Below are 45,982 nucleotides of genomic sequence, written 5' to 3' on the forward strand. Positions count from 1 at the left end.
GACAATACGAGCGGCGCTGAGTACCGCCAAGCGGCAGCCTAGAATTCGCCCCGCGCTGCCCGTAGCTCAACTGGATAGAGCAGCTGCCTTCTAAGCAGCAGGTCGGGGGTTCGAGTCCCTCCGGGCAGGCCATCAGAACAAATCGTCGTTCCCGGCAACCGGGCTCCCGGAAGCCCTGCGTCCGCCCGCACGCCCCGCCTCACGCAGCATTCCTGCGCCAAGCTCCCCTTTGCGGTGCGATACGCAGCAAACCTGCGCACGCTAGTCTCTACAGTGCCACCAACGCCAGCGCGATGGTCAGCGCAGTACGAAGGAGGCGCCGCATGAGCAACAAGCTCGACACCCAAGCCATCAGCCAGTTGCCGCAGGCCTTGCCGGCCTGGCGGCACGATCCGCAGCGCGGGGGCACGATCACCCGCGAGTTCCAGTTTGCGAACTTCCGCCAGGCCTTCGGCTTCATGACGCAGGTCGCGCTGGCGGCGGAGCGGCACGACCATCACCCGGAGTGGTCGAACGTCTACAGCCGCGTCGTGATCACGCTCACGACGCACGACATCCAGGGGCTTTCGACCAAGGACATCGAACTGGCGCGCGTGGCGGACCAGGTTTTCGAGTCCATGTCGACCCGCCCGGCCTGACTCGACGGCAATCTTTCGACGGAGATTTTCAAATGCAAGAGCTACTGGACAGGCCGGCAGGCATCCTGACCGCGGCGAGCGGCAAGCATGGCGTGGTCGCGGGCGAAGCCGGCCGGCCGGCACGGCCGGACTGGACCATCGACCAGGACTGGGAGAGCTACACGGGCGAAGAGCACGGCGTCTGGAAGACCCTGTTCGAACGGCAGGCCCAGCTGCTGCAGGGCCGCGCCTGCGACCAATTCGCGCAGGCCATGAAGGACCTGCCGATCGGCCCCCACCGGATCCCGCACTTCGGCGAACTGTCCGACGTGCTGAAGAAGCGCACCGGCTTCGAGATCGTCGCCGTGCCCGGCATGGTGCCCGACGACGTATTCTTCGAGCACCTGGCGAACCGGCGCTTTCCGTCCGGCCAGTTCATCCGCAAGCCGCACGAGCTGGACTACCTGGAAGAGCCCGACGTCTTCCATGACGTGTTCGGCCATGTGCCGATGCTGATGAACCCGGTGATCGCCGACTTCGCGCAGGCCTACGGCGAAGGCGGCATGCGCGCCAAGCGGCTGGGCAAGCTGACGAACCTGGCACGCCTGTACTGGTATTCGATCGAGTTCGGGCTCATCAGGCAGCACGACGGCCTGCGCATCTTCGGCGCCGGGATCGCCTCGTCGAGCACCGAGACCCTCTTTGCACTCGACAGCCCGTCGCCGAACCGGATCGGCTTCGACCTCGAACGCGTGATGCGGACCCACTACCGGATCGACGATTTCCAGGAAAGCTACTTCGTCATCAATGCGTTCGAAGACCTGCTGGCACTCGCCAGCATCGACTTCGACCCGCTGTACGAGAAGTTGGGCTCTGGCCCCGTGTATCAGCCAGGCGACGTGCTGCCGACCGACGAGGTGATCACGCGGGGCGATGGCTCGTACCATGCTGCCAAGCGTACGAAGAGCATGGGGAGCACGACATGAGCGACGGCCAACGGGTGGTTCTGGTCACAGGCGCGGCGGGCAACCTCGGCCGGGCCGTGGCGCAGCGCTTCCAGGCGGCGGGCGATCGACTCGTCCTGGTCGACTTGCAAGCCGAGGCCCTCGCCGCTGCCTACGGCGAAGAAGGTGATGGCCTGCTGCTGTTGGGCGCCAACCTGCTGAAGCAGGACGAAGCGAATGCCGCGGTGGCCCAGGCGATCGCCCGCTTCCGCCGCATCGACGTGTTGTGCAACATCGCAGGCGGGTTCCGCATGGGTGAGGCCGTCCACGAGACGTCCGACGGCAGCTGGGACTTCCTGTTCAATCTGAACGCGCGCACGGTGCTGCACATGGCGCGCGCCGTCGTGCCGCAGATGCTGGCGCGCAGCAGCGGCAAGATCGTCAACGTGGCCTCGTTCAGTGCGCAACAGGGTGCCGCGCTGATGGGCGCCTACACCGCGTCGAAATCGGTGGTCATGCGGCTGACCGAGGCGATGTCGGGCGAGTTGAAGGCGAACGGCATCAACGTCAACTGCGTCATGCCGACCACGCTCGACACCCCGGAGAACCGGAAGGCCATGCCGGACGCGGACTCCAGCCAGTGGGTATCGACGCAGGATCTGGCGCATGTGATCGAGTTCCTGTCGTCGCCCGGGGCACGTGCCATCCACGGCGCTGCCATCCCGGTGACCGGCTTGTCCTGAGCTGGCGGTCTTCTGCACAATCGGTCGGATGGCAGCAGACCTGGAGCTCGACCCCGTCGATCGCCGCATCCTCGCGGCGCTGCAGAGCGACGGCCGGATGAGCTACGAGCAGCTCGCGGCGCAGGTGCACCTGTCGTCGTCGGCCGTGTTGCGCCGGGTCAAGCGGCTGGAGGAGGCCGGCGTGATCGCCGGCTACGTGGCGCTCGTGCGGGCCGAGCGCATCGGCCTGACACTCACGGCCTACATCAGCGTGCGAATGGAAAAGCACAGCGGCGGCGACAAGCGCAGCCCGATGGACGATTTCGCTGCGGCCGTCCAGGCTTGGCCAGAGGTCGTCGAATGCGTCTCCATGGCCGGTGAGATGGACTACCTGCTGCGCGTCGTCGTGTCCGGGATGGACCACTACTCCCGCTTCGTGATGGACACGCTGCTGCGGCACCCGAGCGTGCAGGACTGCAAGACGAGCTTCGTCCTCAGCAGCGTGAAGGCGACGACGGTGCTGCCGGTGTAGGCCCCTGCGTCCGGCGCCCTGCCCTCAATCGCCGGTGATCTGCATCTCCAGGTCGCCGTGGGCGTAGATCAGCGCGCCGGTGTCGGTGTTGACCGACTCGTGCGCGCTGCCGCAGGGGGCCAATTGATAGTCGCCCTCGCGCAGCAGGTAGTCGTCCTGGAACAGGTCACCGCGCAGCATCAGGCACTCCTCGTCGTGTCCGTGCCGGTGCTGCGGCACGGTGGCGCCGGGTGAGGCCAGCCAGAGCATCGCCGCCATCGGGCCCTGCCGCCACAGCACGCGGCGCTTGACGAGCGGCGCGTAGTCTTCCCACGCATCGGGCGTTTCTCGCGACGTCGTCGAGCGGGGCTCAGCCGAATGCTCGCCAGCCCCCAACACGCGTTCCCTCAGCAGCAGCACGGCCCCCTCATCGCCGGCTTGCACCTCTGCAGCTTTGCGGCTCGCGGGCAGCCCTTGCACGTGGTAGTCGAGCGGTTGCAGCACGACCCCGGCTTCACCCTCGGTCTGCAGTTGGGCACGACCACGGACCAGCAACCAATCGCGCCCAAGGCCGGGTTCACCTTCGGGCAGTCGCCAGGCGGCCTGCGGCGCGAGTTCGATGGTGCGAACCTGCCAAGGCTCACCAGGCCGCAACTCGGTGGCATCGTCACGCCGATAGATGCGCTGCACGGTGCATTGGGCGCTCTGCGCCAGCAGCACGCGCTCTTGCCGGCGCACGTTGACCATCGCGCCCATGCGTTGGGCGCTGTGCGCGGCGCGACGGGCCAGCCGGTCACGCAAACCGCCGGCCACGCTCGCCTCGGGCCAGGCCTCGGCGAGTGCCCCTTGCAGCAAGACCGTCGGCTCGTCGGCCAGCGGATCAGGTGCGGGCCGGATCGGGGCCGCCGAGCCCGGGGGCTCATCAAAGTTGTCGAGGGTCATGACCGTCTTCTTTCTTCGAGTTCGACATCTCACAGCGGCAAGTCGGGGCAGCCCGCCTCGGCCAGCCACTGCTTCAACGCCTGCAGCGAGCGGCGGATCTGCGATTTCACCGTTCCTAATGGCAGGCCCGTGCAGGCGGCGATCTCTTCATGGGTCAGGCCGCGAAAGAACGCCAGCGCGATCAACTGCCGCGGTTGGGCCTCGAGCGTTGCCAACGCACGATGCAGCAGATGCTCGCCACGCGTGGCGGCCAGCAGATCGGGCGGGCCGGCGCTGTCTTCATCGCACAGTGCCGCCTGAGCTTCGTCTTCGAGTGGGACCAGGGCACGGCGTTCGCGCCGGCGCAGCGCGTCGATGGCGCGTGAGCGGGCCATGGCGAGCAGCCAGGTCAGCGGCCGGCCGCGCGCCGCGTCAAAGCGAACGGCTTGCCGCCAGACCTGCCAGTAGGTGTCTTCGACCACCTCCTCGGCCAATGCGTTGTCGACGACGATGCGACCCACCAGACCGAAAACGCGCGAGGCCGTGGCGTCGTACAGCGCCGCCAGGGCCTTGTCCTCGTGCTGGCCGATGCGGGTGATCAAGATACCCAGCGCCGCGTCGTCGAGCGCGACGAGTGCGGTGCGCGATTCGGTGCCGACCTGCTCGACAGCAGATTCGTCGGTGGGCAGCAGCGGCTCCTCGTCGGCGTCGAGAAGCGTCTCGAACGGATCGACAGACAACCCGGCGTCAGCCAGAGGGGGCGCCGACGAGCGAGCGGCAGGTGCGCCGCTGGTGGTGGTCTTCACGGCCGTGCTCCGCAACGCGAAGCCGGCCGGCGCGGCAGGGAACCGACGGATGGGCAAACAAGGGGTGACATGGCTTCTCCTGGCGTTCGCGCCGGCCCATTGCGCCACGTCGGCGCTACCGGCAAAAGCGGGTTTACGCCAGTCGATTTGCGGCAGATGCCCCCTCTCTTGGGGGACCCGCAAGCCGTCGCCCACGCGCACCAATGCCGCCAGCGCACGGCACTGCACGGCAGCCAGCGGACGGGCAGAGGCAACAGCAGCGATCACGGCAAGCTCCTTGGCCGGGTCAGGCCATCGCCTGTGGTGGCAGGGCGCACAACCCGGCAGGCACGCCGACGGGCGCGCCACTCAACGGCTTACGACCGGCGCCCCCGGCTGGATTCGGGCCCCCTGCTTCGCGCAGGGTCTTGGGCGGCAGGTCAGAGCCGGGCCAGTTCGGAGCTCAACCCATCCAGATAGGCGGGAAACTGATGCACGTCGTTGTGCCCGGCTTCTGGCACGCGCAACAGACGCACTCGCTGCGCCCCGGCGAGCGCCTGCAGCGCCTCGCTGTGGGCTGGCGGGATCAGGCTGTCGCGCCCGCCATGCACGAGCCAGACGGGGCCACGAATGCGCCCCACCGCTTCATCCGTGCGCAGCGGATAGCGCAGCAAGGCGGCCGGCACCATCGGGTAGTGCTCGTCGGCCAGCGCGGCCATGCTGCGATACGGCGACACCAGCACCGTCAGCGCGGGGTTCACCTCGGCTGCCAGTTGCGCGGCCAGGCCAGTGCCCAGCGAGCGACCGTAGGCCACCACCGGACGGCCGGCATACTGGGGCGACACCTGCTGCCAAGCGGTGCGCACGTCGCCCATCAGCTGGGCCTCGCTGGCAATCTGCCCGCTGCTGCGGCCATAGCCGCGGTAGTCCAGCATGAACAGGTCGTAGCCGGCCCGGCGGTAGAAATCGGTGTTCACGAACCAGCTGGCGAGATTGCCGCCGTTGCCGTGCAGGAAGAACACCAAGCCCCGGGCATTGGTTTGCCGCAGGTGCAGTGCATGCAGCTTCGCGCCGGGCACCTCGACCCACAGGCTGCGCACGTCGGGCGCCTTCAGCGCCGGCGGGTCTTCACTCGGCCAAGGTTCCGGGTAGAACAGCAAGCGCTCCTGCCTGAACCAAAGCCATGTCAGGGCCAACAGGTACAGGAGCAAGGGCACGCCCGCCAAGGCGGCCACCCAACGAACGACAGGGCGGGAGCGAAGCATCATGGCAGTCGGCAGCGGATTCGGTTGCCCCACGATACGCGCTGCCGCACGTTTCGGATGCCGCCGGCGCACACACGAGAACGCCGATGACCGCGGCACGCCCTCGCCGCTGACACAGCCGAATTTTGACGACGCAGGCAGTCCGGGCGCAGACTGTCGACCGCACAGGGGACAGTTGGAACATGCGGCCAGCATCCAAGCCGGAGTCGAGGGCAAATGGCTTGCAAGACACGCTTGCCAAGGACTGCTCGGCATCGCGCGCTCGACGGCCCGCTGGAGGCACCTGCACCCCTTGGGCGCTTCGGCGGCGCCAATGGCTCTTGCTGCTGTGCCTGAGTGCAGCCAGCTTGGTGGCCGCCGCCGAGACAGTCACCTACGCGCGGTCAGGAACACCTGGCGATGCACGAGATATCTATCCGCTGAAGCTGCTGCAACTGGCCTTGGACAAGTCCGGCACCGCGAAGTATGTGCTGCAGGTATCCGACACACCGATGCTCCAGGGGCGCGCATTCGTCGAGCTGGCCCAGGGCAACACGATCCGCGTGGCATGGGGCATGACCTCGATCAAGCGCGAAAGCGAGCTGTTGCCGATCCGCATCCCGATATACAAGGGCTTGATCGGCTGGCGACTGCCGCTGGTGCGCGAGGACCGATCCGAGATGTTCAGCGAAGTGCGCGAGTTGCCGGATCTTCGACGCTTCGTTGCCGGCCAAGGGCACGATTGGCCCGATACGGACATCCTGCGCGGCAACGGCATCGAGGTGATTGGTGTGCCGCTGTACGAAAGCCTGTTCCGCATGCTGCCGCTGGGGCGCTTCGACTACTTTCCGCGCTCCATCGTCGAGATCTGGGCCGAAGAGGAACAGCATCGAAAGGACGGCATCGTCATCGACCAGCATCTGCTGATTCGCTACCCGACCGCGTTCTACTACTTCGTCAACAAGAAAGACGTGGCATTGGCGGAAACGATCCGCAACGGGCTCGAGCGTGCTCTCGCCGACGGTAGCTTCGACAAGCTGTTTTGCATGCAATACGCACAGAACATTGCCGACGCCAGATTGGAACAACGCACGACCATCGTTCTTTTGAACCCCATCCTGCCGCCTGAAACCCCATTGGCGCGCAAGGAACTGTGGTTTGCCGCCGACCTTTGCCCCACCGGAAAATGACGCCGCTTGCGTGGGGGCTGCCGCCGGCTACCCAGGACCGGTGGCCAGATCAGGGTTGACGGGCAGGTGGACGGTGAAGCAGCTTCCCTTGTTCACTTCGCTTTGCACCTCAATGCGCCCACCGTGCTTGTGCACGATCCCATAGGACAGCGACAGCCCCAGGCCAGTGCCGCTGCCCACCGGCTTGGTGGTGAAGAACGGATCGAAAATTCGATTCATGATGTCGGGTGGGATGCCTGAGCCTGTATCGCAGATCTCCACCCATACCCAGCCATTGGTGCCATTGCCGGTGCGTATCGTGATGGTGCCGGCCTCGATGATGGCCTGCGCCGCATTCACCAACAGGTTCATGAACACCTGGTTCAGCTGCGAAGCCAGGCACCGCACCGGCGGTAAATCGCCGTATTCCCTGACCACGGTGGCCTTGTATTTGATCTCGTTGTTGACGATATTCAGCGTGCTTTCGAGCCCTTTGTGCAAATCCGCCTCGAGCCAATTGGCCTCCCCCACATGGGAAAAATCCTTGAGCGCTTGAACGATGTCCTTGACCCGCTTCAAGCCCTCTTTTGACTCCCTCATCAGGTCAACGATGTCATTTTTCAGAAAATCGATTTCAGCGTTGGCTTTCACCTCCTCGAAGCGAGCCACCACCTCTTCGCGGTTGGTGGCCCTGGCCATCGCATCGCCACAAGAATCAAGGGCCTCGAACAACGTATCGATATAATCCTGCAACGTGCCAATATTGGAGTTCAAAAAACCAATTGGGTTGTTGATCTCATGGGCAATGCCGGCAGCCAGTTGGCCTACCGATGCCATCTTTTCGGATTGCAGCAGCTGCTCATGCGCCTGCTGCAACTTGGCGATCAGCGAACGCTGTTCGACGCTCACTGCCCTCAGTGCCTCTTCGGCCAGCTGGCGAGTTTCAACCTCTTGCCCCAACATCAGATTCTTGGCGCTCAACTGCTTGTGCATCGCACGCAAGGACAAATGAGTGCCGATACGGGCCATCACCTCCTCGATTTGTATGGGCTTGGTCACATAATCGACGGCGCCCAATTGGAAACCTTTCACCACGTTGCTGGTGTCCGTCAGTGCCGTCATGAAAATGACCGGAATATCCAGAATTGCCGGATTCTCCTTCAGAAGACGGCAGGTTTCGAAACCATCCATGCCCGGCATCATGATATCCAGCAAGATGAGGTCCGGCTTGACGAACTCCGCCCGACTCAAACCCTCTTGGCCGTCTTGCGCCACCACGATACGCAGCCCATGGTCTTCAAGATAGTCGGCCAGCACGGCGACATTTGCCGGTGTATCGTCGACGATCAGGATCGTCGGTACTTCAGCGGGTTCGGGCGGCTTATTCTTCATCGATCCGCCTTCCCTTCAGAATACTCGTTGACCATTTCAAGTATGGCCTTCGACTGATAGGATTTCGCCAGAATCCTCAGCCTGTCGGCAAACGGCTTGTATTTCTGATCGATCGCCTCGATGTGGTCAGCGCGCTGCCGGATGTCGCGCATGTTGCCTTCCAGCGCCAGTTGGTAGAGGGCACTGATCTCACTCGCAGGCGGCGCCGCCAATTGCTGGGTCGCTGTCCCACCGGTCGCCCCTTCACCACTCGGCAGTGTTTCGTAGACCCATGTCAGCCCCAAATGCTCACCAATTTTCTCGAGCAACACGCCTTGATTGACCGGCTTGCTCATGAATTCGTCGGCACCTGCACGCCTCATGGCCTCTTGGTCATCATCGGCGACAGTGGCCGAGATGGCGATGACAGTGACTTTGTCGATCCCTGAGGTTTGGCGAATGAGGCGCGTGGCCTCCACACCATCCATGACCGGCATGACAACATCCATGAGGATGACATCGGGACGGTTCTTGACCGCCTGTTCGACACCCTCCTGGCCATTGCTTGCCAAATGGACGTCAAACCCTCGCCCGCTCAGCAAATCCCTCAGCATTTCGCGGTTGGCGACTATGTCATCGACAATCAGGGCCTTTTTTCGGCCTCCGCGATAACCGACGGCAACGCGCATCGCGCCGACGGACAAAATATCACCGGTGCTGACGGGCACGACGATGCCAAAGCTGAATCTGCTGCCAGCGCCGAATTGGCTGGAAACTTGAATATCGCTGCCCATCAGGCACACCAGCTGTCGGCTTATCGACAGCCCCAACCCGGTTCCACCAAGTTTTCGGTGCGTGTCACCGACCTGCTCGAACGGCTTGAAGATGCGTTCCAGTTGGCTCTTGACGATGCCGACTCCGGTATCTTCGATCTCGAAAGTCAATCGCGCTTCAAAGGCGCTTGCATGCTCGCATGACACCCTCATCCTGATGTAGCCTGCGTCGGTGAACTTGATCGCATTGCCAAGGAGGTTGAAAAGCACCTGCCGCAAGCGATTTCCATCCAATACCACCGTCTGAGGCAGACTGCCGGCGGGCTCGAAGATCAGCTGCAGGTTCTTTTGCTCAGCGCGCACGCGCATGATGTCGACAATGCCGTTCAGGAAAGGCCGCACTTCGACCGGCTCGGGCAAAAGTTCGAATTTTCCGGATTCTATTTTTGCCAAATCAAGCAAATCCGTGATCAGCGTCAGCAAGTGTTCGCCGCTTTGCTGAATCGTGTGAAGCCCAACCGCTTGTCGCTCACTCAAGCCCTTTTCGTGTTGGAGAATCTGCGCATAACCGAGTATCGCGTTCAGCGGCGTGCGCAGTTCGTGCGTCATGCTCGACAAAAAGGTGCTTTTGGCTTTGTTGGCAATATCGGCACGTTCTTTCGCTGCCTGCAGCTCGCAGGTGCGCTCGCGGACCAGCTCTTCCAGATGGTCGCGATGCCGTTGGAGCTCCTGTTCAGTCAATGTGCGCTGCTTGATGTCCTTTTCAAGCATCAAATTCTTCGCCTCTATCTCGCTGAACAATGCCTGCAGCGCGCGGCGTGTGTGCTCCAGGCTGACGCCCAGGCTGCCCAACTCGTCGTTCTGCTCCCAGACAAACGGCGTGGTCAGGTCACGAGCGGCCAAGCGCGCCGATTCGCGCATCAAACGTTTGATGGGCTCCAGTACCCGACGCTGCAGCAGCGTGACGATCAGGATCAGGCTGAGCAACAGCTGTCCGACCACCGTCCACGCAAACAGCAACCGGTCGCCGGCCACCTCGCTGTAGAGTTGCCCTTTGTCCATCTCCAGGCCGACGCGACCAATGACCTCGCCACCTTGGCTGACCACATCGCGTTCCAGAGTCAATTGGCCCCCTTCACCACCTCGGCGCCGCTCCGGGTATTGCCTCGACAAGAACTCGCGGCCCTTGTTGTCGCGCACCGTGATGCTGACGATGCGCTTGTCGCCCAGCAACGACTCAAAAAGTGGAAGCCCGGCGTCTGGATTCAAATTCCAAAGTGGCTCCTGCACGCCGAGTGCGAGTATTTCCGTCAGGCGTTGGTGGTCCGACAGCATTCGCTCCGTCGACGCCCGTTGCCGCTGACCCAGTGTGAGATAGCTGCTGACGGAGACCGGGATCAAGAGTCCGACAACAACCGTCAGAACAATGACCGCTCTCAGTCTTGAATACATCAGATTGAGCCGCTTCTGAAAATTGAAACCGTATCGATCGAGGAGGTGATCACCAGAGGATTGACCAATGTCACCGTCTCACGCCGTCATTTCGCCTTCAGTTTTTCGTCGTTTTCCAATTGTTGGAAGTAGGCGATTTCTATCTTTCTCACGTCGACTTCACGCAACGCGGAGTCGAACTTCTGCTGAAGCTTCAGGCCGGCCGGCGTGCGTTGAAAACAAACGTGCAGCGACAATTCAGCGAGAATGTTTTCGTGAAACGCGATCTGATCGCGCTCCTTCTTCAAGGTCGATTCCGTTAGCAACAGATAGCGCAAGACCGCTCGGTCGATCACGGCCGCCTGCACGCGGCTGGCCAGCAGTTTCTTCAGATTAAATAAGTCACCGGGCGATGCATCTATTGTCAGCTTGCCCTGCTTGACCAAGGCATCAAACTCCGCCCCGTTCGAATAGCCGGCAACGACGCCGATTTTCATGCCGGCCAAATCGTTCACGGTGTGCCATCTCAAGGGTTTGTCTTTGAGGTAGGCCAGGCCCACGGTGCTGTGCCCCATCGGGGCCGAGAAATGGCACTGCCGCGCCCGTTCTTCGGTGTAGTAGGCAGGAAAGTAGCCGGAGAAACTCTCGTCTTCCCTGCCCACTTGCATGGCGCGGGTCCACGGGAAGTATTCAACTTTTGCCTTGTATCCAAACTGCTTGGCCACGGCCATCGCCACCGCGCCGGACAGCCCATCTTGCGCCAGGCCGGGGCCGACATAAGGCAACCATTCGAGACTGGCCAGACGCAGAACGTTGGCAGATTCGTGCGCGCATGCCGGGATGGGTACCAAGCCGACAGCACCTGCCGACAACGGCGCCAGAAACGGGCGAAGCAGGCGAGCAACGTTCATGCGTGGTCTCCTGAGGCTGGGCAGAACGCCGCCAAGGCATTCCAACGCCGAGAGACCAGTATCGTACGAACGCGGCCAGACGAATGCGGATTTGTTCGTCCGGGCGCCAAGCGAACGCGGGGAACGCGTGCGGTCTGACTTGAATGGTCGGGGTGAGACGATTCGAACGTCCGACCCACTGCTCCCAAAGCAGTTGCGCTACCAGGCTGCGCTACACCCCGACGAAGCTGCGCATTGTAGCCTTCAAGGTCACAGTGCCGTCGGGTAAACCACCACGCCGTCTTCGTCGGCATAGAGCCACTCGCCCGGACGGATCCATTCGCCCTGCACGCGCACCGGTTCATCGAGCTGGCCTTCGTCGCGCTTGTGCGACGGCATCGGGCAGTGGCCCAGCGCGAAGATGCCCACGTCAGCGGCGCGCAGTTCCGCCAGATCACGGACCACGCCGTTGATCAGCACACCCGCCCAGCCATGGCGGGCGGCGAAGTTGGCCAGGTTGCCGCCCAGCAAAGCGCGCTGCAGCGACGCCCCGCCATCGACCACGATCACCCGCCCTTCGCCAGGGGTCTGTACCAGTTCACGCAGCTTCGCGTTGGTTTCGAAGCAGCGCAGCGTTCGCACCGGGCCGTGAAAGGCCGCACGGCCACCGTATGAGCGGAAGACGCCGCGCAGCACGCGAAAGGCGCTGTCGTCTGAATCGCGGAAACGGTCGCACAGGTCGCAGGTGGAGATTGGTTTGTCCATGGACATGGTTCAAGCAAGCCTCAAGCCAATGGATTCTCGCTGCGCGCCGGCGCCACCGGCTGGTGCTCGCGCACAGCCTTCAGGATGATCGACGTGCTGGTGACCGACAACTCGCAAAAGCGCGAAACCACCGCGTCCAGGTGGGCGACGTCGGTCACCGCGATGTCCAGCACCCAGCTGTCCTCGCCGGTCACGTTGTAGGCATTGACGACCTCGGGCGTGTCCTGCACCAGCTTGACGATGCGATCGAATTCCGTGCGCCCGACCCGAATGACCGCCCGGATCCCGTAGCCCAGCGCCTTCAGGTTCACCGTGGCGCGATAGCCGGTGATGACACCGGCGGCTTCAAGCTTGCGCACGCGCTCGGTCACGGCCGGCTGCGACAGATGCACCCGGCGCCCCAGCTCGGTCATCGAAAGGCGGGCATCGGCCTGCAATTCAGCCAGGATGCGGGCGTCGTAGCTGTCAAAGTCGATCGGAGGCGGCATGACCAAAGCGTATCACCACGATGACTTTGAAATCAAAGGCAAACCCGCATCATCACCTTGCGTGAAGTATGGAAACAACGCAGCGGCTTGCCTAACATCCATGCTCATGACGACCACCGTTGCCACCCGCCCGCCCGTGTTTGGGCTGTCGCCGCTTCTGATCGCCTGCCTCGCCGCCACCTGGCTGGTGTGGGGCTCCACCTATCTGGCGATCAAATACGCACTGCTCAGCTTCCCGCCTTTCTTCCAGATGGGCACTCGCTTCGTCGCTGCCGGAGCGCTGCTGCTGGTCTGGATGCGATGGCGTGGCACGCCGATGCCCACCCGCACCGAATGGCGCAATGCACTGATCTGCGGCACGTTGATGCTGGGCGGCGGCATGGGCGGCACGGCGGTGGCCGAGACTTCGGTCGGCTCGGGCGTGGTGGTGGCCTTCATCGCGGTGCTGCCGCTGATCATCGCGCTGGTCAACCTGTGCTACGGCGTCAAGCCGGGCCGGATGGAGAGCGCTGGCATCGCGGTTGGTCTGGTCGGCGTGCTGATGCTCACGCAAGGTGCGAGCTTCCAGGCCTCGACGCATGGCCTGATCGCCGTCACGGTGGCCTGTATCAGTTGGTCGATCGGCAGCGTATTGAGCCAACGCACCCTGCCGCTGGCTCCCGGCGCGATGGGCTTCGCCAGCGAGATGCTGTGCGGCGGCGTGGTGCTGATGCTGCTGGCCGCCATGACGGGCGAGGCGCCGGTGTGGCCGCCGCAACCCGTGGCCGTGGCCGCCTGGTTCTACCTGGTCGTGTTCGGCTCGCTGATTGCCTTCAACGCCTACATGGTGTTGCTGGCGCAAGCCTCGGCGGGACTCGCCTCGAGCTATGCCTTCGTCAACCCGGTGATCGCAATGCTGCTCGGCGTGGCGATCGCCGGCGAGGCGGTGACGGGCTTCGAATGGGCCGCCGTGGCCGTGGTGCTGGCCGGCGTGGTGCTGCTGGTGGGCAGCCGCAAGGGCTGAACACCGGCGGCACGGCGGTTTGCGCAAGAAGCGCAAATGGCCGTGCCCTGGTGAGCTTTGGTTTACTTCTCGCCGGTCGAAGCGAATTCGACGTCCGTCACGACGTTGGCAGAGTCAAGCGAGATCACGGCGCTCTTGCTGTAGAGCTTCATGTTGAAGACGCTGCCCTTCACGTGGGTGTAGCTGTACACCATGGCGTTTTGATCCTTGCTCTTGATCAGCGGGTAGATCGCCTCGCCGTTGGGCTTGCCCAGCAGGGCAATCACCTCGGCCCGGGTGGTCTTGCCCTTGACGATGCCAGGCACCTTCGCGTCGTCGAACTCGGTCGCGTCTTCCGGGAACGAGCTGACAAACTCTTGCCCGACCAGCACGTCATTGAAGGTCGTGAACACCATCGCGCGCGCTGGCGTGACTCCAGGGTAGCGACCGGCGCCGGCACCTTCTGCATACGCATAGCGCGAGGACTTCACCTTCTCGTTGTTCTTCATCATCTCGCCGGTCTGCCCCGGCGCGCCCATGACGCGCGAGATGTCCGCGGTCGTCGACTTGCCCAACTGGAAGGCTTGCGCATCGGGCCGCTTGAAATTCGTGCCCGCACAGCCGGCAAGGAAGGCGGTGGCCATGACGGCCGTCAACAGGATCTTGGAAGAACGCATGGAAAAGGTGGTCCCTGAACAGGAATTGCAGCACTCGGGATAGTTCGTGCGCACCGGCCGCTGCTGGTAGCAGGTGGGCGCGGCGAGTTTAGATTCGCGGGTCGATCGGCGACGCCTGTCGCCCCTGAGAAAACGTTCAACCGCCGGCACTTTGCCGCGCCAACGCCGCCTCGCGGATGCTGGTCAGCGTGCCGCGGGTGTGGCTGACATCCGGGTCCAGCTTCAGGTGCAGCAGGCTGGGGCGGTCGGCTTCCAGCGCGGCCGCAAAGGCTGGCTCGAAGTCTTCAGTGCGCGCCACGGTCGCGGCCTGCCAGCCGTAGGCTCGGGCCAGCGCGGCGAAGTCCGGGTTCGCCAGGTACGTGCCGCTGACGCGCCCAGGGTACTCACGCTCCTGGTGCATGCGGATGGTGCCGTAGGTCGCGTTGTCGACCACGATGCTGATCAGCTTGTTCGCACCATGCGCGCTGGCAGTTGCCAACTCCTGCCCGTTCATCAGGAAGTCGCCATCGCCAGCCAGATTGATGGCCCACCGGTGCGGTTGAGTCAGGCTCGCAGCCACCGCGGCCGGTAGGCCATAGCCCATCGAGCCGGCGGTCGGCGCCAGCTGTGTCTTGCCGGCCAGCACCAGCCCACGGTAGCGCAGGTAGCGGTGTAGCCAGCCGGCGTAGTTGCCGGCACCGTTGGTGTAGACGGTGTCGGCCGGAGCCAACCGCTCGATGGTCTTGATCACCACCGCCATGTCCAACGGTTCGACCGCCGGGTGTTCGCGGTTGGCTTCGTAGTCGCCGTGGGCCGACGCCGTCCACTCGCCCCACGGCAACTCGGGTGGCGCCGCCAACGTTTCCAGCGCCTTGCCTGCGCAGCTGAGCGACGCCTGCAGCGCGATGTCCGGTGTGTACACGCGGCCCAGCTCTTCAGGGCCCGGGTGCAGGTGGGCCAGCACTTGGCGTGGCCGCGGCGGGGTCAGCAGCGTGTAGCCGCTGGTTGTCATCTCGCCCAGGCGCATGCCGACGGCGATGACCAGATCAGACTCGTCACGGATGCGTTTGGCCAGCGCCGCGTTGATCGCGATGCCGACATCGCCCGCGTACTGCGGGTGGCGGTTGTCGAAGGTGTCCTGGTAGCGGAACGCGCAGCCCACCGGCAGTTGCCAGTTCTCGGCAAACCGCTGCAGCGCCAGCGCGCTGTCGCGCGTCCAGCCATGACCGCCGACGATCATGAACGGCCGCTTGGCGGCCAGCAGCTTGGTGCGCAGGTCGCGCAGGGCGCCTGGCGCCGGCCAGGCTTCGGCCGGCTCCACGCGCGGCAGCACGGGCGCCGCGGTCGGGGTGGTCAGCAGGTCTTCCGGCAATGCCAGCACCACCGGGCCAGGACGGCCCTGCATCGCGACGTGAAAGGCGCGCGCGATGTACTCGGGCAGGCGGTTCGCGTCGTGCACCTCGGCCACCCACTTGGCCATGCCGAGTGTGCCGGGGCCGAAGACGTGGCGATAGTCCAGCTCCTGGAAGGCCTCGCGGTCGCGCTGATCCGACGCCACCTGCCCCACCAGCAGGATCAGCGGCACGCTGTCCTGGAAGGCCGTGTGCACACCAATGGCCGCATTGGTCGCGCCCGGGCCGCGGGTCACGCAGCAGATGCCGGGCCGGCCGGTGAGCCGCGCATGCGCATCGGCCATGAAAGCGGCGCCGCCCTCTTGCCGGCAGGCAATGAAACGGATCTGCCCACGGTGCTCGTGAAAGCCGTCGAGCACGGCCAGATAGCTTTCGCCCGGCACGCCGAAAACGGTGTCGACACCCTGGGCAACGAGCGCCTCGACCAGCGCATGGCCAGCGAGGCGCGAAGAGGTGGAGTCAGGCATGCGCGCGACTGTAGCGCGCAGCCCCGCGGTCAAGCGGTTGCCAAGGTGCGCCGGCGCGCGAGGCCGACCATGCTCGCAGCGCCGATCCCCAGCATCAACGCCACCGCGGCACCGTAGAACACGTCGTTCGCACGGCCATGGTCCAGCATCGCGCCGAAGACCGGCGCGGCGAGCGCGAAACCCACGTCCAGGCCTGAATACACGGTGCCGTAGACACGGCCCGTGGCGCCCGGGGGTGCGGCACGCTTGATCAGCATGTCGCGCGACGGTCCAGCCAGCCCGGTGCCGAAACCGGCCAGCGCCGCGATGCCGGCGGTGGCGAGCCCCGGCAGCCACCCCGAGCCGGCCAGCAGCAGCAAGGCGGCCGAGCCGGCCATCGCGAAGCCGATGTTGCGCTCCAGCGAAGCCGAGCGCGCGACCCAGAAGCCGCCCACCACCATCCCGGCCGCACCGCACAGCATGTAGCCGGTCACGACGAAGGCCGTCAGGGTCTCGGGCAGGCCGAACATCTTCTGCAACGCCGGGCTGGCAAAGCTCTGGATCGCGCTCAGCGCCGCGGTAGAAAAGAAGAAGAACGAAAAGCAAAGCCACACCGAGGGCAAGCGCAGAAATGCCATCGGGTGTTCATCCGGTGCCGGGGTGGTCGCGGCACCGGCGCGCTCATGGGCCCAGCTGCCCTGTCGATCGTCGATCGCGTCACGCTTGAACACCAGCAGCAGCAAGATCACCAAGGCCACCAGCGCACTGCCGACGTAGGCCATGCGCCAGTTGCCGGCGGCTCCGCTGATGCCGATCAGGAACACCGGTGCCAAGGCCCAGCCCAGGTTGCCCGAGATGCCGTGCACCGAGAAGGCGTGGCCCAACCGAGGCTGAGACACACGCTTGTTCAGGATCGTGAAGTCGACTGGATGGAATGGCGAGTTGCCCAGGCCGGCCAGCGCGGCCGCCAGCATCAGCCCGCCAAAGCCGTTCGCCAACGCGGCGGCCAGCGACGCAAGGATGAAGCACCCGAACGCGGCAAACAACACCGGCCGCGCGCCCGTCTTGTCGACCAGGAAACCTGCCAGCGCCTGTCCAATGCCCGAGATCACGAAGAAGGTCGTGACGAGCAGCCCCAGCTCGGAATAACTCAGGCCGAACTCGCGGATGAAGGCCGGAAACAGCGGCGGCAGCAGCATGTGGAAGAAGTGCGAGCAGCCGTGCGCCAGGCCGATCAGGCCGATGGTGGTGTAGTCGCGGCGCGCTGCGGCCGCGGCTGGCAGAGGGACGGTGACTGAATTCATGGGCCCACTGTAGGCAGGCACGAGCCGTCCGGGTTACGATAGATTGACAAGTTCTATCGAATTCATGCCAAAGCGCTCCCAACCCGTCGCCGCCCGCAGCCGCACCAGCGTTCCGCCGCTGGACCCAATGCGTTATGCGCCCACGGCGACCAGGCCGTTGCGTGGCAAGGCCCGCCACATGGCGCACCACATGGACATCCAACCACATTGGCACAGCTGGGCACAGCTGGTGTTCTCGATGAGCGGGGCGGTACGGGTCTCGGCGCAAGGCGATGGATCGGACAGCAGCTATCTTGTGCCGCCTTCGCGGGCAGTGTGGATCCCGCCCGGCGTGGTGCATGCCGTGACCGCTGTCGAGCAAGCCGACCTGCGCACGGTGTACCTGCATGAGGGTGCGGTTCAGCAGTTGGCGGCAAGCAGCGACTGGAGCGAATGCCGCGTGCTCGACGTCACGCCCTTGCTGCGCGAACTGGTGATTCAGCTGGCCACCGCGCCGGACGGTGAAGCCGTCGACGAACCCGATCGCACCCGTGAACAAGGCATCAACACGCTGATCCTCGATGAACTGCGCCGCGCGCGCAGCGTGCAGCTGGGCCTACCCTTGCCGCGCGAGGGCCGCCTGCGGCGCGTCTGCGATGCGATGCTGGACGAGCCGCTGCGCCACGCCGACATCGAAGGCTGGGCCGCCGAAGCCGCAACCAGTGCGCGCACCCTGTCGCGCTGGTTCAGCGAAGAGCTGGGCACCAGCTACGGGCAGTGGCGCCAGCAACTGCTGCTGGCCAAGGCGCTGGCCATGGCGGCGCGCAAGCTGCCGATGAACCTGATCGCGGCCGAGCTGGGCTACGCCAGCCCGAGCGCCTTCAGCGCGATGGTGACGCGCGCCGTCGGCATGCCACCAAGCCGTTTCTTCGCCGAGGCTTGACGCCTCTTGACCCTCTTGCGGGTCGGTTTCAGGCCCCCACCTAGAATTTGCCCATGACAGAAGCCGTCTACGACTACACCCGGCAAGATGCAACCGGTGCCACCTGCACCGCGCATGCCTGGGCCAAGGTGCCGCCACCCTTGACGCGATTGCAGCGAGAAGAGCTGAAAGCCCGCGCCGCCGCGCTGCTGAAAGCGAAGAACGCGGTGCTGGTCGCCCACTACTACGTCGAAGACGACCTGCAGGACCTGGCACTCGAAACCGGCGGCTGCGTCGCCGACTCGCTCGAGATGGCCCGCTTCGGCCGCGACCATGCGAGCCAGACGCTGGTCGTCGCCGGCGTGCGCTTCATGGGCGAATCCGCCAAGATCCTGTCGCCCGACAAGCGCGTGCTGATGCCCGACCTGGACGCGACCTGTTCGCTCGACCTGGGTTGCCCGCCGGACGACTTCGCCGCCTTCTGCGACGCGCACCCGGACCGTCAGGTCGTCGTCTATGCCAATACCAGCGCCGCGGTGAAGGCTCGTGCCGACTGGATGGTGACCAGTTCCTGCGCACTGGCCATCGTGCAGCACCTGAAGGACCAGGGCCAGAAGGTGCTGTGGGCGCCCGACAAACACCTGGGCCGCTACATCCAGGAGCACACCGGCGCCGACATGCTGCTGTGGAACGGCGCCTGCATCGTGCATGACGAGTTCCGAGCCACCGAGCTGGAACTGCTGAAGGCCGAACATCCCGGCGCCATGGTGCTGGTGCACCCCGAGTCGCCCGAGGCGGTGGTCAACCTGGCCGACGTGGTGGGCTCGACTTCGCAGATGCTGAAGGCGGTGGTCGATGGCGCGGCGAAGGAATACATCGTCGCGACGGACAACCAGATCATGCACCGCATGCGGCAGCTGGCTCCGGGCAAGACATTGATCGAAGCGCCGACCGCCGGCAACTCGGCCACCTGCAAGAGCTGCGCGCATTGCCCGTGGATGGCGATGAACGGCCTGCAAGGCGTGATCGACTGCCTCGAGCAAGGCAGCGGCGAAATCCACGTCGACCCCGTTGTCGGCCGGGCTGCGGTGCGCTGCATCGACCGAATGCTCGACTTCGTCGCCAAGAACCCGAGCGCACTGGCGCCACGGGTTCAGGGCATGGTGCGCGGCATCGGCGCCGCCTGATTCTTATCCCCTCACCCATGTTCGACCACGACGAAACACTGGAAGAAGCGCGCGCGCGCAATGTTCGTGATGCGCTGTTCGAAGACATCGGCCGCGCCGATTGGACAGGCTTGCTCGTACCCGCCGGCCGCCGCGTGCATGCCCGCGTGACCGTGCGCGAAGGGGCCGTGCTGTGCGGCCGCGACTGGTTCGATGCCTGCCTGCACGCACTCGACGCCCAGGGCCGCGTCGATTGGCACTACGACGAGGGCGCGATGATGAGCGCCGACACGGCAGTCTGCGAGATCGAAGCCGACGCCCGCGCGCTGCTGTCGGCCGAGCGACCGGCGTTGAACTTTCTTCAGCTGCTGTCCGCCACGGCCACGATCACCCGTCGCCACGTCGATGCGATCCAAGGCGCGTCGCCAAACCCACGCGGCTGTGCGGTGCTGGACACGCGCAAGACCATCCCCGGCCTGCGCCAGGCGCAGAAATACGCGGTGCGAGCGGGCGGCGGCCAGAACCAGCGGCTCGCGCTGTGGCACGGTATCCTGATCAAGGAGAACCACATCGCCGCGGCCGGCGGCATTGGGCAGGTGCTGCGCAATGCCCGCGAGCTGAATGCCGGCGTCGAGATCCAGATCGAGGTCGAGTCGCTGGCTCAGTTGCAGGAAGCGCTCGACAACGGCGCGACCAGTGTCTTGCTGGACAACTTCAGTCCGGCACTGATGAAAGACGCGGTCGCCCTGGCAGCCAACCGCGCGCTGCTCGAAGCCTCGGGCGGCATCACGCTCGAAGGCCTGCGCGAGATCGCCGCCACCGGCGTCGACCGCATTTCGATCGGCAAGCTGACCAAGGATGTGATCGCGATCGACTACTCGATGCGCGTGCTCGATCGACTGGACGCCTGAAATATCACGCTATCCCGATGGACCAACGCCAGCCGCCCAGGTGACACTGCCAACTTGTTCGACCCTGGCTCAACCCACACGACGCATGGACTCCGCTTCGATCCACAACTTCTACGAGAACGTCGTGTTCTCTGCCGTGCAAGAGCAGGCGAGCAACTACCCTCACCTGCAGGCCAACAGCGACACCCTGGCGGATATCGCCTGTGTCGCGTTGAATCGGCTGCCGCCACGCTACATCCGCCACGACGTCGACTTCGCGTTCTTCCAGACCGAGCATGAACGTGCCGAGTCGGAGCGGGCGGTGCAGGAAGCAGTGGAATTCGCCTTCGGCTTCGTCCAGGCGCGCAACGCAATGCGCGCACGCCGGTAGACAGCCCCTAACGCACCAGGCCGTAGACCCGCTCCGGCAGCACACGCGACAAGCCTTTGCGCTCGCCGGCCGCGCCGGTGATGGCGAACTCGGGCTTGGCGGTGTCACGAAGCGAGGTGCCGGCCACCGGCTGGCCCGCGGTGTTGGTCAAGCTGGCTACGATCGGTGTGGTGGCGCTGGCGCCGCGGCGGGCCACGACGCCAATCTCGCCGTTCTTCAACACCACCAGATCACCCGGTGGGTACAGCCCTATCGCCTTGATCATGCCGGTGGCAATCGGGCTGCCCTGTTCGTCCTGGAACAGCTGCCGCACCGCTGCTTGAATGGGCACCGCCGGGCGAAACGCCCGAGCGCTGATCTTGGCGGTGAAGACATCGACCACGCGCAACGCGTGCGACATCTCGCTCGTGGCTGCGGTGCCTTGCGGGTAGCCGGTGCCGTCTGACCGCTCGTGGTGCTCGCGCACGATGGTCAGCCAGTCGACATCGTCGACTCCGGCCGCCTGCAGCAGCGCTGCCGACGCTTCCGGGTGCGCGCGAATGGTCTGTTTCTGGCGCCCCGTTGGCGGGTCCGGTTGAACCGCCATATGCGCCTGCAGTTCCTGGATCGAGACGTTCATCGTCAACGCCCCCAGCACCAGCAACAATTGCTGCTCCACCGACCAGGCGAGCTGGCGACCCAACACCACGGCCAGGGTGGCGGCGTGCAGCGCATGGGTGAGGGCATACAGGGCAAACCGTTGTTCGGACGGACGGATGGTGACGAACAGTGCGATGTCGACGTCGCGCTCGATCTGGCTCAGCACGCTGCGCCCGAGCGCCTCCAGCTCCGCGGCGCAGGGCATGCCGGCGTGGACCTTCCGCAGCAGGGCGTCCAGCTCCCAGACCAGCTTCTCCCAGCGGTCGAACAGCGAAGGTTCGCGGTAGGTCGACATCAGCGGGTCACCCCCACCTGCGCGGGCTGCCTGGCGCTCGCGCCGCACGGTGGCGGCCTGTTCACCGTCGACCCAGGCGCCGCGTTCGAGCAGCATCGCCAACTGGGTGTCGCCGACGATCACCTGGCCGGCCGCCAGCAGACGGCGGCCGAACTCGTCGTGCACGTGGAAGGGCAAAGGTTGGCCGATGACGACCAGATCCTTGACGGTGACGAGCGGCGCACGCTGCGCTTGACTCATGGGCGGTGCCCCCTGGCCCGTCGGAGACGAGCCCCACTCTCAGTATGTAGCCGATGTGGCGGCCGTCGGCAAGCCTCAATGCGGGCTGCTGCGTGCGGGGCGCGTCAACACCGTGGGGAAGCTCACGGGCAAAGTCAACGGAAAGTCGCGGCTGTAGTGCAGGCCCCGGCTCTCGTGCCGCACCAGCGCCGAGCGCACGATCAGCTCGGCACACTCGACGAGGTTGCGCAGCTCCAGCAAGTCACGAGTAACGCGGAAGTTGGCGTAGTAGTCGTCGATCTCGCTGCGCAGCAGTTCGATGCGATGCAGCGCGCGCTCCAGCCGCTTGGTCGTTCGCACGATGCCGACGTAGTTCCACATCAGCAGGCGCAGCTCGTCCCAGTTGTGCGAGATCACGACCTGCTCGTCGGCGCTTTCGACCAGGCTTTCGTCCCACGCCGGCACGGGTGGAACGGCCTGTGTTTCGCTGCGCAGGATCGAGCCGGCGCAGGTGCGGCCGATCACCACGCATTCGAGCAACGAGTTGCTGGCCAGCCGGTTGGCGCCATGCAGCCCGGTGTAGGTGGCCTCACCCACCGCGTAGAGCCCCGGCAGGTCGCTGCGGCCTTCGAGGTCGGTCACCACGCCGCCGCAGGTGTAGTGCGCCGCCGGCACCACCGGGATGGGCTGACGCGCGATGTCGATGCCCAGCGTCAGGCAACGCGCGTGGATGGTCGGGAAGTGCTCCTTCAGGAAGGCTTCGCCCAGGTGCGTGGCATCGAGCCACACATGGTCGACGCCATGCTTCTTCATCTCGAAGTCGATGGCTCGGGCGACGATGTCACGCGGCGCCAGCTCGGCGCGCTCGTCGTGCGCCGGCATGAAGCGCGGGCCCCAGGGCTCTTCCGGCGTCGCGTGGCCGTTGGCCGGCAAGCGCAGGACGGCCCCCTCGCCGCGCATCGCCTCGGTGATCAGGAAGCTGCGCTCTTGCGGGTGGTACAGGCAGGTCGGGTGGAACTGGATGAACTCCATGTTCGCCACCCGGCAGCCGGCGCGCCAGGCCATCGCAATGCCGTCGCCGGTGGCGGTGTCGGGGTTCGTCGTGTAACGGTAGGTCTTGCCGACACCGCCGGTGGCCAGCACCACGGCCCGGGCCGGCAAGGTCTCGACGCGCTGGCTGTCGATGTCGAGCGCGTACACACCGTGGCAGCGCGGCGGTGCGTCTTCACGCTTCAGGTGGCGCTCGGTGATCAGGTCCACCGCCATCCAGCGCTCGCGCAGTGTGATGCGCGGCTCATCCTTGGCACGTGCCAGCAGGGCCTCGTGGATGGCGCGGCCGGTCGCGTCCGCCGCGTGCGCGATGCGGCGGACCGCATGGCCACCCTCGCGCGTCAGGTGCAAGCCCATCGGGCCCGTGGGATCCGGCGAGAACGGCACGCCCTGCGCCACCAGCCACTCGATCGCGTCGGCGCTGTGCTCGGCGATGAAGCGTGCAGCCTGCTCGTCAACCAGGCCGGCGCCGGCGTCCTGCGTGTCGCGCACATGCGATTCCACGCTGTCGTCCGAACCCAGCACGCCGACGATGCCGCCCTGCGCCCACGCCGTGGCGCCCTCACCAAGGTTGCGCTTGGCGAGCACCACGACCGGCTGTCCTTGCGACGCCAGGTGCAAGGCCACGGTCAGGCCCGCCAGGCCGGCCCCCACCACCACGACGGGGGCGGCCAGTGTCTTGTCTTGCATCGCGTTGGGAGGCTCAGGGCCGCTGCCAGGGAGCGCCCATTCTAGGAGCCGTCGCTGTTCAGTCACCCGAGTAGGCCATCGCGTTGAACACGGCGCCCTTAGAACTCGATGGCATCGGCTCCTGTGGGATCACGGTTGCGCCAGCGCAATTGCCGTGGGCGACCGAATGCCTAGATTGCGGTGGCCACCCCAGCTCCCTGGGGTGCTTCGCCAAAGGAGGATTCGGTATGCACTCCATCCCATGGAGCCGCGTGGCGGGTGCCGCGCTGCTGACATGCTCGTGGGCAGCCCAGGCGGACACCGTGACGCCCGGCGAGGTGACCTCGTGGGGCCACCAGGTCTCCGCGGAAGGTTCGTCGGTGCGCGGCCTGGCCTACGATGGCCAGCACTACTACGTGGCCGACTGCAACGACTACGTCATCGACGGCCGGCCGCGCGACAACACCGGACGCATATACATCTACGACCAGCAGGGCAAGCTGGTCAAGCGCATTCCCGAGGAGCCGCCGGTGCGCGGCACTTTCTTCCCCACCGGCGTGGCGACGGACGGGGTACGGCTGTGGACCTCGGGCTACTTTCGGCAGGAGATCTACGAATACGACGTCGCTTCGGGTGCGCTGAACCGAAAGTTCGCATCACCGGTGCGCAACGTCGTGCGGCTGGACTTCCAGGCATCGACACAGACCCTCTGGCTGACCGGCTACGGCGATCCGACCGTTTACCAGGTCAAGCTCGACGGCCGCGTGCGATCGCGCATCCCGATTTCCGGCTACGGCCCGAACGTCGCGCCGGCTGTCGACGGTCGCGGTGATCTGTGGGTTGCCGGCAACGCCATCGACGGCTCGAACCGGCTGGTGCGCTACGACAGCCGTGGCGCGGAGCTCCAGCACTACCCTGGCCCGACACCCTTTACCGGTCTGGCGACGAACATCAATAGCCGTGGAGCCGGCTACGTGATCGATCTGCAGCAGGCCTACGACCCCGGGACGGGCCGATGGCTGGTCCACTTGCAGCAGTTCAGCGTGCAGACCGTCGGCGGTCGCACGAGCGACTTGGGCGCTGTCACCGTGCAATGCGACAACCAGCGCAGCGGGCAGAGCGTCGCCGCGCATTTCGGCAGCGCGACCCACTGGAATTGCCTGGACGGCGGGCTGGCCGTTCAGAGCGGTGACCCGGTGCGGGTTCAGATCACCGGCACGGCGCCCTGAATTCCAACGCAGGCGGCCCGGCGGGATCGCTCCTGCCGGGCCGTCGTTTTGCGCTTGCGCTCAGTGGACGACGCGATCGAAGCTGAATTCGCCACCCTCGTAGCGAACCGGGATCACGTCCTTCGCGCTGAAATTGCCTTCGAGGATCAGCCGCGCCACTGGGTTCTCGATCTGCTGCTGGATCGCGCGCTTCAGGGGCCGCGCGCCGAACACCGGGTCGAAGCCAACCTTGGCGATTTCGGCCAGCGCATCCGGCGACACGTCGAGCTTCATGTCCATCTTCGCCAGGCGCGTTTCCAGTATCTTCAGCTGGATCCTGGCGATGGACTCGATGTGCTCGCGGTCCAGCGCGTGGAACACCACCATCTCGTCGATGCGGTTCAGGAACTCGGGGCGGAAGTGCTGCTTGACCTCGACCAGCACGGCATCGCGAATGTCGTCGCTGGGCTTGCCGACCATCTGCATGATCATCTGCGAGCCGAGGTTGCTGGTCATCACGATGACGGTGTTCTTGAAGTCCACCGTGCGGCCCTGGCCGTCGGTCAGTCGGCCGTCGTCGAGCACCTGCAGCAACACATTGAACACATCAGGGTGCGCCTTCTCGACTTCGTCGAGCAGCAGCACGCTGTAGGGCTTGCGACGCACGGCTTCGGTCAGCGCCCCGCCCTCTTCGTAGCCCACGTAGCCAGGCGGCGCGCCGATCAAGCGGCTCACGCTGTGCTTTTCCATGAACTCGCTCATGTCGACGCGGATCATGTGGTCTTCGCTGTCGAACAGGAAGCCAGCCAAGGCCTTGCAGAGCTCGGTCTTGCCGACGCCCGTGGGGCCAAGGAACAGGAACGAGCCGAGCGGGCGGTTCGGGTCCGACAGGCCGGCGCGGGAGCGGCGGATGGCGTCGGCCACCGCGACGATGGCCTCGTCCTGGCCGACCACGCGCTCGTGCAGCTTGGCTTCCATCTGCAGCAGTTTGTCGCGCTCACCCTGCATCAGCTTGCTGACGGGGATGCCGGTAGAACGTGAAACCACCTCGGCGATCTCTTCGGCACCGACCATCGTGCGCAGCAGCTGCGGGCCCTGGCCACCCTTGGCCTTGCCGGCCTCCTTGGCCTGCGCGTCCGTCAGCTTCTTTTCCAGCTCGGGCAACTTGCCGTACTGCAACTCGGCGACCTTGTTGAAGTCGCCCTTGCGCTTGAGCTCTTCGACGTGGAACTTGATCTTGTCGATCTCTTCCTTGACCTGGGCCGAGCCCTGGGCTGCCGCCTTCTCGGCCTTCCAGATCTCCTCGAGGTCGGCGTACTCGCGTTGCAGCTTGCCGATCTCTTCTTCGATCAGGCCAAGGCGGCGCTGCGAGCCCTCGTCGTGCTCCTTCTTCATCGCCTCGCGCTCGATCTTCAGCTGGATCATCCGGCGGTCCAGCCGGTCCATCACCTCGGGCTTGGAGTCAATCTCGATCTTGATCTTGGCCGCCGCCTCGTCGATCAGGTCGATCGCCTTGTCGGGCAGGAACCGGTCGGTGATGTAGCGGTGGCTCAGCTCGGCCGCGGCGATGATGGCCGGGTCGGTGATCTCGACACCGTGGTGGACCTCGTACTTTTCCTGCAGGCCACGCAGGATGGCGATGGTCGCCTCGACGCTGGGCTCGTCGACCAGCACCTTCTGGAAGCGGCGCTCCAGCGCGGCGTCTTTCTCGACGTACTTGCGGTATTCGTCCAACGTGGTCGCGCCGATGCAGTGCAACTCGCCGCGCGCCAACGCCGGCTTGAGCATGTTGCCGGCATCGATGGCGCCCTCGGCCTTGCCGGCACCGACCATCGTGTGCAACTCGTCGATGAAGAGGATGATTCGGCCCTCGTCGGCCGCCACTTCCTTCAACACCGCCTTCAACCGCTCTTCGAACTCGCCGCGGTACTTGGCACCGGCCAGCAGGCCCGCCATGTCCAGCACCAGTACCCGCTTGTTCTTCAGCGTGTCGGGCACTTCGCCATTGATGATGCGCTGCGCCAGGCCTTCGACGATCGCCGTCTTGCCGACACCCGGCTCACCGATCAGCACAGGGTTGTTCTTCGAGCGGCGCTGCAGCACCTGGATCGCACGGCGAATCTCGTCGTCGCGGCCGATCACAGGGTCGAGCTTGCCTTGGCGGGCGCGCTCGGTCAGATCCAGCGTGTACTTCTTCAGCGCCTCGCGCTGGCCCTCGGCCTCGGCCGAGTCGACCGGCTGGCCGCCGCGAACCGCGGTGATCGCAGCTTCGAGCGACTTGCGGGTCAAACCGTGGCCACGGACGATGCCGCCGATGTCGCTCTTGGCGTCGGCCACCGCAAGCAGGAACATCTCGCTCGCGATGAACTGGTCACCCCGTTTGGTGGCCTCTTTATCAGCCGCCTGAAGCAGCTGGACCAGATCACGACCGGGTTGAACCGGGCCGCCGCCCTGCACGCTCGGCAGGCCATTGATGGCCGTGTCCATCGCGGTTTTCAGGGCCGCCGTGTTGGCGCCTGAGCGGTCCAGCAAGGCCTTCGGGCCGTCAGGCTGGGTCAGCATCGCGGCCAGCAGGTGAGCCGGTTCGATGTAAGGGTTGTCGCGCGCAACCGCAAGGCTTTGGGCATCGGCCAGGGCTTGCTGGAAGGCGGTGGTGAGCTTGTCCAGACGCATGGTGGGGAACCTCCGTTGCCACCTGACATGGGGCAAAACGCGTACCTTTCAAGCCCGATTAGCGCGCACCCGCGCCACCGCGCGGTTGCGCCAAGTCAAGGCTGGCGCTGGCTCACCATCACGTCAAACCTGCTCGATCGCCTCGTCGCCCTCGCCCGGGTCGTACAGGCAGTCGCGGCCCAGTTGGTCCAGGCACAGCTCGGCCGTCCACGGCAGCATCAACGAGCCACAGCGTGAGTCGCGGTACAGCCGCTCCAAAGGCAATGACTTCAGCATCGATGCGCCGCCGCAGGTCCGGATGGCCAGCGTACAGACCGCGTTGGCGCTTTCCATGATGGTGTAGTGGCCGGCGAGCAGGCGCATGCGGGTGTCGGCGTCCGGATCGGGGCGGGCGTCGCGGGCCGTTTGCAGGAACAACGCCCTCGCCTGCTCGAGCATGATGCGCATCTGCGCCACGGCCTGCTGCTTGGTGGGGTACATGCGGCGCGGCACCGGCGGCATGCCCGGCAGCTCGGCCCGCAGGTACTGCACGGTGAAGTCGTAGGCTGCCTGCGCAATGCCCATGTACGGCGCGGCCAGCGTGGCAAACATGTGCGGGCAGCGCTGGCTGGCTTCGAAGTAGCGGCCTTCGGGCAGCAGGCGTGCGTTGTCGCGCACGAAGACGTCCTTCATCTCCAGGTTGCGCGACACGGTGGCACGCATGCCCAGCGGGTCCCAATCGCCACTGACGGTCACACCCGCGGAATCGGCTGGAATGGCCAGGTACAGCGCATCGGCCTGCGAGGCGCCTGGCGTGTCCAGCGTGCACAACACGCCGTAGTAGTCGGCCACGCCCGCCAACGTGGCGAAAAGCTTGCGGCCGGTGACGAGGTAACCGCCTTCCACCTTCTTGGCCAGCGTGCCCCAGGGCGCCTTGCCGGCCGACGCGGCACCGCCCTCGGAGAACGGCTGCGAATAGACCTTGCCGTGACGCACAACGCGGTCGTAGTGAACCGCGCGGTGCGCCTCCTGGTCGGCCCGCTCCGCAGCGCTCATGCCCAGCGCTTCGGCCACGGGGCCGACCCAAAGCGTGGCACAGACGTGCATATTGAACGACAACGCCGTCGCACCGCAATGGCGGCCAATTTCGGCAGCCACCAGCATGAAGGCAGTGAAATCGGCGCCCAGGCCGCCGCGTTCGCTGGGCACGCAAAGCGCCAGCAAGCCGCTGTCGCGCAAGTCGCGATAGTTCTCGGTCGGGAAGCTGGCTTCGCGATCATGCTCGGCCGCGCGTGGCGCGAAGCGGGTGCGGCCGAGTTCGGCCGCCAGCGCCACCAGCTCGCGCTGGCGTGGGGTCAACCACGCCGGGTCGCCGGCGATGTGGGGAGTGGTTGGCGTCGAGGCGGTCATCGAAGTCCTCAGGTCAAGACCTTCTCAAAGGATTTCACCAAGCAGCCGGTAGTGTCCGGCCTGGAAGACCAGTGGCGGCAAGGCAGCTTCATGTATGCGCTCGACCTGGCCGATGAACAGCACGTGGTCACCTACCGTCTGCTGGCTGCGCAACGCGCACTCCAAAACCGCCGCGCAGCCCGTCAGCACCGGTGCACCGCCGGCGCCGTCCGACCATTGGCCCTCGGCGAATCGATCGGGCACGGCACTGGCAAACCGGCGCGACAGGTTGACCTGCGCCTCGGCCAGAACGTTGATCGCGAAGTGACTGGCCTGCTGGAAGGCAGGCAGCGCCGGGCTGGCGCATCGCAACGACCAGAGTACCAGCGGTGGGTCCAGCGACAACGAGTTGAAGGAATTGGCGGTCAGGCCGATGGCTTGGCCCTGCGCATCGCGGCAGGTGGCGATGGTCACGCCGGTGGTGAATCGGCCCAGCGCATTGCGCAGGGCCTTGACGTCGAACGGCAACATTTGCCCGCGATGGTAGGCCCAAACCGGGCCGCCAATCACGGGGGCCCTAACTCGATGGGACGATGCAGCGGTGCTCGTTCACGCCCACAGCGAGCGACCCGCCCACCAGCCCAGGCCCGCGAAAACCAGCGCACCCAGCACATGGGCCAGGGTGTGCGCGAGCGCAACGCCGGGCTCGCCGCGCACCAGCAAGGCCAGCGATTCGGCCGAATAGGCGGAGAAGGTGGTCAGCCCACCGAGGCCGCCGGTGATCAGCAGCAGGCGGACGGTCTCGTTCGAATGGCGCTCGAAGGCCACCAGCCCGAAGCCGATCAGCAGCCCGCCGACACAGTTGACCGCCAAAGTGCCCAGGGCGAACGGAAAGGCCAACGGGTTCAGCCACAGGCTGATCCGCCACCGAAGCAGCGAGCCAATGGCCCCGCCCAGGGCCACCGCCAGCGCCTGCATCCAGCCGGCCTGCATCTGCTCAGGTGCCTGCGTTGCTCGCGAAGCAGCCCCACCGTGCCAGTGCGGCATCGTCGCTGACCCGGGCGTCGACCCAGCGCGCGCCCTCAGGCGTGGTCTCTTTCTTCCAGAACGGGGCCTGGGTCTTCAGGTAGTCCATCAGGAACTCGCAAGCCTGGAATGCCTCGCCGCGGTGGGCCGAGGTGACGGCCACCAGCACGATCTGGTCACCCGGCTGCAGCAGGCCGACACGGTGGATGACCCGTGCCGATTGGATCGAAAAGCGCGCCATCGCGGCGTCGATCATCGCCTCGATGGCACGCTCGGTCATGCCGGGGTAGTGCTCCAGCTCCATCGACTGGATGTCGCCTGGCGTGCCTTGCCCCCCATGGCGATCCCGCACCGTGCCGACGAAGCTGGCCACCGCGCCGACGCCCAGGTCTCCAGCGCGCAGGGCGGCCATCTCGGCACCGGCATCGAAGTCGGCGGTCTGGATGCTGACGCGCGGGGTATCCATCGCCTGATGCTCAGCCGCCGGTGACCGGTGGGAAGAACGCGAGTTCGTCGCCGTCCGCCAGCACGGCGGACTCATCGCACAGCGTCTGGTTCAGCGCCGCGCGCAGCGCCTTGTGGCGCGCCAGGCTGCTGTCGAAGGGCGCGCCGCGGGCAATCAGCTGGTCGCGAACGTCGGCAACTCGGCTGCCTTCGGGCAGCTCGAGCTGGTCCTGCGGACCGAGGGCTTCGCGCAGCGAAGCGAAAAAGCGCAAACGAACCTTCATCGCGTGCCCTCAGGCCCCCACCAGCCAGGTCAGTGGAAGAAAACGCACCGTGTCGCCCTTGGCGATCGTCTGGCCGGGCGGGTTGTCGACCAGCCCGTCCGCCCAGACGGCGGACGTCAAGACGCCCGAGCTTTGGTTGGCGAACAGCTCCAGGGCGCCCTGTTCGTTCAGCCTCACACGAAGGAACTCGCGCCGCTTGTCGGGTTTGGGCCAGTCGAAGCCGGCCGGCAAGGGCAAGGCCCGCGGCAGCGGCGCCGGCAACCCCTGCAACGCGCGCAGCACCGGCGCCACGGCGAGCAGGAAGGTGACGAAACTGGACACCGGGTTGCCCGGCAAGCCGATGAAGAGCGCTTCGCCCTTTTCGCGGTGCACCGCACCGAACGCCAGCGGCTTGCCCGGCTTGATGGCCATCTGCCACAGGTCGAGCCGGCCTTCGGCCTGCACTGCGGGTTTCAGATGATCCTCTTCGCCGACCGAAACGCCACCCGACGTGATGATCAAGTCATTGCCCTGGGCAGCACGGCGCAGCGCCTGGCGCGTGGCTTCCAGGTTGTCCGGCACGATGCCGATGTCGTCGACCTCGCAGCCGGCCGCCTCGAGCAGCGCGCGCAGCGTGAAGCGATTGGAGTTGTAGATCGCGCCCGGCGGCAGCGGATCACCCGGCATCACCAGTTCGTCACCGGTGGAAAACAAGGCGACACGCGGTCGGCGCAGCACCTGCAGCGTGGCAGCGCCGACCGACGCCGCCAGCCCCAACGCCTGCGGCGTCAGCCGGGTGCCGGCTTTCAACACGGTGCTGCCGCGCTCGACGTCCTCGCCGCGGCGGCGAATCCACTGCCCAGGCTCGACCGGGCCGGTGACGCGGATGCGCGCCCGCTCTTCCGGCGCATCGACGGCCAGCGGCTCGCACTGCTCCTGCATCACCACCGTGTCGGCCCCCGGCGGAATGGGCGCGCCAGTGAAGATGCGGGCGGCGGTGGCCGGCTCCAGCACCGTGCCGACAGCACCGGCGGCGATGCGCTGGCTGACCGGCAGGATGACCTCAGGCGCCAGATCGGCAAAGCGCAACGCGTAGCCGTCCATCGAGCTGTTGTCGGCCGGCGGCACGTCGAGCGACGAGACCACCGGCGCGGCCAGCACGCGGCCCAGGGCCTGGGCCGTGGGCACGTCTTGCGACTCAGCGATGCGACGCGCGCTGGCCACTTCGGTGAGGCGGGCAAGCGCCTCGTCGAGCGGCATCAGCGGTGGTTTGGGCGAAGGGTTGGTGGGGTCAGCCATGGCAATCCGCAGCGTACATGCAAGCCGCGCAGCGTGTCACGCCGCCAGGCCGGTGTGCTGGGCGATGTAGGTTTTTACGCGGGCAACATCCGGTGGCATCACGGTGAAGCGCTTGGGCAGTGCTTCGATGCCTGCGAGCCCCGCCGGCCGCTCGGGCTCGCGGCCCAACGCCTCGCGGATGGTCTCTGCAAACTTCGCCGGCAGCGCCGTTTCCAGCACGATCATCGGCACGCCGGCTTCGACCCGCTCGGCCGCCACCTTCACGCCGTCGGCGGTGTGGGTGTCGATCATCGAGCCGTGGTTCTCCCAGGTCGAGCGGATCGTGGCGACCCGGTCGGCGTGGGTGCTGCGGCCAGACTGGAAGCCGAAGCGGGCAATGCGCGCGAACTCGTCGGCCGACAGGCTGAAAGCTCCCTGGCGCTCGATCTGCGTGCTGAACAGCTCGCGGGTGCGGGCGCCGTCGCGGCCCAGCAGGTCGAACACGAAGCGCTCGAAGTTCGAGGCCTTCGAGATGTCCATCGACGGGCTGGAGGTCTCGTGCGTCTCGGCGCCCTTGCGCACGCGGTAAGTGCCGGTGCGGAAGAACTCGTCGAGCACGTCGTTCTCGTTCGTCGCGACCACCAGGTGCTTGATCGGCAAGCCCATCATGCGCGCCACGTGGCCGGCGCAGACGTTGCCGAAGTTGCCAGACGGAACGGTGAAGCTGACCTGCTCAGCGTTCGACTTCGTCGCCTGGAAGTAGCCGGCGAAGTAGTAAACGACCTGCGCCAGCAGCCGCGCCCAGTTGATCGAATTGACCGTGCCGATCTTCTGCGCGCGCTTGAACACCAGGTCGTTCGACACCGCCTTGACGATGTCCTGCGCATCGTCGAACACGCCTTCGACCGCGATGTTGTGGATGTTCTCGTCCTGCAGGCTGAACATCTGCGCCTGCTGGAACGGGCTCATGCGGCCATGCGGGCTGAGCATGAAGACACGCACGCCGCGCTTGCCGCGCATCGCGTATTCGGCCGCGCTGCCGGTGTCGCCCGAAGTGGCGCCGAGGATGTTCAGCTGCTCGCCGCGCCGGCCCAGTTCGTACTCGAACAGGTTGCCGAGCAGTTGCATCGCCATGTCCTTGAAGGCCAGCGTCGGGCCGTTGGACAGGGCTTCGATGAACAGGCCCGAGCCGCCAAGCTGGCGCACCGGCACGATCGCGTCGGTGCCGAACACCGCCTTGGTGTAGGTCTTGGCAGTCAGCGCCTTCAGGTCGGCGGCCGGGATGTCGTCGATGTAGAGCGACAGGATCTCGAAGGCCAGGTCGGCGTACGACAGGCCGCGCCACTTCGAGAGCGTCTCGTCGTCGACCTTCGGATACTCGGCCGGCAGGTACAGGCCGCCGTCCGGCGCCAGGCCTTCGAGCAGGATCTCGCAGAAACGCTTGGGCGTGGGATCGCCGCGGGTGCTGAGGTACTGCATCAGGCCAGCTCCTCCTTGCGGATCGAAACGATCGGCGCCAGCACGGTCTTCAGTGCCTGCATCTTCGCCTGCGCATCACGCATCCGGCCCTCGACCGTGTCGTGGGTCAGGATGATCAGGTCGGTCGACTTCTCGCCTTCGGCCGACTCGCGCTGCAGTACCGCATCGATCGAGATGTCGTGCTCGGCGAGGATCGTCGTGATCTTCGACAGCACGCCGGCCTCGTCGGCCACCCGCAGGCGCAGGTAGAAGGCGGTCACCACCTGCGACATCGGCAGGATCGGCGTGTCGGCCATCGCATCAGGCTGGAAGGCCAGGTGCGGCACGCGATGGTCCGGATCAGCGGTGTGCAGGCGGGTGATGTCGACCAGGTCGGCCACGACTGCCGAGGCAGTTGGCTCCGACCCGGCGCCCTTGCCGTAGTACAGCGTGGTGCCGACAGCGTCGCCCTGCACCACCACCGCGTTCATCGCGCCTTCGACGTTGGCGATCAGGCGCTTGGCTGGCACCAGCGTCGGGTGCACGCGCAGCTCGATGCCGTGCTCTCTGCGTTTGGTGATGCCCAGTAATTTGATCCGGTAGCCCAGCTGCTCGGCGTATTTGATGTCGATCGCCGACAGCTGGGTGATGCCTTCGACATGGGCCTTGCTGAACTGCACCGGCACACCGAATGCGATCGCGCTCATGATGGTCGCCTTGTGCGCGGCGTCGACGCCTTCGATGTCGAAGGTCGGGTCGGCCTCGGCATAGCCCAGGCGCTGGGCTTCTTTCAGCACGGTGGCGAAATCCAGCCCCTTGTCGCGCATCTCGCTGAGGATGAAATTCGTCGTGCCGTTGATGATGCCGGCGATCCACTCGATGCGGTTGGCTGTCAGGCCTTCACGCAGCGCCTTGATGATCGGGATGCCCCCCGCCACCGCAGCCTCGAAGCCGACCATCACGCCCTTGGCATGCGCCGCGGCGAACACCTCGGTGCCGTGCATCGCGATCAGTGCCTTGTTGGCCGTCACCACATGCTTGCCGGCGGCAATGGCCTCCATCACCAGCGTCTTGGCGATACCTGTGCCGCCGATCAGCTCGACGACGATGTCGATGTCGGGGTTGGCAATGATCTCGCGCGCATCGGCCACGATCTCGGCCTGGGAGCCGACGATGGCGCGCGCACGCTCGAGGTCACGGCGCGAAACGACAGCCAGTTCAATGCCGCGGCCGGCCCGGCGACGAATCTCTTCCTGGTTGCGCTGGAGCACATGGAACACGCCGCTGCCGACGGTGCCCAGGCCCATGAGGCCAACTTGAATGGGTTTGGCTTCGAACTCACGTCGCTGTGCGACATGAGTCTGCGCCGCAACACTGCGTGTTGTCATGAAATGCCTTAGGTCGAATGACGCTTGCGATAGTGGTCGAGAAAATGGGCAATGCGGCCCACGGCCTCGGTGAGGTCATCGGTGTTCGGCAGGAACACCAGACGGAAGTGATCGGGCGCCGACCAGTTGAAGCCGGTTCCCTGCACGATCAGCACCTTTTCCTCGGCCAGCAGCTCATAGGCGAACTGCTGGTCGTCCTCGATCGGGTAGACCTTCGGGTCCAGGCGGGGGAACATGTACAGCGCAGCGGACGGTTTGACGACGCTGACGCCGGGAATCTGGGTAAGCAGCGAATAGGCCAGATCACGCTGGCGCGCCAGGCGCCCGCCGGGGGCGACCAGGTCCTTGATGCTTTGGTAGCCGCCGAGTGCCGTCTGGATGGCCAGCTGGCCGGGCGTGTTGGCGCACAGGCGCATCGAGGCCAGCATGTTCAGGCCTTCGATGTAGTCGGTGGCGTGGCGCTTGTCGCCCGAGACCACCATCCAGCCGGCGCGGTAGCCGCAGGAGCGGTAGTTTTTCGACAAGCCATTGAAGGTCAGGCACAGCACGTCGTCGGCCAGCGAGGCGATGCTGGTGTGGGTCAAGCCGTCGTACAGCGTCTTGTCGTAGATCTCGTCGGCAAAGATGATCAGTTGGTGCTGGCGCGCGATCTCGACGATGCCCTGCAACACCTCCACCGGGTACAGCGCACCGGTCGGGTTGTTCGGGTTGATGATGACGATGGCCTTGGTGCGCGGCGTCACCTTGGCGCGCATGTCGGCCAGGTCGGGCATCCAGCCCGAGCCCTCGTCGCAGTGGTAGTGCACCGGTGTGCCGCCGGACAAGGCCACCACCGCGGTGTACAGCGGGTAGTCGGGCGACGGGATCAGCACCTCGTCGCCGGCGTCCAGCAACGCATTCATGCTCATCGCGATCAGCTCGGACGCGCCGTTGCCGAGGTAGACGTCGTCCACCGTCACGCCGGCGATGTGCTTTTCCTGGCAGTAATGCACCACGGCTTTTCGCGGTGCGAACAAGCCCTTGGAATCGGTGTAACCGGCCGCATGTGGAAGGTTACGGATCATGTCTTGCACGATCTCGTCCGGCGGTTCCAGGCCGAATGCAGCCACGTTGCCGATGTTCAGCTTGATGATCTTGTGGCCCTCGTCCTCCATCTGGCGTGCTTTGTCCAGCACGGGGCCACGGATGTCGTAGCCGACGTTGGCGAGCTTGCTGGACTTGGCAATGGGCTTCAAACCGGAAACTCCTCGGCGGCATATGCGGCGCCTCGACCCCGACAGGCCATGCTGCGCCGCAAAACGTACAATTTAACCATAGGCTTTTCGCGGCATCGGGTGCGTTCGCGCCCCGCGTTCAGGGCCAGGGAGCACGATGAAATTCCAACCGGATCACCTCGATGGCGTGAACGCCATTTCGAAGCTGGAGGCGGGCCGCATCTGGGTGCATGGCACCGCGTTCGAATCCAGCGTGCTGGTGCCATGGCGCGGCGAGGTACAGGCCTGGCCGGTCGATAACGCTGCCGCGCTGCAACCAGCTCATTTCGAAGCCATCGTCGGCTTTGTGCCGGAACTGGTGATCTTCGGCAGCGGCGAGCGACATCGCTTCATCTCGCCTGCGCTCTACCGGGCGCTGATCGAGCGCCGCATCGGCGTCGAAACCATGGACACGGCCGCCGCGTGCCGCACCTTCAACGTGCTGGTGCACGAGGGCCGCAAGGTATTGGGCGCCTTCGTGATGGACAAGGCACAGCCGGCCGTTTCCTAGCCGACCGGGGTAAGCCCGGACGCGAGGAAAACCTCACACTTCAATTTATAATCACGGGCTATGCCTCCCAGGGGCGCCCGCATAAGACACCACCCTCATGACGCCAGCCCTCAACAAACCCCTGCCGGAACTTGAAGCGCAAGCCACCGGAGGCGTGAAGTTCACCCACCAGGCCTTCAAGGGTCAAGCCATCGTGCTGTACTTCTACCCGAAGGACAATACACCCGGCTGCACCACCGAGGCGATGCAGTTCCGCGATCAGCACAAAGAATTCGTGAAGGCCGGCGCGGTGGTGTTCGGCGTGTCCCGCGACAACATGGCTTCGCACGACAAGTTCAAGCAAAACCTTGAACTGCCGTTCGAGCTCATTGCCGACACCGAAGAAAAGCTGTGCCACATGTTCGGCGTGGTGAAGAACAAGATCATGTACGGCAAGAAGGTCAAGGGCATCGAGCGTTCGACGTTCCTGATCGACGCCACCGGCGTGCTGCGAGCCGAATGGCGCGGCATCAAGGTCGCCGGCCACGTGGACGAAGTCCTGAAGGCCGTGAAAGACCTGAAGAAGGCCGCCTGAGCGAATCTTCAGTCCCCGCTGCACTGCAACAAAGGCCGGCTCTGCCGGCCTTTGTCGTTGGAGCGGGCCTTTTCGTCAGAACGATTTGCGGATCGCCTGGGCGAACCGGTCGCCAGGTTGCCGATCCAGTTTTGCCCGAACGATCCTGCGGATCGCCTGGGCGAAACACCCGGCAATGCCGGGTGTTTTCACGCCTGGAAACCACGCCTGGTGACGCCAGGCTGACAGGTCATCCGGGATGTGCATAATGGATTCATGCCCGAGACCGTGATGCCGAGCATTCACCGACAAAGCCGCACAGACGTCTGTGCGGCTTTTTTGTCTCCGGCAGCCGCGCACCACCGTGCACGGTCCCCAGCGCACCGCAGCTATCGAGGCCACTGAGCCCTGCCCTCCATGCCCTTGCCGAAGCCACCAGCCACCCGCGCCGCCATCCTTCCCGCCACCGCCTACGAAACCCAAGCCGCGCCGAAACTGGCGCGTCACCGAGCCCAGGCCGGCGCCACCAGCGCCGATGACGAGAGCGCCCGCCTTGCGCTGCGAAACGACAGCGCCAACGGCGTGGCGGCCCCCCCCACCCCGGTCAAGGCCAAGGCGACCACGCCCGCGCTGGCCGCTCGCAAGGCCCCCGCGGCGGAGCCCAAACCGCGAAAACCGCGCAGCACCGGCCCAGCGAAGTTGTTCGTGCTTGATACGAACGTGCTGATGCACGACCCGATGTCGCTCTTCCGCTTCGAAGAACACGACATCTACCTGCCGATGATCACGCTCGAAGAGCTCGACGGCCACAAGAAAGGCATGAGCGAGGTCTCGCGCAACGTGCGCCAGGTCAGCCGCGAACTGGATGCATTGGCCACCGACGGCCAATCCGGCAAGTTCGATCCGGCCGAAGGCATCACGCTGGCGAAAACCGGCCACCGCGAAGCTGGCGGCAAGCTCTTCTTCCAGACCACGCTGCTGGACGTCAAGCTGCCCGCCGGTCTGCCGCAGGGCAAGGCGGACAACCAGATCCTCGGTGTCGTGCAGTCGCTGCGCGAGCAGTTCCCGAGCCGCGAAGTGGTGCTGGTGTCGAAAGACATCAACATGCGCGTCAAGGCTCGGGCGCTGGGCCTGGCCGCCGAGGACTATTTCAACGACAAGACGCTGGAAGATGGTGACCTGCTCTACACCGGCGTGCTGCCGCTGCCGGCCGACTTCTGGGAGCGTCATGGCAAGACCATGGAAAGCTGGAGCCAAGGCGGCCACACCTACTACCGCATCAGCGGCCCGTTGGTGCCGGCGTTGATGGTCAACCAGTTCGTCTACCTCGAATCGCCCGGCGAGGCCCCGCTGTTCGCCCGGGTGACCGAAATCACCGGCAAGACCGCCGTGCTGAAGACGCTGCGCGACTACACCCACGGCAAGAACGCCGTCTGGGGCGTGACGGCGCGCAACCGCGAGCAGAACTTCGCGCTCAACCTGCTGATGGACCCGGACTGCGACTTCATCACGCTGACCGGCACCGCCGGCACCGGCAAGACGCTGATGACGCTGGCCGCCGGGCTGAGCCAAGTGATGGAAGACCGCCGCTACACCGAGATCATCGTGACCCGCGTCACCGTGCCGGTGGGCGAAGACATCGGCTTCCTGCCCGGCAACGAGGAAGAAAAGATGGGCCCGTGGATGGGCGCGCTGGACGACAACCTCGAAGTTCTCGCCAAGAGCGACAACTCGGCCGGCGAATGGGGCCGTGCGGCCACCAACGACCTGGTGCGCTCGAAGATCAAGATCAAGAGCCTGAACTTCATGCGCGGCCGCACCTTCCTGAACAAGTTCGTCATCATCGACGAGGCGCAGAACCTGACGCCCAAGCAGATGAAGACCTTGATCACCCGCGCCGGCCCCGGCACCAAGATCGTCTGCCTGGGCAACCTGGCGCAGATCGACACGCCTTACCTGACCGAAGGCAGCTCCGGCCTGACCTTCGCGGTGGACCGCTTCAAGGGTTGGCCGCACTCGGGCCACATCACGCTGGCACGCGGCGAACGCTCGCGCCTGGCGGACTACGCCTCCGACGTTCTCTGATCCTCAGACCGCCCCAGGCGCGCGCAGCGCCGCCTCTTTCCAGCGGCGTGCGCGGAGCCGGCTCTGCCGGTCCGCTGCGCGAGCCCCCTCGGGGGGCAGCCCCCGAGAGGGGGCGTGGGGGCCTTATTTCGCCAGGTAGTCGAAGAACGCCTTCGGGCTCATGTCGCGGCCAAGGAAGTCCTTCACCAACAACTCGGGTGGGCGCTGGCCGCCCTGGCTCAACACCGTCTCGCGGTAGCGCTTGCCCACGGCCGGATCCAGCCGATCCGCCGAAAAGGCGGTTCGCAAGTCCATCGCGACGACCAGGCTCCACAGGTAGCCGTAGTAGCCGGCGCCGTAGCCGCCCGCCACGTGGGCGAAACCGGCCGGGAACATCGTGCCCGGCGCGTAGCCCAGCGGCGTGTCGCCCTCCATCTTGGCCCACAGCGCCATGGGCTCGGGTGCGCCTGCCGTGTGCAGCGCCAGGTCGAAGCTGGCATACAGGTGCTGGCGGGCCGTCATGCTGCCCTTGGTGAACTCGCGGGCCGCGCGGGCCTTGTCGATCAGTTCGTCAGGCACCGGCTTGCAGGTCGGGCAGACGTCCTGGAACAGCTTGAGCACCTTGCGGTCGAAGACCCAGTCTTCGAGCATCTGCGACGGCGCTTCGACGAAGTCTTGTTGCGTGCTGGTGCCGGAGTTCAGCGCGTAGCGCGTGTTCGACAAGTTGCTGTGCAGCGCGTGGCCGAACTCGTGCAGCAATGTGTCCAACTCTTCGATCGTCAATCCCTTGCGGTCGAAGTTGACCACCATCGCCGCCTGCGGCACGCGACCGGTCTTGGTCGAGCCACCACGGTACGACCACACCGCGGCGTGGTTGTACTTGCCCTCACGCGGGTACAGATCGACCATCAGGCTCGAGATGGGCTTGCCGGTCGCTGCGTCGCTGACGGCATAGGCCTGCGCCTCGGGGTGCCACAGCTTGGCGGGCACTGGCGTGTACTTGACGCCGAACATCGTCTCGGCGATGCGCATCACGAACTGCAGGCTCTCTTGCGGCGGGAAGTACGGGCGGAACGATTCTTCGTCGACCGTGAACCGCTCCTTGCGCAAGCGCTCGGTGTAGAAGGCCACGTCCCAGCGGGTCACCGTGGTCTTGTCCAGCGGCTGGCCCAGGTGCTTGGCCTTGGCTTCGCGCAAATCGGCAATGTCGCGGCGTTCGCCGTCGGTCACCGCCTGCTTGACCTCGTCGAGGAAGCGGGTGGTGTTGGCCGTGTTCTTGGCCATGCGACGACGCAGCGTGAAGTCGGCATAGCTGTCATAGCCGAACAGCTTGGCGTAGTCCCGACGCAGCTTGGCAATCTCGGCCAGCAGCTTCAGGTTGGCCGGGCCGCCTTCGTTCATCTTGGCGCGCCACATCTTTTCGCGCGTCGCGGCCTTCTCGGCCCGCTCCATCACCGGGTAGTAGGTCGGGTAGTCCAGGCCCAGCAACGCGCGGCCCTTGGCATCACGCTTGGCGGCTTTCAGCACCCCTTCAGGCACGCCGGCCAGGTCTTCGTCCGTGAATTCGACCTTGGTCTTGCTGTCGCGCACGTTCTTCTCGAACTGCTGGCCCAGCAGGCTGATGCGGTTGGAGAGTTGCTTCGCCTTGGCGCGCTGCGCCGGCGGCAGGCCGACACCCGAGTCTTCGAAGGTTTCCAGCGCCAGGCGCAGCGTTTCGCGGTCGATGTCGTCGACCGGCACCGATGCCTTGGCCGCACGGTACAGCTTGGCGTTCTGGCTGGCGTTGGTGAAAAAATCCTGCCAGCGCAGGTCGCACGCCTCGGCGGCGTCGCGCACCTTCGGGTCCGGATGCACGTTGCTGATGAAGCCGATCGGGCCATAGGCGTCTTCGGTCGCGCTGTAAAAGGCGTCGTAGTCCCCGATCCAACCAGGCGACGCCGGTTCCTTTTCGAGTGCCGTCACACGGGCCTTGGCCGCACGCAACCCAGCGTCACAGGCCTGGCGCACCTGGGCGGCGGTCTGGAAGTCCGGAAAAGCCGGGCCGACCATCTGGGCCGCCTCTGCTGCGTACGCCCCAGGCCAGCACGCGCCAACCGCGCTGCAGGCCGCCATCACCATCCATGTCTTTTTCATTGGCAATCCAGTCTCCATCAGACCACTTGGGAAATCCGCCAGGCTGGTGGCCCGTCGGTTTCTGCCGCTGGGTCGCGACACGCATGAGCCGCCTCGAACCCGGACAAAAACACGCATTGTGGCTCGCGGTACCCACGCGCGCGGTGGCGCAATGCTCAAGGCTGGTCACGTCCAGCCCCGTCGAAACCCAGGGTTCTCCCTGGCGAATTCGCCAACTCTCATCTGCAAGTGTTTGAAAACACTGGCTTTTCCGCGGCTAACCCGCTTGACACCCCTAGTTCGTGGCCCGTATCCTGCGGCCCGTGCTGAGGTCCTCTTTTCCCTCGCTTGGCCGGCTTCCGGCCGGCATGGCCCCCCGAAGCTGGATGCTGGCTGGCGCGTTGGCGTTGGCCGCCGCCTGGTGCCAGGCCGCTCCTGCCGGCGCAGCGCACGACCCGGTGATCCAGCTGCTGCAGGACCGCGGCCTGATTCAGCCAAATGGCACCATCGTCGCCTCGCCGCCACCGGCCGACCCCAGCCTGCTGGGCCAGGTGCGCGAAAAGACCACCGATCTGGTGATGGGCGCGATGAACTTCATCGGCGTGCGTTACCGCCGGGGCGGCACTTCGGCGGAGAACGGCTTCGATTGCTCGGGTTTCACCCGCTATGTGTTCGAGAACAGCATCGGCCTGGTGCTGCCTCGCCGGGCCCACGAGCAGGCCCGCGCCCCGGGCTTCTTCAGCATCAGCAAGGACGAGCTGAAGCCCGGCGACCTGGTGTTCTTCAACACGCTGCGCCGCACTTTCTCGCACGTGGGCATCTACGTGGGCGACGGCAAGTTCATCCACTCGCCCCGTGCCGGCGGCGAAGTGCGGGTGGAAGACATGCGCGTCGACTACTGGGCCAAGCGCTTCAACGGCGCCCGCCGCGCCCCGCAGGTCAGCAGCGGCGAGTTGCCGCGCCCCGGGTCCTGACGCGCTTCGGCTGATTCAGGCTCGAAGCGGCCCACTTGGCCGCCGTCAACCCAGGTCTTCTTCCCGAGCGGCACAATGGTCATATGGGTGAACGAGTCATTCCGCTGACCGACTGGCGCCGCGCGGTGTCGGCTCCGACGATACGCGCCGGGTCCGCGCTGCCTGAAGGCCTGCTGGCCGATACGCTCGGCCGCCCTTTGCGTGACCTGCGCATCTCGGTGACCGACCGGTGCAACTTCCGCTGCAGCTACTGCATGCCCAAGGAAGTCTTCGACACCCGCTACAACTTCCTGCCGCACGCCGAACTGCTGAGTTTCGAGGAGATCACCCGACTGGCGGGCCTTTTCGGCCAGTTGGGGGCCCGCAAGATCCGCCTGACCGGCGGCGAGCCCCTGTTGCGCAAGCACCTGGAAAACCTGGTCGAGATGCTGGCGGCGCTGCGCACACCCGATGGCCAGGCGCTGGACCTTACGCTGACGACCAACGGCTCGCTGCTGACCCGCAAGGCCGCTGCCCTGAAGACCGCCGGATTGAACCGCCTCACGGTGAGCCTGGACGCGCTGGACGACGCGATCTTCCAGCGCATGAACGATGTCGGCTTCCCCGTTGCCGACGTGCTGGCCGGCATCGACAAGGCGCTCGAGGTTGGCCTCGGCCCGATCAAGGTCAACATGGTCGTCAAGCGCGGTGTCAACGATGACCAGGTGCTGCCGATGGCGCGGCATTTCCGCGATCACTACGGAGCCACCGTCTCGCTGCGTTTCATCGAGTTCATGGATGTGGGCGCGACGAACGGCTGGCGGTTGGACGACGTGTTGCCTTCGTCCGAACTCTTGCAACGCCTGCAGCGCGAATGGCCGCTGCTGCCGGTGACCAGCGGCGTAGCCGGTGAGACCGCCGAGCGCTGGGCCTATGCCGATGGGCGAGGCGAGATCGGCCTGATCTCCAGTGTCACCAAGGCCTTTTGCCGCGACTGCAACCGCGCACGGCTGTCCACCGAAGGCCAGCTCTTCCTGTGCCTGTTCGGCACCCACGGCCACGATCTGCGCGCGCTGCTGCGCGGCGGCGTCAGCGACGCCGACATCATGTCGACCGTTGCCCACATCTGGGCCGAGCGCACCGACCGCTACTCGGAGATCCGCGGCTCTGCCTCGGCGCCCAGCAGCAGCGAGCGCCGGGTCGAAATGCACTACATCGGGGGCTGAGCCCGCGGGCGCAGACCCTGCGGCTTGGGCCCGTGCGGCTGGCGAAGCGGCTTGGCCTGCAAGCCAAGTCGTGACCGAGCCCGCGCGTCGGCGCCCGACTACTTGATCGTCGCCGCCAGCACCCCCTTGTTGGCCAGCGCATCCGCGCGCTCGTTGCCCGGGTCGCCCGCGTGGCCCTTGACCCAGTGCCAGCCGACCTGGTGCTGCTGCACGAGGCCATCGAGCTTTTGCCACAGCTCGGCGTTCTTCACCGGCTTGTTGTCGGCCGTGCGCCAGCCGCGCTTTTTCCAGTTGTGGATCCAGGTCGTCATGCCGTTCTTGACGTATTCACTGTCGGTGTAGATCGCCACCTTGCAGCGCCGCTTCAGTGTGGCCAGTGCTTCGATCACCGCGGTCAGCTCCATCCGGTTGTTGGTGGTCATGGTCTCCCCGCCGAACAGTTCTTTCTCGTGGCCACCGGCGCTCAGCCAGGCCCCCCAGCCGCCCGGACCGGGGTTGCCCTTGCAAGCCCCGTCGGTATAGATCGTCACCACGGTCGAATCCTCAGTCACTTCGTTCCTTCTTTTTCACGATGAATCTTGTGGTTCAGCGCCACGGGCGCCGGCGCCGCCTTCGGGCCGACGCGCTCACCGCGGGCCAAGCCGATCAGGCGCATGCCGCGCACCCGCTTGACCGCCACCACGCAATAGACCGCACCGAACACCGGCCACCAGTGCGCGCCGATGCGGTCCATCCAGCCAAAGCGGTCGAGCCAGCGCTGCGACGCCATCGGGGGACGCCAGCAGCCAAAGCGGCCGCTCTCGATCTCGAAATCCAGCAGGCGCAGCCAGTCGCGCAGGCGCCAGTAGCCGATGAACTCACCTGCGCGCGGCAGAAACAGGCTGCGCGGCCCCCCGGCCAGCTTCAACCTCGCATGGCCCAGGCGTTGGCGCGCCCCCCACAGGCTCGCCGGGTTCAGCCCGACGATCACCACCTTGCCCTCGGGCCGCAGCACGCGCGCCACTTCGGCCAACGCGCGGTGCGGGTCGACCGCCAGCTCCAGCGTATGGGGCATCACCACCAGGTCCAGCGCCTGATCGGGAAACGGCAAGGCTTCGGACTCGCAATGCAAGGCCACCGGCGCCGGGCCAATCGACAGCGGCGCGCCCTGCTCGTCGACCGAAGGCGGCATGTCGATGGCCGGCGGCAGCATCAGGCTGTCGCTGGCGATCCAGCGATGCGGCATGCGGTTGTTGCGCAGCGTGTCGACCTCGGGCAGCCCCAGCTGCAGCGCGTGGAAGCCGAAAATATCGGTCACTGCGTAGTCCAGGCGCTCTTGTTCCCAGGCCAGCAGGTAGCGGCCCGGGGGGGTCGTCAACCAGAGCCCCAACTCTATAATTGACTCGTTTTGCGTCATGAATCTCGTCGCCCCACCCGCCTCTGCCGACAACAACATCTGGATGCTTCACGACGGCCGTCAAGCCCTCGTGGTCGATCCGGGTGACGCGGCGCCGGTGCTCGGCGCGCCGGGCCGGCTCGGGCTCGCACTCACGGGCATTCTAGTGACGCACCACCGCAGCGTTCGCATTGGCGACCGGGCCGCAGTTGAGGCCTCGCTCGAGCAGAGCGGCGCCCCGGCAAGACCCGTGTCGCCGATCTCTCACGAAGCTGGTTTGCGCAAGCCGCGGAACCTGCCGCCCCCGCCGTGACTCAACACGTCGCCCGTTGCGATGCGCTGCGCGCGGCGGGCCGCTCCACCTCGCGCTCCATCGTGGGCCCGGGGCAGCCGATCAACCCCGTCATGTGTTGTGGCGAACCGGCTCCGGCCGACGCAGCACATGCCCACGGCGCTGGCAGCAAAGACCTCGTCGAGGCCCTCACTGCCCTGCGCCAATGGAAGAACAAGAACCGATGAAAAATTCGAACGCCGCCGCGCGCCGCCCGGCGCTGGCCGCCTTCTGGCTGGCCCTCGTCCTGACGCCGTGGTTCACCGGCTGCGCGACGCCGACCGAACCTGCCGCCGTGGTCGACGCGCTGCCGTTGGCGACGCCAGCCGCCGACGCCACCACCACGCCGGCCGCCGGCACTGACAATCCCGTCGCCGCCGAAGCCGCCGCGCAGCCGGACGCACCCGCGGAGGCCGAGAGCTTCATCGCCAATCCGATCGACCCGGTGCAGCCGGAGCGCCCAGTCGACCTGTTCGACGACACGGCCCGCATCGATCTGTGGGCGCGGGTGCGCATGGGCTTCGGCATGCCCGACCTCGACAACGAGCTGGTGCGTGGCCGCGAGCGCTGGTACGCCGACCGGCCCGACTACGTGCAGCGCATGACCGAGCGCGGCAGCCGCTACCTCTTCCACGTGGTCGAAGAGCTGGACAAGCGCGGCATGCCCACCGAGCTGGCGCTGCTGCCCTTCATCGAGAGCGCCTTCAACCCGCAGGCCGTGTCGAGCGCGCGCGCCGCCGGCATGTGGCAGTTCATGCCGGCCACTGGCCAGTATTTCGAACTCAAGCAGAACGTCTTCCGCGACGACCGCCGTGACGTGCTGGCTTCCACCCGGGCGGCGCTGGAC

Annotated in this window: 46 protein-coding genes and 2 tRNA genes; 20 read left to right on the forward strand and 28 right to left on the reverse strand. The window is 65.8% G+C overall.

Features of this window, described 5'->3' with window-relative positions; all coding sequences use genetic code 11:
• Positions 1 to 55: 55 nt before the first annotated feature.
• From VFY73_RS26390 to VFY73_RS26410, 5 genes are all read left to right on the forward strand, one after another.
• Positions 56 to 132, forward strand: a tRNA-Arg gene (locus VFY73_RS26390).
• Between the two features lie 191 nt (positions 133 to 323).
• Positions 324 to 638, forward strand: coding sequence for a 4a-hydroxytetrahydrobiopterin dehydratase (locus tag VFY73_RS26395; RefSeq protein ID WP_329724507.1), 315 nt, complete (start codon positions 324 to 326; stop codon positions 636 to 638).
• A 32-nt stretch (positions 639 to 670) separates the two neighbouring features.
• Positions 671 to 1,603, forward strand: a complete 933-nt coding sequence (gene phhA / locus VFY73_RS26400; RefSeq protein ID WP_329724509.1) for a phenylalanine 4-monooxygenase — start codon at positions 671 to 673, stop codon at positions 1,601 to 1,603.
• Complete coding sequence (locus VFY73_RS26405; RefSeq protein WP_329724511.1) at positions 1,600 to 2,304, forward strand: SDR family NAD(P)-dependent oxidoreductase; 705 nt, start codon at positions 1,600 to 1,602, stop codon at positions 2,302 to 2,304. Before phhA ends, VFY73_RS26405 begins: the two co-directional genes overlap by 4 nt.
• A gap of 28 nt (positions 2,305 to 2,332) precedes the next feature.
• The gene (locus VFY73_RS26410) at positions 2,333 to 2,815 is read left to right on the forward strand and encodes an Lrp/AsnC family transcriptional regulator (RefSeq protein ID WP_329724513.1); all 483 of its coding nucleotides are present in this window, start codon (positions 2,333 to 2,335) and stop codon (positions 2,813 to 2,815) included.
• 24 nt (positions 2,816 to 2,839) lie between these two features.
• Here VFY73_RS26410 and VFY73_RS26415 read toward each other — a convergent pair whose 3' ends face one another.
• The 3 genes from VFY73_RS26415 to VFY73_RS26425 all read right to left on the reverse strand — a co-directional run bounded on the left by VFY73_RS26415 (position 2,840) and on the right by VFY73_RS26425 (position 5,768).
• Positions 2,840 to 3,736, reverse strand: coding sequence for a cupin domain-containing protein (locus tag VFY73_RS26415; protein ID WP_329724515.1), 897 nt, complete (start codon positions 3,734 to 3,736; stop codon positions 2,840 to 2,842).
• A gap of 29 nt (positions 3,737 to 3,765) precedes the next feature.
• Positions 3,766 to 4,521, reverse strand: a complete 756-nt coding sequence (locus VFY73_RS26420; RefSeq protein ID WP_329724517.1) for a sigma-70 family RNA polymerase sigma factor — start codon at positions 4,519 to 4,521, stop codon at positions 3,766 to 3,768.
• A gap of 419 nt (positions 4,522 to 4,940) precedes the next feature.
• Positions 4,941 to 5,768, reverse strand: a complete 828-nt coding sequence (locus VFY73_RS26425; protein WP_329724519.1) for an alpha/beta hydrolase — start codon at positions 5,766 to 5,768, stop codon at positions 4,941 to 4,943.
• A gap of 317 nt (positions 5,769 to 6,085) precedes the next feature.
• Here VFY73_RS26425 and VFY73_RS26430 point away from each other — a divergent pair, with 317 nt between their 5' ends.
• Positions 6,086 to 6,934, forward strand: coding sequence for a hypothetical protein (locus VFY73_RS26430; protein WP_329724521.1), 849 nt, complete (start codon positions 6,086 to 6,088; stop codon positions 6,932 to 6,934).
• Between the two features lie 27 nt (positions 6,935 to 6,961).
• Here VFY73_RS26430 and VFY73_RS26435 read toward each other — a convergent pair whose 3' ends face one another.
• The 6 genes from VFY73_RS26435 to VFY73_RS26460 all read right to left on the reverse strand — a co-directional run bounded on the left by VFY73_RS26435 (position 6,962) and on the right by VFY73_RS26460 (position 12,631).
• A complete protein-coding gene (locus VFY73_RS26435) occupies positions 6,962 to 8,305 on the reverse strand; it encodes a response regulator (protein ID WP_329724523.1) in 1,344 nt (447 codons plus the stop codon).
• Positions 8,302 to 10,392 (reverse strand): ATP-binding protein, encoded by a 2,091-nt coding sequence (locus VFY73_RS26440; RefSeq protein ID WP_329724525.1) that lies wholly within the window; start codon positions 10,390 to 10,392, stop codon positions 8,302 to 8,304. Before VFY73_RS26440 ends, VFY73_RS26435 begins: the two co-directional genes overlap by 4 nt.
• 203 nt (positions 10,393 to 10,595) lie before the next feature.
• On the reverse strand, positions 10,596 to 11,399 hold the full coding sequence (locus VFY73_RS26445) for a transporter substrate-binding domain-containing protein (RefSeq protein WP_329724527.1): 804 nt from the start codon (positions 11,397 to 11,399) through the stop codon (positions 10,596 to 10,598).
• Between the two features lie 144 nt (positions 11,400 to 11,543).
• Positions 11,544 to 11,620, reverse strand: a tRNA-Pro gene (locus VFY73_RS26450).
• Positions 11,621 to 11,648: 28 nt separating this feature from the next.
• Positions 11,649 to 12,143 carry a ribonuclease E activity regulator RraA gene (gene rraA, locus VFY73_RS26455; RefSeq protein ID WP_329724600.1) on the reverse strand — a complete coding sequence of 165 codons (495 nt, stop codon included), beginning with the start codon at positions 12,141 to 12,143 and terminating at the stop codon, positions 11,649 to 11,651.
• Positions 12,144 to 12,163: 20 nt separating this feature from the next.
• On the reverse strand, positions 12,164 to 12,631 hold the full coding sequence (locus tag VFY73_RS26460) for an Lrp/AsnC family transcriptional regulator (protein ID WP_329724530.1): 468 nt from the start codon (positions 12,629 to 12,631) through the stop codon (positions 12,164 to 12,166).
• Positions 12,632 to 12,737: 106 nt separating this feature from the next.
• Between VFY73_RS26460 and yedA the strand changes: the two genes are divergently transcribed.
• Positions 12,738 to 13,634, forward strand: coding sequence for a drug/metabolite exporter YedA (yedA, locus tag VFY73_RS26465; RefSeq protein WP_329724532.1), 897 nt, complete (start codon positions 12,738 to 12,740; stop codon positions 13,632 to 13,634).
• Between the two features lie 62 nt (positions 13,635 to 13,696).
• Here yedA and VFY73_RS26470 read toward each other — a convergent pair whose 3' ends face one another.
• The 3 genes from VFY73_RS26470 to VFY73_RS26480 all read right to left on the reverse strand — a co-directional run bounded on the left by VFY73_RS26470 (position 13,697) and on the right by VFY73_RS26480 (position 17,431).
• Complete coding sequence (locus VFY73_RS26470) at positions 13,697 to 14,290, reverse strand: hypothetical protein (protein WP_329724534.1); 594 nt, start codon at positions 14,288 to 14,290, stop codon at positions 13,697 to 13,699.
• Positions 14,291 to 14,426: 136 nt separating this feature from the next.
• On the reverse strand, positions 14,427 to 16,148 hold the full coding sequence (locus VFY73_RS26475) for a thiamine pyrophosphate-binding protein (RefSeq protein ID WP_329724536.1): 1,722 nt from the start codon (positions 16,146 to 16,148) through the stop codon (positions 14,427 to 14,429).
• 29 nt (positions 16,149 to 16,177) lie between these two features.
• Positions 16,178 to 17,431 carry an MFS transporter gene (locus tag VFY73_RS26480; protein WP_329724538.1) on the reverse strand — a complete coding sequence of 418 codons (1,254 nt, stop codon included), beginning with the start codon at positions 17,429 to 17,431 and terminating at the stop codon, positions 16,178 to 16,180.
• A gap of 64 nt (positions 17,432 to 17,495) precedes the next feature.
• Here VFY73_RS26480 and VFY73_RS26485 point away from each other — a divergent pair, with 64 nt between their 5' ends.
• The 4 genes from VFY73_RS26485 to VFY73_RS26500 all read left to right on the forward strand — a co-directional run bounded on the left by VFY73_RS26485 (position 17,496) and on the right by VFY73_RS26500 (position 20,779).
• Positions 17,496 to 18,353, forward strand: coding sequence for a helix-turn-helix transcriptional regulator (locus VFY73_RS26485; protein ID WP_329724540.1), 858 nt, complete (start codon positions 17,496 to 17,498; stop codon positions 18,351 to 18,353).
• A 53-nt stretch (positions 18,354 to 18,406) separates the two neighbouring features.
• Complete coding sequence (gene nadA, locus VFY73_RS26490; RefSeq protein WP_329724542.1) at positions 18,407 to 19,519, forward strand: quinolinate synthase NadA; 1,113 nt, start codon at positions 18,407 to 18,409, stop codon at positions 19,517 to 19,519.
• 17 nt (positions 19,520 to 19,536) lie between these two features.
• Positions 19,537 to 20,409: a carboxylating nicotinate-nucleotide diphosphorylase gene (gene nadC, locus VFY73_RS26495; RefSeq protein ID WP_329724544.1), complete on the forward strand. Its 873-nt coding sequence runs from the start codon at positions 19,537 to 19,539 to the stop codon at positions 20,407 to 20,409.
• Positions 20,410 to 20,494: 85 nt separating this feature from the next.
• Positions 20,495 to 20,779, forward strand: coding sequence for a late competence development ComFB family protein (locus VFY73_RS26500; protein ID WP_329724546.1), 285 nt, complete (start codon positions 20,495 to 20,497; stop codon positions 20,777 to 20,779).
• A gap of 7 nt (positions 20,780 to 20,786) precedes the next feature.
• Here the strand turns inward: VFY73_RS26500 and VFY73_RS26505 are convergent, their stop codons facing one another.
• Both VFY73_RS26505 and nadB read right to left on the reverse strand, forming a co-directional pair.
• Entirely contained in the window at positions 20,787 to 21,953 is a 1,167-nt protein-coding gene (locus tag VFY73_RS26505; protein WP_329724548.1) for an HD-GYP domain-containing protein, read from the reverse strand.
• Between the two features lie 75 nt (positions 21,954 to 22,028).
• Positions 22,029 to 23,672 carry an L-aspartate oxidase gene (nadB, locus tag VFY73_RS26510; protein WP_329724550.1) on the reverse strand — a complete coding sequence of 548 codons (1,644 nt, stop codon included), beginning with the start codon at positions 23,670 to 23,672 and terminating at the stop codon, positions 22,029 to 22,031.
• Positions 23,673 to 23,899: 227 nt separating this feature from the next.
• On the opposite strand from nadB, the gene VFY73_RS26515 reads away from it, so the two are divergent.
• Positions 23,900 to 24,880: a hypothetical protein gene (locus VFY73_RS26515; RefSeq protein WP_329724552.1), complete on the forward strand. Its 981-nt coding sequence runs from the start codon at positions 23,900 to 23,902 to the stop codon at positions 24,878 to 24,880.
• A gap of 60 nt (positions 24,881 to 24,940) precedes the next feature.
• On the opposite strand, the gene clpB is transcribed toward VFY73_RS26515, so the two are convergent.
• The 10 genes from clpB to VFY73_RS26565 all read right to left on the reverse strand — a co-directional run bounded on the left by clpB (position 24,941) and on the right by VFY73_RS26565 (position 35,992).
• Complete coding sequence (gene clpB, locus VFY73_RS26520; protein WP_329724554.1) at positions 24,941 to 27,532, reverse strand: ATP-dependent chaperone ClpB; 2,592 nt, start codon at positions 27,530 to 27,532, stop codon at positions 24,941 to 24,943.
• Between the two features lie 123 nt (positions 27,533 to 27,655).
• Positions 27,656 to 28,921, reverse strand: a complete 1,266-nt coding sequence (locus VFY73_RS26525; RefSeq protein WP_329724556.1) for an acyl-CoA dehydrogenase family protein — start codon at positions 28,919 to 28,921, stop codon at positions 27,656 to 27,658.
• Positions 28,922 to 28,945: 24 nt separating this feature from the next.
• The gene (locus tag VFY73_RS26530; protein ID WP_329724558.1) at positions 28,946 to 29,431 is read right to left on the reverse strand and encodes a flavin reductase family protein; all 486 of its coding nucleotides are present in this window, start codon (positions 29,429 to 29,431) and stop codon (positions 28,946 to 28,948) included.
• A gap of 78 nt (positions 29,432 to 29,509) precedes the next feature.
• On the reverse strand, positions 29,510 to 29,893 hold the full coding sequence (gene crcB / locus VFY73_RS26535; protein ID WP_329724560.1) for a fluoride efflux transporter CrcB: 384 nt from the start codon (positions 29,891 to 29,893) through the stop codon (positions 29,510 to 29,512).
• A 4-nt stretch (positions 29,894 to 29,897) separates the two neighbouring features.
• The gene (locus tag VFY73_RS26540) at positions 29,898 to 30,392 is read right to left on the reverse strand and encodes a molybdenum cofactor biosynthesis protein MoaE (protein ID WP_329724562.1); all 495 of its coding nucleotides are present in this window, start codon (positions 30,390 to 30,392) and stop codon (positions 29,898 to 29,900) included.
• Positions 30,393 to 30,402: 10 nt separating this feature from the next.
• Positions 30,403 to 30,654, reverse strand: coding sequence for a MoaD/ThiS family protein (locus VFY73_RS26545; RefSeq protein ID WP_329724564.1), 252 nt, complete (start codon positions 30,652 to 30,654; stop codon positions 30,403 to 30,405).
• Positions 30,655 to 30,663: 9 nt separating this feature from the next.
• On the reverse strand, positions 30,664 to 31,932 hold the full coding sequence (gene glp / locus VFY73_RS26550; RefSeq protein WP_329724566.1) for a gephyrin-like molybdotransferase Glp: 1,269 nt from the start codon (positions 31,930 to 31,932) through the stop codon (positions 30,664 to 30,666).
• Positions 31,933 to 31,968: 36 nt separating this feature from the next.
• Complete coding sequence (thrC, locus tag VFY73_RS26555; protein WP_329724568.1) at positions 31,969 to 33,390, reverse strand: threonine synthase; 1,422 nt, start codon at positions 33,388 to 33,390, stop codon at positions 31,969 to 31,971.
• Complete coding sequence (locus tag VFY73_RS26560) at positions 33,390 to 34,757, reverse strand: homoserine dehydrogenase (protein WP_329724570.1); 1,368 nt, start codon at positions 34,755 to 34,757, stop codon at positions 33,390 to 33,392. Before VFY73_RS26560 ends, thrC begins: the two co-directional genes overlap by 1 nt.
• Positions 34,758 to 34,765: 8 nt before the next feature.
• The gene (locus VFY73_RS26565) at positions 34,766 to 35,992 is read right to left on the reverse strand and encodes a pyridoxal phosphate-dependent aminotransferase (RefSeq protein ID WP_329724572.1); all 1,227 of its coding nucleotides are present in this window, start codon (positions 35,990 to 35,992) and stop codon (positions 34,766 to 34,768) included.
• 136 nt (positions 35,993 to 36,128) lie between these two features.
• Here VFY73_RS26565 and VFY73_RS26570 point away from each other — a divergent pair, with 136 nt between their 5' ends.
• Both VFY73_RS26570 and VFY73_RS26575 read left to right on the forward strand, forming a co-directional pair.
• The gene (locus tag VFY73_RS26570) at positions 36,129 to 36,521 is read left to right on the forward strand and encodes an Mth938-like domain-containing protein (RefSeq protein ID WP_329724574.1); all 393 of its coding nucleotides are present in this window, start codon (positions 36,129 to 36,131) and stop codon (positions 36,519 to 36,521) included.
• 97 nt (positions 36,522 to 36,618) lie between these two features.
• A complete protein-coding gene (locus tag VFY73_RS26575) occupies positions 36,619 to 37,095 on the forward strand; it encodes a peroxiredoxin (RefSeq protein WP_329724577.1) in 477 nt (158 codons plus the stop codon).
• A gap of 75 nt (positions 37,096 to 37,170) precedes the next feature.
• Here the strand turns inward: VFY73_RS26575 and VFY73_RS26580 are convergent, their stop codons facing one another.
• Positions 37,171 to 37,341, reverse strand: coding sequence for a hypothetical protein (locus tag VFY73_RS26580; protein ID WP_329724579.1), 171 nt, complete (start codon positions 37,339 to 37,341; stop codon positions 37,171 to 37,173).
• 150 nt (positions 37,342 to 37,491) lie between these two features.
• On the opposite strand from VFY73_RS26580, the gene VFY73_RS26585 reads away from it, so the two are divergent.
• Positions 37,492 to 39,159, forward strand: coding sequence for a PhoH family protein (locus VFY73_RS26585; protein WP_329724581.1), 1,668 nt, complete (start codon positions 37,492 to 37,494; stop codon positions 39,157 to 39,159).
• A gap of 123 nt (positions 39,160 to 39,282) precedes the next feature.
• On the opposite strand, the gene VFY73_RS26590 is transcribed toward VFY73_RS26585, so the two are convergent.
• Positions 39,283 to 41,271, reverse strand: coding sequence for a M3 family metallopeptidase (locus tag VFY73_RS26590; protein ID WP_329724583.1), 1,989 nt, complete (start codon positions 41,269 to 41,271; stop codon positions 39,283 to 39,285).
• A gap of 347 nt (positions 41,272 to 41,618) precedes the next feature.
• Between VFY73_RS26590 and VFY73_RS26595 the strand changes: the two genes are divergently transcribed.
• Positions 41,619 to 42,224, forward strand: coding sequence for a C40 family peptidase (locus VFY73_RS26595; protein WP_329724585.1), 606 nt, complete (start codon positions 41,619 to 41,621; stop codon positions 42,222 to 42,224).
• A gap of 83 nt (positions 42,225 to 42,307) precedes the next feature.
• Positions 42,308 to 43,429 (forward strand): GTP 3',8-cyclase MoaA, encoded by a 1,122-nt coding sequence (gene moaA, locus VFY73_RS26600; RefSeq protein WP_329724587.1) that lies wholly within the window; start codon positions 42,308 to 42,310, stop codon positions 43,427 to 43,429.
• Between the two features lie 98 nt (positions 43,430 to 43,527).
• Here moaA and rnhA read toward each other — a convergent pair whose 3' ends face one another.
• On the reverse strand, positions 43,528 to 43,980 hold the full coding sequence (rnhA, locus tag VFY73_RS26605; protein ID WP_329724589.1) for a ribonuclease HI: 453 nt from the start codon (positions 43,978 to 43,980) through the stop codon (positions 43,528 to 43,530).
• A complete protein-coding gene (locus VFY73_RS26610) occupies positions 43,977 to 44,825 on the reverse strand; it encodes a class I SAM-dependent methyltransferase (protein WP_329724591.1) in 849 nt (282 codons plus the stop codon). The genes rnhA and VFY73_RS26610 overlap by 4 nt, the downstream gene beginning before the upstream one ends.
• On the opposite strand from VFY73_RS26610, the gene VFY73_RS26615 reads away from it, so the two are divergent.
• From VFY73_RS26615 to VFY73_RS26625, 3 genes are all read left to right on the forward strand, one after another.
• Entirely contained in the window at positions 44,824 to 45,117 is a 294-nt protein-coding gene (locus VFY73_RS26615) for a hypothetical protein (protein WP_329724594.1), read from the forward strand. The two genes, VFY73_RS26610 and VFY73_RS26615, sit on opposite strands and share 2 nt — an antisense overlap.
• Positions 45,114 to 45,323 carry a hydroxyacylglutathione hydrolase C-terminal domain-containing protein gene (locus tag VFY73_RS26620; RefSeq protein WP_329724596.1) on the forward strand — a complete coding sequence of 70 codons (210 nt, stop codon included), beginning with the start codon at positions 45,114 to 45,116 and terminating at the stop codon, positions 45,321 to 45,323. The genes VFY73_RS26615 and VFY73_RS26620 overlap by 4 nt, the downstream gene beginning before the upstream one ends.
• A partial coding sequence (locus VFY73_RS26625) for a transglycosylase SLT domain-containing protein (protein ID WP_329724598.1) occupies positions 45,320 to 45,982 on the forward strand: 663 nt, incomplete at its 3' end. The genes VFY73_RS26620 and VFY73_RS26625, both read left to right, overlap by 4 nt.

This window comes from Ideonella sp. (assembly GCF_036277275.1).
In the GTDB taxonomy this organism is placed as follows: domain Bacteria; phylum Pseudomonadota; class Gammaproteobacteria; order Burkholderiales; family Burkholderiaceae_C; genus Ideonella.

Coding starts and splice junctions, on each gene's coding strand:
- VFY73_RS26415 (WP_329724515.1), bottom strand. CDS start 3,736: ATGACCCTCGACAACTTTGATGAGCCCCCGGGCTCGGCGGCCCCGATC.
- VFY73_RS26445 (WP_329724527.1), bottom strand. CDS start 11,399: ATGAACGTTGCTCGCCTGCTTCGCCCGTTTCTGGCGCCGTTGTCGGCA.
- crcB (WP_329724560.1), bottom strand. CDS start 29,893: ATGCAGGCCGGCTGGATGCAGGCGCTGGCGGTGGCCCTGGGCGGGGCC.
- VFY73_RS26485 (WP_329724540.1), top strand. CDS start 17,496: ATGCCAAAGCGCTCCCAACCCGTCGCCGCCCGCAGCCGCACCAGCGTT.
- VFY73_RS26470 (WP_329724534.1), bottom strand. CDS start 14,290: ATGCGTTCTTCCAAGATCCTGTTGACGGCCGTCATGGCCACCGCCTTC.
- VFY73_RS26440 (WP_329724525.1), bottom strand. CDS start 10,392: ATGCTGTCGGACCACCAACGCCTGACGGAAATACTCGCACTCGGCGTG.
- VFY73_RS26590 (WP_329724583.1), bottom strand. CDS start 41,271: ATGAAAAAGACATGGATGGTGATGGCGGCCTGCAGCGCGGTTGGCGCG.
- thrC (WP_329724568.1), bottom strand. CDS start 33,390: ATGCAGTACCTCAGCACCCGCGGCGATCCCACGCCCAAGCGTTTCTGC.
- VFY73_RS26500 (WP_329724546.1), top strand. CDS start 20,495: ATGGACTCCGCTTCGATCCACAACTTCTACGAGAACGTCGTGTTCTCT.
- VFY73_RS26530 (WP_329724558.1), bottom strand. CDS start 29,431: ATGTTGCCGTTCGACGTCAAGGCCCTGCGCAATGCGCTGGGCCGATTC.
- rraA (WP_329724600.1), bottom strand. CDS start 12,143: ATGGACAAACCAATCTCCACCTGCGACCTGTGCGACCGTTTCCGCGAT.
- VFY73_RS26425 (WP_329724519.1), bottom strand. CDS start 5,768: ATGATGCTTCGCTCCCGCCCTGTCGTTCGTTGGGTGGCCGCCTTGGCG.
- clpB (WP_329724554.1), bottom strand. CDS start 27,532: ATGCGTCTGGACAAGCTCACCACCGCCTTCCAGCAAGCCCTGGCCGAT.
- VFY73_RS26570 (WP_329724574.1), top strand. CDS start 36,129: ATGAAATTCCAACCGGATCACCTCGATGGCGTGAACGCCATTTCGAAG.
- VFY73_RS26595 (WP_329724585.1), top strand. CDS start 41,619: ATGGCCCCCCGAAGCTGGATGCTGGCTGGCGCGTTGGCGTTGGCCGCC.
- VFY73_RS26580 (WP_329724579.1), bottom strand. CDS start 37,341: ATGCACATCCCGGATGACCTGTCAGCCTGGCGTCACCAGGCGTGGTTT.
- VFY73_RS26460 (WP_329724530.1), bottom strand. CDS start 12,631: ATGCCGCCTCCGATCGACTTTGACAGCTACGACGCCCGCATCCTGGCT.
- VFY73_RS26540 (WP_329724562.1), bottom strand. CDS start 30,392: ATGGATACCCCGCGCGTCAGCATCCAGACCGCCGACTTCGATGCCGGT.
- moaA (WP_329724587.1), top strand. CDS start 42,308: ATGGGTGAACGAGTCATTCCGCTGACCGACTGGCGCCGCGCGGTGTCG.
- nadC (WP_329724544.1), top strand. CDS start 19,537: ATGTTCGACCACGACGAAACACTGGAAGAAGCGCGCGCGCGCAATGTT.
- VFY73_RS26475 (WP_329724536.1), bottom strand. CDS start 16,148: ATGCCTGACTCCACCTCTTCGCGCCTCGCTGGCCATGCGCTGGTCGAG.
- VFY73_RS26545 (WP_329724564.1), bottom strand. CDS start 30,654: ATGAAGGTTCGTTTGCGCTTTTTCGCTTCGCTGCGCGAAGCCCTCGGT.
- VFY73_RS26515 (WP_329724552.1), top strand. CDS start 23,900: ATGCACTCCATCCCATGGAGCCGCGTGGCGGGTGCCGCGCTGCTGACA.
- nadB (WP_329724550.1), bottom strand. CDS start 23,672: ATGCAAGACAAGACACTGGCCGCCCCCGTCGTGGTGGTGGGGGCCGGC.
- nadA (WP_329724542.1), top strand. CDS start 18,407: ATGACAGAAGCCGTCTACGACTACACCCGGCAAGATGCAACCGGTGCC.
- VFY73_RS26435 (WP_329724523.1), bottom strand. CDS start 8,305: ATGAAGAATAAGCCGCCCGAACCCGCTGAAGTACCGACGATCCTGATC.
- VFY73_RS26525 (WP_329724556.1), bottom strand. CDS start 28,921: ATGACCGCCTCGACGCCAACCACTCCCCACATCGCCGGCGACCCGGCG.
- yedA (WP_329724532.1), top strand. CDS start 12,738: ATGACGACCACCGTTGCCACCCGCCCGCCCGTGTTTGGGCTGTCGCCG.
- phhA (WP_329724509.1), top strand. CDS start 671: ATGCAAGAGCTACTGGACAGGCCGGCAGGCATCCTGACCGCGGCGAGC.
- VFY73_RS26405 (WP_329724511.1), top strand. CDS start 1,600: ATGAGCGACGGCCAACGGGTGGTTCTGGTCACAGGCGCGGCGGGCAAC.
- glp (WP_329724566.1), bottom strand. CDS start 31,932: ATGGCTGACCCCACCAACCCTTCGCCCAAACCACCGCTGATGCCGCTC.
- VFY73_RS26575 (WP_329724577.1), top strand. CDS start 36,619: ATGACGCCAGCCCTCAACAAACCCCTGCCGGAACTTGAAGCGCAAGCC.
- VFY73_RS26610 (WP_329724591.1), bottom strand. CDS start 44,825: ATGACGCAAAACGAGTCAATTATAGAGTTGGGGCTCTGGTTGACGACC.
- VFY73_RS26560 (WP_329724570.1), bottom strand. CDS start 34,757: ATGACAACACGCAGTGTTGCGGCGCAGACTCATGTCGCACAGCGACGT.
- VFY73_RS26480 (WP_329724538.1), bottom strand. CDS start 17,431: ATGAATTCAGTCACCGTCCCTCTGCCAGCCGCGGCCGCAGCGCGCCGC.
- VFY73_RS26615 (WP_329724594.1), top strand. CDS start 44,824: ATGAATCTCGTCGCCCCACCCGCCTCTGCCGACAACAACATCTGGATG.
- VFY73_RS26395 (WP_329724507.1), top strand. CDS start 324: ATGAGCAACAAGCTCGACACCCAAGCCATCAGCCAGTTGCCGCAGGCC.
- VFY73_RS26410 (WP_329724513.1), top strand. CDS start 2,333: ATGGCAGCAGACCTGGAGCTCGACCCCGTCGATCGCCGCATCCTCGCG.
- VFY73_RS26585 (WP_329724581.1), top strand. CDS start 37,492: ATGCCCTTGCCGAAGCCACCAGCCACCCGCGCCGCCATCCTTCCCGCC.
- VFY73_RS26505 (WP_329724548.1), bottom strand. CDS start 21,953: ATGAGTCAAGCGCAGCGTGCGCCGCTCGTCACCGTCAAGGATCTGGTC.